The 57,671-nt window shown below is 68.0% G+C and carries 44 protein-coding genes and 1 pseudogene (1 of these 45 running past the window's edge); 36 read left to right on the forward strand and 9 right to left on the reverse strand.

All coding sequences use genetic code 11. The features are described 5' to 3' along the window. The 3 genes from FHS02_RS01790 to FHS02_RS01800 form a co-directional block, all read right to left on the reverse strand. Window positions 1-550, reverse strand: partial view of a TonB-dependent receptor gene (locus FHS02_RS01790; RefSeq protein ID WP_137312528.1) — the start only. It extends 2,384 nt beyond the left edge of the window; the window shows 550 of its 2,934 coding nt (coding positions 1-550); the start codon lies at window positions 548-550; the stop codon falls past the left edge of the window. A 328-nt stretch (window positions 551-878) separates the two neighbouring features. Beyond that, window positions 879-2,231, reverse strand: coding sequence for a hypothetical protein (locus tag FHS02_RS01795; protein WP_137312529.1), 1,353 nt, complete (start codon window positions 2,229-2,231; stop codon window positions 879-881). Window positions 2,232-2,265: 34 nt separating this feature from the next. Beyond that, on the reverse strand, window positions 2,266-3,336 hold the full coding sequence (locus FHS02_RS01800) for an MBOAT family O-acyltransferase (RefSeq protein ID WP_371861449.1): 1,071 nt from the start codon (window positions 3,334-3,336) through the stop codon (window positions 2,266-2,268). A 77-nt stretch (window positions 3,337-3,413) separates the two neighbouring features. On the opposite strand from FHS02_RS01800, the gene FHS02_RS32030 reads away from it, so the two are divergent. The 19 genes and pseudogenes from FHS02_RS32030 to FHS02_RS01890 all read left to right on the forward strand — a co-directional run bounded on the left by FHS02_RS32030 (window position 3,414) and on the right by FHS02_RS01890 (window position 21,717). Then, window positions 3,414-3,611: a hypothetical protein gene (locus FHS02_RS32030; RefSeq protein WP_229422937.1), complete on the forward strand. Its 198-nt coding sequence runs from the start codon at window positions 3,414-3,416 to the stop codon at window positions 3,609-3,611. A 569-nt stretch (window positions 3,612-4,180) separates the two neighbouring features. Continuing rightward, window positions 4,181-4,969 (forward strand): ABC transporter ATP-binding protein, encoded by a 789-nt coding sequence (locus FHS02_RS01805; RefSeq protein WP_137312530.1) that lies wholly within the window; start codon window positions 4,181-4,183, stop codon window positions 4,967-4,969. A gap of 46 nt (window positions 4,970-5,015) precedes the next feature. Next, window positions 5,016-5,999, forward strand: coding sequence for an ABC transporter substrate-binding protein (locus FHS02_RS01810; RefSeq protein WP_217496896.1), 984 nt, complete (start codon window positions 5,016-5,018; stop codon window positions 5,997-5,999). Then, window positions 5,996-6,835 (forward strand): ABC transporter permease, encoded by an 840-nt coding sequence (locus FHS02_RS01815; RefSeq protein WP_137312531.1) that lies wholly within the window; start codon window positions 5,996-5,998, stop codon window positions 6,833-6,835. The genes FHS02_RS01810 and FHS02_RS01815 overlap by 4 nt, the downstream gene beginning before the upstream one ends. Window positions 6,836-6,845: 10 nt before the next feature. Continuing rightward, window positions 6,846-7,610, forward strand: coding sequence for an SDR family oxidoreductase (locus FHS02_RS01820; RefSeq protein WP_137312532.1), 765 nt, complete (start codon window positions 6,846-6,848; stop codon window positions 7,608-7,610). 15 nt (window positions 7,611-7,625) lie between these two features. Then, window positions 7,626-8,165, forward strand: coding sequence for a cupin domain-containing protein (locus FHS02_RS01825; RefSeq protein ID WP_137312533.1), 540 nt, complete (start codon window positions 7,626-7,628; stop codon window positions 8,163-8,165). A 53-nt stretch (window positions 8,166-8,218) separates the two neighbouring features. Beyond that, window positions 8,219-9,094, forward strand: a complete 876-nt coding sequence (locus FHS02_RS01830; RefSeq protein WP_137312534.1) for an alpha/beta fold hydrolase — start codon at window positions 8,219-8,221, stop codon at window positions 9,092-9,094. Window positions 9,095-9,132: 38 nt separating this feature from the next. After that, a complete protein-coding gene (locus FHS02_RS01835) occupies window positions 9,133-9,969 on the forward strand; it encodes an IclR family transcriptional regulator (RefSeq protein WP_137312535.1) in 837 nt (278 codons plus the stop codon). 10 nt (window positions 9,970-9,979) lie between these two features. Further along, complete coding sequence (locus FHS02_RS01840; RefSeq protein ID WP_137312536.1) at window positions 9,980-10,780, forward strand: SDR family oxidoreductase; 801 nt, start codon at window positions 9,980-9,982, stop codon at window positions 10,778-10,780. Next, window positions 10,773-12,509: a thiamine pyrophosphate-binding protein gene (locus FHS02_RS01845; protein ID WP_175424699.1), complete on the forward strand. Its 1,737-nt coding sequence runs from the start codon at window positions 10,773-10,775 to the stop codon at window positions 12,507-12,509. The genes FHS02_RS01840 and FHS02_RS01845 overlap by 8 nt, the downstream gene beginning before the upstream one ends. Before the next feature lie 9 nt (window positions 12,510-12,518). Then, a complete protein-coding gene (locus tag FHS02_RS01850; protein WP_137312538.1) occupies window positions 12,519-13,319 on the forward strand; it encodes an aspartate dehydrogenase in 801 nt (266 codons plus the stop codon). Window positions 13,320-13,326: 7 nt separating this feature from the next. Further along, the gene (locus FHS02_RS01855; protein ID WP_371861450.1) at window positions 13,327-14,814 is read left to right on the forward strand and encodes an aldehyde dehydrogenase; all 1,488 of its coding nucleotides are present in this window, start codon (window positions 13,327-13,329) and stop codon (window positions 14,812-14,814) included. After that, window positions 14,814-15,776, forward strand: a pseudogene (locus FHS02_RS01860) (VOC family protein). Before FHS02_RS01855 ends, FHS02_RS01860 begins: the two are co-directional and overlap by 1 nt. A gap of 46 nt (window positions 15,777-15,822) precedes the next feature. After that, window positions 15,823-16,050: a recombinase-like helix-turn-helix domain-containing protein gene (locus tag FHS02_RS01865; RefSeq protein WP_137312539.1), complete on the forward strand. Its 228-nt coding sequence runs from the start codon at window positions 15,823-15,825 to the stop codon at window positions 16,048-16,050. Window positions 16,051-16,063: 13 nt separating this feature from the next. After that, complete coding sequence (locus FHS02_RS01870) at window positions 16,064-17,098, forward strand: Rieske 2Fe-2S domain-containing protein (protein ID WP_137312540.1); 1,035 nt, start codon at window positions 16,064-16,066, stop codon at window positions 17,096-17,098. A gap of 12 nt (window positions 17,099-17,110) precedes the next feature. Next, window positions 17,111-18,064, forward strand: a complete 954-nt coding sequence (locus FHS02_RS01875) for a PDR/VanB family oxidoreductase (protein ID WP_137312541.1) — start codon at window positions 17,111-17,113, stop codon at window positions 18,062-18,064. Window positions 18,065-18,233: 169 nt separating this feature from the next. Further along, entirely contained in the window at window positions 18,234-19,325 is a 1,092-nt protein-coding gene (locus tag FHS02_RS01880; RefSeq protein ID WP_137312542.1) for a porin, read from the forward strand. 11 nt (window positions 19,326-19,336) lie between these two features. After that, window positions 19,337-20,914, forward strand: coding sequence for a methyl-accepting chemotaxis protein (locus tag FHS02_RS31905; protein ID WP_137312543.1), 1,578 nt, complete (start codon window positions 19,337-19,339; stop codon window positions 20,912-20,914). A gap of 5 nt (window positions 20,915-20,919) precedes the next feature. After that, window positions 20,920-21,717 (forward strand): FRG domain-containing protein, encoded by a 798-nt coding sequence (locus tag FHS02_RS01890; protein WP_137312544.1) that lies wholly within the window; start codon window positions 20,920-20,922, stop codon window positions 21,715-21,717. A 270-nt stretch (window positions 21,718-21,987) separates the two neighbouring features. Here FHS02_RS01890 and FHS02_RS01895 read toward each other — a convergent pair whose 3' ends face one another. The 3 genes from FHS02_RS01895 to FHS02_RS01905 form a co-directional block, all read right to left on the reverse strand. Continuing rightward, a complete protein-coding gene (locus FHS02_RS01895) occupies window positions 21,988-22,659 on the reverse strand; it encodes an aquaporin (protein WP_137312545.1) in 672 nt (223 codons plus the stop codon). 211 nt (window positions 22,660-22,870) lie between these two features. Beyond that, complete coding sequence (locus FHS02_RS01900) at window positions 22,871-27,310, reverse strand: DUF7379 domain-containing protein (RefSeq protein WP_137312546.1); 4,440 nt, start codon at window positions 27,308-27,310, stop codon at window positions 22,871-22,873. A gap of 278 nt (window positions 27,311-27,588) precedes the next feature. Beyond that, a complete protein-coding gene (locus tag FHS02_RS01905; protein ID WP_137312547.1) occupies window positions 27,589-30,588 on the reverse strand; it encodes a TonB-dependent receptor in 3,000 nt (999 codons plus the stop codon). A 262-nt stretch (window positions 30,589-30,850) separates the two neighbouring features. Between FHS02_RS01905 and FHS02_RS01910 the strand changes: the two genes are divergently transcribed. From FHS02_RS01910 to FHS02_RS01925, 4 genes are all read left to right on the forward strand, one after another. Beyond that, a complete protein-coding gene (locus FHS02_RS01910; protein ID WP_137312548.1) occupies window positions 30,851-33,310 on the forward strand; it encodes a glycoside hydrolase family 2 TIM barrel-domain containing protein in 2,460 nt (819 codons plus the stop codon). Window positions 33,311-33,472: 162 nt separating this feature from the next. Then, the gene (locus FHS02_RS01915; protein ID WP_137312549.1) at window positions 33,473-34,111 is read left to right on the forward strand and encodes a PEP-CTERM sorting domain-containing protein; all 639 of its coding nucleotides are present in this window, start codon (window positions 33,473-33,475) and stop codon (window positions 34,109-34,111) included. Between the two features lie 217 nt (window positions 34,112-34,328). After that, window positions 34,329-34,970, forward strand: coding sequence for a hypothetical protein (locus tag FHS02_RS01920; RefSeq protein WP_137312550.1), 642 nt, complete (start codon window positions 34,329-34,331; stop codon window positions 34,968-34,970). 173 nt (window positions 34,971-35,143) lie between these two features. Further along, on the forward strand, window positions 35,144-35,812 hold the full coding sequence (locus FHS02_RS01925; protein WP_137312551.1) for a hypothetical protein: 669 nt from the start codon (window positions 35,144-35,146) through the stop codon (window positions 35,810-35,812). A gap of 67 nt (window positions 35,813-35,879) precedes the next feature. Here FHS02_RS01925 and FHS02_RS01930 read toward each other — a convergent pair whose 3' ends face one another. Next, window positions 35,880-37,427: a carboxylesterase/lipase family protein gene (locus FHS02_RS01930; RefSeq protein ID WP_137312552.1), complete on the reverse strand. Its 1,548-nt coding sequence runs from the start codon at window positions 37,425-37,427 to the stop codon at window positions 35,880-35,882. A 130-nt stretch (window positions 37,428-37,557) separates the two neighbouring features. On the opposite strand from FHS02_RS01930, the gene FHS02_RS01935 reads away from it, so the two are divergent. From FHS02_RS01935 to FHS02_RS01960, 6 genes are all read left to right on the forward strand, one after another. Next, window positions 37,558-38,493 carry a LytR/AlgR family response regulator transcription factor gene (locus tag FHS02_RS01935; protein ID WP_137312553.1) on the forward strand — a complete coding sequence of 312 codons (936 nt, stop codon included), beginning with the start codon at window positions 37,558-37,560 and terminating at the stop codon, window positions 38,491-38,493. Between the two features lie 165 nt (window positions 38,494-38,658). Then, on the forward strand, window positions 38,659-41,394 hold the full coding sequence (locus FHS02_RS01940) for an exo-rhamnogalacturonan lyase family protein (RefSeq protein ID WP_137312554.1): 2,736 nt from the start codon (window positions 38,659-38,661) through the stop codon (window positions 41,392-41,394). 21 nt (window positions 41,395-41,415) lie between these two features. After that, window positions 41,416-43,350 carry a glycoside hydrolase family 2 protein gene (locus FHS02_RS01945; RefSeq protein WP_137312555.1) on the forward strand — a complete coding sequence of 645 codons (1,935 nt, stop codon included), beginning with the start codon at window positions 41,416-41,418 and terminating at the stop codon, window positions 43,348-43,350. Window positions 43,351-43,446: 96 nt separating this feature from the next. Further along, a complete protein-coding gene (locus FHS02_RS01950; RefSeq protein WP_137312556.1) occupies window positions 43,447-44,754 on the forward strand; it encodes a hemolysin family protein in 1,308 nt (435 codons plus the stop codon). 222 nt (window positions 44,755-44,976) lie between these two features. Continuing rightward, entirely contained in the window at window positions 44,977-45,747 is a 771-nt protein-coding gene (locus FHS02_RS01955) for an MHFG family PEP-CTERM protein (protein WP_137312557.1), read from the forward strand. A gap of 180 nt (window positions 45,748-45,927) precedes the next feature. Beyond that, the gene (locus tag FHS02_RS01960; RefSeq protein WP_217496897.1) at window positions 45,928-47,751 is read left to right on the forward strand and encodes a glycoside hydrolase family 43 protein; all 1,824 of its coding nucleotides are present in this window, start codon (window positions 45,928-45,930) and stop codon (window positions 47,749-47,751) included. Window positions 47,752-47,767: 16 nt separating this feature from the next. Here the strand turns inward: FHS02_RS01960 and FHS02_RS01965 are convergent, their stop codons facing one another. Then, window positions 47,768-49,270: a CYTH and CHAD domain-containing protein gene (locus FHS02_RS01965; protein WP_137312559.1), complete on the reverse strand. Its 1,503-nt coding sequence runs from the start codon at window positions 49,268-49,270 to the stop codon at window positions 47,768-47,770. Between the two features lie 188 nt (window positions 49,271-49,458). Here FHS02_RS01965 and FHS02_RS01970 point away from each other — a divergent pair, with 188 nt between their 5' ends. The 5 genes from FHS02_RS01970 to FHS02_RS01990 all read left to right on the forward strand — a co-directional run bounded on the left by FHS02_RS01970 (window position 49,459) and on the right by FHS02_RS01990 (window position 55,241). After that, window positions 49,459-52,131 carry a bifunctional diguanylate cyclase/phosphodiesterase gene (locus FHS02_RS01970; RefSeq protein ID WP_137312560.1) on the forward strand — a complete coding sequence of 891 codons (2,673 nt, stop codon included), beginning with the start codon at window positions 49,459-49,461 and terminating at the stop codon, window positions 52,129-52,131. An 84-nt stretch (window positions 52,132-52,215) separates the two neighbouring features. Further along, window positions 52,216-53,457: a SpoIIE family protein phosphatase gene (locus FHS02_RS01975; protein ID WP_137312561.1), complete on the forward strand. Its 1,242-nt coding sequence runs from the start codon at window positions 52,216-52,218 to the stop codon at window positions 53,455-53,457. A 95-nt stretch (window positions 53,458-53,552) separates the two neighbouring features. Further along, window positions 53,553-54,116 carry a SiaB family protein kinase gene (locus FHS02_RS01980; protein ID WP_371870552.1) on the forward strand — a complete coding sequence of 188 codons (564 nt, stop codon included), beginning with the start codon at window positions 53,553-53,555 and terminating at the stop codon, window positions 54,114-54,116. 13 nt (window positions 54,117-54,129) lie between these two features. Then, complete coding sequence (locus FHS02_RS01985; protein ID WP_137312562.1) at window positions 54,130-54,525, forward strand: DUF1987 domain-containing protein; 396 nt, start codon at window positions 54,130-54,132, stop codon at window positions 54,523-54,525. Next, window positions 54,522-55,241 carry a GGDEF domain-containing protein gene (locus FHS02_RS01990; RefSeq protein ID WP_137312563.1) on the forward strand — a complete coding sequence of 240 codons (720 nt, stop codon included), beginning with the start codon at window positions 54,522-54,524 and terminating at the stop codon, window positions 55,239-55,241. The genes FHS02_RS01985 and FHS02_RS01990 overlap by 4 nt, the downstream gene beginning before the upstream one ends. A gap of 47 nt (window positions 55,242-55,288) precedes the next feature. Here the strand turns inward: FHS02_RS01990 and FHS02_RS01995 are convergent, their stop codons facing one another. Next, window positions 55,289-55,702 carry a hypothetical protein gene (locus tag FHS02_RS01995; protein ID WP_137312564.1) on the reverse strand — a complete coding sequence of 138 codons (414 nt, stop codon included), beginning with the start codon at window positions 55,700-55,702 and terminating at the stop codon, window positions 55,289-55,291. Between the two features lie 179 nt (window positions 55,703-55,881). Here FHS02_RS01995 and FHS02_RS02000 point away from each other — a divergent pair, with 179 nt between their 5' ends. Both FHS02_RS02000 and FHS02_RS02005 read left to right on the forward strand, forming a co-directional pair. Continuing rightward, window positions 55,882-56,364 (forward strand): YsnF/AvaK domain-containing protein, encoded by a 483-nt coding sequence (locus FHS02_RS02000; protein WP_229422511.1) that lies wholly within the window; start codon window positions 55,882-55,884, stop codon window positions 56,362-56,364. Between the two features lie 17 nt (window positions 56,365-56,381). Then, on the forward strand, window positions 56,382-57,596 hold the full coding sequence (locus FHS02_RS02005) for a YsnF/AvaK domain-containing protein (RefSeq protein WP_137312565.1): 1,215 nt from the start codon (window positions 56,382-56,384) through the stop codon (window positions 57,594-57,596). The last annotated feature ends 75 nt before the right edge of the window (window positions 57,597-57,671 follow it).

Below are 57,671 nucleotides of genomic sequence, written 5' to 3' on the forward strand. Positions count from 1 at the left end.
ACGGACGCATCGTCTGCAGGTCGACGGTGGCGCCCAGCGAGCCTTCTTCCACTTCGGCGGCGGAGCTCTTGCGCACCGTCAGCGAGGAGAACAGCTCGGAAGCGAAGACGTTGAAGTCGAAACCGCGGCCGCGGTTGGTGCCGCCGCTGTTGTCGCTGCCGCCCGTGGTGGCCAGCGCCTCGATGCCGTTGATGCGTACGCGGGTAAAGTCTTGGCCCAGGCCGCGCACGGTGATGCTGCGGCCTTCGCCGGCATCGCGGTCGATCGCCACGCCGGGTACGCGCTGCAGCGATTCGGCCAGGTTGGTGTCGGGGAACTTGCCGATGTCTTCGGCCTTCACGACGTCGACGATGCTGTTTTCCGTACGCTTGGCATTGAGCGCGCTTTCCAGCGACGCGCGCAAGCCGGTCACGACGACGGTCTGCGTGTCGGCTTGTGATGCGGCCTGTGGTTCGGCGGCCTGCGCCTGCGCGTAGGCGGTGGCGTGGCTCATTGCCAGGACTGCCGAAGCGATGGCGGTCAGTTTCAATGCGGTTTTGCTGCTGTGCATCCAAGTCTCCTGTTCAAATTTTTGTTTCGGATCTGTGCGCATGCTGTCTCGTCTGCTGCGCATATCCAACGACCATGTGCGTGGATACGTGCGGCACCATCATTGCGGAGCTTGATCGCTTATACAAATAGTTAAAACGTATGAAGAACAGGGAAAACGATAACCTTTACATTAAAGCTTGCTAACTTCGCGCATCGTGACGCCAAACCAGCCGCTCATTAAAATGATTGGATTGCGTTTTTTGCATCGATTGGTCGGGCCACCCTGAATTCAGTCAGACCAGTGACGCATTTATGCAACGACTGGTCAGGCCAGCTGGGTGAATGGATCACTTGGGCAAGGGTGCGCCGGCGACTGCAGCCTGGCGGCCCGAAGGGGCGGGGAGGGCGCCGCGCCGGGTCAGCTCGCGCTGCACGTCGCGCGCCACGCCGTCGAACAGCGCCGCTTGCGCTGCCACGCAGGCAGCCCGTTCATGGGCAATGCGGGCGCGGTTTGCCACCAGCGTGTTCCGCTCGAGCGCGAAGCCGAACCCGGCCGGTATGCGCGGATCCGCGCTGCTCAGCACGCGTGCCATGATGAGTTCGCCCAATGCGGGCTTGAAGTGACCCGCTTCCCAGTACCAGCGGGTGCGCGCCTTGCTGCCCGGCGCCGGCACCGCCTCGCACTGGATCGGACCGAAGCCGGAAAAATCGTGCACGGCGATGCGCGCGCCCGGATGGCGCCGGCGGCCCGCCTCGGCCTGTTCGACGAGGATTTCCTTCCATGCCTCGAAGCGCGGCCACAGGCTGGCGCGCTCGAACAGCGCGAGCAGCTGCGCATGGTAGGGGTAGATCACCAGGTCGATGGCCACGCCGGGATCGGCGTCCGCGGCGACATCGATGAGCGCCGCCACCTGGCTGCGCACGGCCGCCGCGTGCAGGCCGCCGCCGGCCGTTGCGGCCAGCTTGCGGGTATTCTCGGCGGCGCGCTGGCTGAACAGCGCGGCATAGCCTTCGGTGGCGGCCGCCTGGTGATACTGCAGCAGCGGATTATGGCCCCTCAGGGTCGCCATTGCCGCGTGGGGCTGGTGCTGGATCGCCACCGTGAGTACGGCGTCCTTCAGCGAGGCGAACGAGAACAGTGTGTCGGCACGCCACAGCTGCGTACGCCAGCCGGCCGGGGCCGCGGCGGCCAGCGGAGCCGCGGCGGCGGGATGGACCGGCCGTTCCGTCAGCACGTCGACGAACTCCATGCCGGCGATGACGCGCCGCGGGGGCTGGCTCCGGGTGCCCAGGTGGCGCAGCTGCTCGACGGCCTTTTCCGTGCTCGTGCCGGCCAGCGCCAGGTTGAAGGCGTTGCTGCCGGCCAGGTGCGGACCTTCGGGGTCGACACCCACCTCCATGCGCGAATTGCCGGCGATGACGATGGCGGGCTGGAAACGCTCGGCGCGGGCCAGGCGGATCTCGTTGCGGTAGCGTTCGACCGGCGGTTTGACGCGGTTGAAGCCGCGGATGTCGGCCAGCGCATACAGGCCGTACGGGTCGACCAGCAGCACGAAGCCGGCCACGGCGGCGCTGGCACCGGCGATCGTGCCCAGCATCCAGCGCAGGTAGCGCCGGTGCGCGCGCGGGTCCGGCGGCAGGCCGGGGCGCAGGCCGGCGTGCACGTCGCCAGGCATGTCGGGTTTGATGGCGGCATTCATCTCGGCATTCATCTCGGGGCGATGGGTAGGCGGTTCAGAACTGGAAGTACAGGAAATCGCTGGGGCGGTTCAGCGACAGCACGCCGAGGACGGCCAGCGCGCCGACCAGCACCGCGTGGCGCCGCGCCGGCCGCCACGCCAGCAGGCTGCTGGCCGGCCCGTCGCCGGCGGCATCGAGTGCCGGTGCGAAGCGGTGCATGATCTGCTGCGTGTTGGGCAGTGCGAAGGCGATGGCGCCGGCCGCCGTCACCCAGCCCCACGTCTCGATGAAGCGCACGGTGCCGCCCTGGTACCAGCCGATGCCCATGCCGTCGAGCGTGGCTTTCAGGCCGCCCAGGTGGGCGCCCAGCGTGGCCGGCAGCTGCACGCCGTGGCCGCCCGCCATGCCGGCCAGGATCGCCTGGGCCGTCGGCAGGTCGGGCGCGCGGAAGAACACCCAGGCCACGCAGACGGCGGCGAACGTCAGTGCCCAGCCGGCGAATGCGCCGGCCCGGCCGCCGCGCCAGCCCCTGCGCTGCGCGAGGCCGCGCCAGGCCTGGCCGATCACCAGGTACAGGCCGTGCAGGCCGCCCCAGATGACATAATTCCAGCCGGCGCCATGCCACAGGCCGCCCAGCAGCATGGTGGCCATCAGGTTGGCCGAACGGCGCGCCGGCCCCCGGCGGTTGCCGCCCAGCGGGATATACAGGTAGTCGCGCAGGAAACGCGACAAAGTCATGTGCCAGCGGCGCCAGAATTCCATGATCGACGTGGCCTTGTACGGCGACGCGAAATTGAGCGGCAACTGCACGCCGAACAGCCGCGACAGGCCGATCGCCATGTCGGAGTAGCCGGAAAAGTCGAAATACAGCTGGAACGCATACGCCAGCACGCCGCCCCAGGCCACCAGCAGCGACACGTCCTGCGGCTCGGCGAACAGCACGTTCGCGTACGGCGCCAGGTTGTCCGCGACGAGCACTTTCTTGCCCAGGCCGATGAAGAAGATCGACGCGCCCACGGCGAAATTCCCGGCACGCGGCCAGCGGTTCCGGTCGTCGGCGAACTGCGGCATCATCTCGCCGTGATGCAGTACCGGGCCGGCGATCAGGTGCGGGAAATACGTCACGAACAGCAGGTAATGCAGGAAGCGGCTCTCGCTGACGTGGCCCCGCGGTATCGACCAGGAAGGCGATCTGCGTAAACGTGAAGAACGAGATCCCGATCGGCAGGACGATCTGCAGCGCCGGTACCTGCCAGCCGGTGGCCTGCGCCAGGCTGGCCGCAAAGAAGCCCGCATATTTATACCAGCCCAGCAGCGCCAGGTTGGCAGCCAGCGCCGCGGCCAGCCAGCGCGTGCGCGCAGTGCCGTGCGCCGCGCGGATCTGCAGCGAGCACGCGTAGTTGCCCCCGATAGACGCCAGCAGCAGCGGCAGGTAACGCAAGTCCCACCACGCATAAAAGAACAGCGATGCAAACGCCAGGACCAGGTTGCCGTATTCGCGGCCGCGGCGCGCCGCGGCGAAATACGCCAGCAGCACCACCGGCAGGAAGCCGAACAGGAATGGGTGGGAATTGAACAGCATGGCGATCGTCCTGGGAAGGTGCAGGAATTATAACTTCGGCAACTTATTTGCGGGCAATAACCATCGCCTTCGCTTCATCCGGCAGCGTGAGTGTTGCCACCGCGATACGCGTGACTTTCATGCAACAACCAGCGTGGTGCGTCGCTGCACGGCATCGGTGCGCACGACGCATTCATGCGGCTTTCCGGCTGTTAAAGATGCCCCGAAGCATCCAAAAACAGTGCACGTGTTTTACCTATAAAACGCGGATTTTTATTTGAAACAAAGCGCTGGCGCAGCCAATGAAAGCTGCTATATTTGTCTCACACGCAGCTCATATACGAACTACCGTTTCATATATGAGACAGACCCCAGCGGTGTTCACACACCGCCCACCGTGAGAGACAAATGATCGAAATCGAATTCCGCGCCGTCGGCAAGAGTTTCATCGACCGGCAAACCTCACAACCGCGCCCCGCAGTTTCCAACGTCAACATCTCCATCCGCAGCGGCGAAGTAGTCTCCATCATCGGCCCGTCCGGCTGCGGCAAGAGCACCTTGCTGAACATGGGCGCCGGCCTGTACCTGCCCACCAGCGGCGAGGTGTACGTCGGCGGCCAGCTCGTCACGAAGCCGGTCCGCAAGGTCGCCTTCATGCTGCAGAAAGACCTGCTGATGCCATGGCGCACGATCCGTGCCAATGTGGCGCTGGGCCTCGAGATCGACGGCGTCAATGCCCGCGAACGCGAGCGCGTGGCCGACGACCTGCTGGCGAAGTGCCACCTGAAGGGGTTCGAAGACCATTACCCCTTCCAGCTGTCCGGCGGCATGCGCCAGCGTGCCGCGCTGGCCCGCACGCTGGCGGTCGATCCGCAGGTGCTGCTGATGGACGAACCGTTTTCCGCGCTGGACGCGCAGACCAAGATGATCCTGCAGCAGGACCTGGCCAGGATGCTGTATGAGAAGCGCAAGACGGCGCTGTTCATCACGCACGACCTGATCGAGGGCATCGCCCTGTCCGACCGCCTGCTGGTCATGAGCGAACGGCCCGGCACGATCATCGAAGAGATCGTGGTCGACCTGCCGCACCGCGACAACCCGCTGGAACGCCGCAAGCTGCCGGAAATCGGCCCGCTGGCCGGCCGCCTGATGGAACTGCTGAAAGTCGGCAAGGACCAGGAAGCGGAACTGCATTGAAAGAGCACTTGCATCACGTCTGTCAACGATCGATCGGGAGTCACTAATGAGCATGCATAACAAGATCCTTGCCGCCATCGGCTGCGCCGTGGCACTGGCCGCGGCGCCGGCCCTGGCGGCACCGGAAGAAGTCACGTACCTGCTGCCGGCGCCGCCGAACACGCCGGCCTTCGCGCCGTGGATGATCGCCCAGCAAAAGGGCTATTACGCGGCCGAGAACCTGAAGGTCACGTTCGTCGCGGCCAAGGGCGGCGTCGACGTGGCCAAGCAGATCGGCGCGGGCAATGCGCTGATCGGCGGCGCGATCGGCGATACGCCGATCATCGTGCGCGCCAATGGCGTGCCCGTGAAAGCCATCGCCGTGCTGGGCGCCGGCTCGCTGACGATGGTCGGCGTGCGCGAGAACGAGGGCATCAGGACGCTGGGCGACCTGAAAGGCAAGACCATCACGGTGATGTCGTATACCGATACCACCTACTACGCGCTGCTCGGCAACATGAAGAGCATCGGCATGGGCAAGACCGACGCCGAGATCCAGGCTGCCGGCCCGTCGGGCGTGTGGCAGGTCTTCGCGGGCGGCAAGGCGCAGGCGCTGGCCGGCGTGCCGGACTGGATCGTCAGCGCCAGCGATGCCGGCGCCAAGATCGACATTATCGAGACGGCCGGCTTCAAGAGCATGGCGCAGGCGATCCTCGCTTCCGACGAGACGATCCGCACCAAGCCGGAACTGCTGCGCCGCCTGGTGCGCGCCACGCTGCGCGGCATGGAAGACATCATGAACGACCCGAAGGCCGCCACCGCGACCTACGTGGCCGCGGTGCCGTCCTACCGGGGCCGCGAAGCGAGCATCGAGCAGATCTTCAACATGTACCGCAAGTACGTCTACGCGGACCAGAAGCCGCTGGGCCGGATCGACGCGGCGCGCATGGACGGCGTGCAGAAGTTCTATGTCAGCGAAGGCATCGTCAGCCGCGCCGCGGCCGTGAACGACCTGTTCACCAACCAGTTCGTCGTCGCGGGGGCCAAATGAACACCGCCACCACGATCGCCACCCCCGCCATGGACAGCGGCCTGAAGCTCAGCCCCGTGCTGCGCGACAAGGCCTTCACCGTGGCCGGCAGCCTGCTGGTGCTGGCGCTGTTCCTGGCGGCCTGGGAATGGGGCCCGGGCTGGCTCGGCATGCCCGAGTTCATCCTGCCGCGTTTCTCGCGCGTGGTGCAGGAAGCGGTCTTCATGTGGCAGCACAGCGACCTGCTGGGCCACTTCACGATCACCGCCGCCGAGGTCGTGGCCGGCTTCGGGCTCGGCTCGCTGCTGGGCCTCGCCGTCGGCGTCGCGCTGGGCCTGTCGCCCCGCGCCGAAGCCATGCTGTCGCCGTACATCCTGGCGCTGCAGATCGCCCCGAAGGTGGCGTTCGCACCGCTGTTCGTGATGTGGCTGGGCTACACGATGTACCCGAAGATCATCGTCGCCGTGCTGATCGTGTTCTTCCCCGTGATGATCAACGTGCTGTCGGCGATCCGCACGGTGGACCCGGACATGGTGAACCTGGTGCGCACGCTCAATGCGAGCCGCTGGCAGATCTTCTGCCTGGTCGAATACCGCTCGGCGCTGCCGGCGCTGTTCTCCGGCCTGCGCATCGCCTCCACGCTGGCCGTCATCGGCGTCACGGTCGGCGAACTGGTGGGCGGCAACAAGGGCCTCGGCTTCCTGCTGGTCGACGGCGAAGGGCAGGGCAATACGGCGGCCGTGTTCGTGGCGATCTGCGCGCTGACCCTGACCGGCATCGTCACCTACGCCGCCGTCGTGTGGGCCGAACGCAAGGTGCTGCATTACCTGCCGCGCGCCGCCACCAGCACAAAATAAGGAGCAACAGATGACCGATATCTCGAAACTGCTGGCCGGCCGCCGGGTGCTCGTCACCGGTGCCGCGCGCGGCCTGGGCCTGGCCTTCGCCACCGCAATCGCCGAAAGCGGCGCGAAAGTGGCGCTGGCCGACATCCTGCACGACGTGCTGGCCGGCAGCGTGGCCGCGCTGCGCGGACGGGGCCTGGACGTGCAGGGCTTCCCGCTCGACATGGCCGACCCGGCCTCCATCGAGGCCTGCGCCGCGGCCGCCACCGGCTGGCTGGGCGGGCTCGACGGCCTCGTCAACAATGCCGCGATCACCAACTCGGGCGGCCGCCCGTCCGAACGGATCGACATCGCCATGTGGGACAGCGTGATGGCCGTGAACGTGCGCGGCACCTGGCTGATGACCAATGCCTGCCTGCCGGCGCTGCGCGCATCGGGCCACGGCGCGATCGTCAACCTGGCGTCGGACACGCCGCTGTGGGGCGCGCCGAACCTGCTGGCGTACGTGGCCAGCAAGGGCGCCGTGATCGGCATGACCCGTTCGCTGGCCCGCGAGGAGGGCAGCCACGACATCACCGTCAACGCCGTGGCGCCGGGGCTGACCAAGGTGGAAGCCACCGAATACGTGCCGGCGCAGCGTTACCAGACCTACCAGGACGGCCGCGCCCTGCAGCGCCTGCAGGTGCCGGACGACGTGACGGGGGCGGTGCTGTTCGCACTGTCGGACCTGTCGCGCTTCGTCACCGGCCAGGTCCTCGCCGTCAACGGCGGCTTCGTCATGAACTGATCAAAGGAGAACACAATGACCGACGTATCCGAACAGAAGAACATCGCCCGCAGCTGGGACCAGCCGGCCGGCGCCACCTTCGAGGACTGGATGAACACCCGCATCGCCCGCTTCTCGACCCGCAAGTACGACTGGAACGCGCTGAAGTTCCAGGCCGACTTCGACCCGAAATACGGCCGCGCGCAGATGCGCTACATCGGCACCGGCGGCACCGGCGTGGCCAGCGACAGCAGCGTGATCCCGTCCGAGCACTTCACGTTCTCGACGATGATCATCCCGGCCGGCCACGAGGGCCCGCCGCACCTGCACGTGGACGTCGAGGAAGTGTTCTTCGTCCTGCGCGGCAAGCTGAAACTGGTGCTGGAAAAGGATGGCGAACGCTTCGAGACGATCCTGACGGACCGCGACGTGGTGTCGATCCCGCCGGGCGTGTACCGCGAGGAAATCAACATCGGCGAGGAAGATGCGCTGATGTGCGTGATGCTGGGCGCGCAGAAGCCCGTCACGCCCACGTACCCGCCCGAACATCCGCTCGCCAGCGTCAAGCGGAACTGACCATGCGGCCCGGTATTACGCCCGACCTCACGTCCACGCTCATGTCCAGCGCCATGCCAAACGACGCCCCAGGCAGCCGTGCCGAGCCCGATGGCCTGCAGGCCGCGCTGGCCGAACTGGCCACGCGCTTCCCGGAGCGCACGATCGCCACCGAAGGGGGCACCGTGTCGTACCGCGAAGCGGGTGCCGCCGGCGGTCCCACCTTCCTGCTGTTGCACGGCATCGGGTCGGGCGCCGCCTCCTGGCTGGACTGCGCGCTGGAACTGGCGCGCCACGGCCGGGTGATCGCCTGGAACGCGCCGGGCTATGGCAGGTCGGCGGCATTGGCCAGCGCGCAGCCCGGCGCCGGCGCCTATGCGCTGCGGCTGCGGCAACTGGTGCAGGCGCTGGAACTGGACGGCGTGACGCTGGCCGGGCATTCGCTCGGCGCAATGATGGCGGCGGCCTATGCGGCTGGACACCCGGCGCGGCTGCAGCGCCTGGTCCTGCTCAGTCCCGCCCGCGGCTACGGCCTGCCGGCACGGCTGGCGCAGGGCGCCGGGGTGCTGCGCGACCGGCTGTCGACGCTGGGCGAACTGGGCATCCCCGGCATGGCCACGCAGCGCTCGGCACGGCTGCTGTCGCCGGGCGCCACGGCCACCCAGCGCGACTGGGTACGCTGGAACATGGCGCAGCTGCATCCGGGCGGCTACACGCAGGCGGTGCACCTGCTGTGCGGCGATGCGATCGAAAACTATGCGCAGCCCGCGCTGGCCGCGCTGCCGGCCGCCGTGCTGTGCGGCAGCGAGGATACGGTGACGACGCCGGAGGACAGCCGCGCGGTTGCCGGGCTGTTCGGATTTCCGTATGCGCCGGTCGCCGGCGCCGGCCATGCCTGCTATGTCGAACAGCCCGCGGCCGTGGCGCGGGCGATCCTGGGCAGCCGATAACATGAACCATGACAATGACAACAACCAGCGAGACCAACATGAGCAACAAGCCTGAACAGCCTGACGACGACGGCGCCGACAAGTACACGGTGCCGGGCCTGGAACGGGGCCTGCGCCTGCTGTGCGAATTCTCCCGCCACGACAAGAACCTGTCGGCCCCGGAGCTGGCCAAGCGCCTCGACGTGCCGCGTTCCACCGTGTTCCGCCTGCTGACGACCTTGGAACGGATGGGCTTCGTCGAGCGCAACGAGGGTGGCCGCGACTACCGCCTCGGCATGGCCGTGCTGCGCCTCGGTTTCGAATACCTCGCGTCGCTGGAACTGACCGAGATCGGCCGCCCGCTGCTGGAGCGGCTGCGCGAGGAAATCGGCTACTCCACCAATATCGTCGTGCGCGACGGCCGCTCGATCGTGTACGTGGCCAAATCTTCCATGCCGGCGGCATTCGTCAGCAGCGTCAATGTCGGCACGCGCCTGCCGGCCCATGCCACGGTGCTGGGCCGCGTGCTGCTGCAGGACATGACGCTGCCGCAATTGCGCGAGATCTACCCGGAAGAGCACCTGAAGGTGTATTCGGAAAACACGCCGCAGACGGTGCTGGACCTGTTCAACCTGGTGCAGCGCGACCGCGAGCGCGGCTACGTGCTGGAAGAAGGCTTCTTCGAGCGGGGCATTTCCACGATGGCGGCGCCGGTGCGCGACCACAGCGGCAAGGTCGTCGCCGCGCTGGGCGCCACGATCCCGGAACCGCATATCGATGCGTCGCGCCTGGATTCGATCGTCGGCCACGTGCGCTCGGCCGCCGAAGAACTGTCCCGGCTGCTGGACCATGTGCCGGCCAATTCCGCCCAGGTCGTGAACCTGTGGCAGCGCTAGGAGGCGGACCATGGGTATGACAGACCTGACGGGCCGGGTGGCCGTGGTGACGGGCGGCTCGTCCGGCATCGGCTACGCCACCGTCGAACAATTGCTCGACTGCGGCGCCGCCGTCGCACTGTGCGGCCGCGATGCCGCCCGCCTGGAGGGCGCCACGGCCCGGCTGCGCGACCGTTTTCACCAGGCCCGGCTGCTGGCGCAGGTGTGCGACGTGCTCGATCCTGCCCAGGTGGCAGCGTTTGCCGCCCGCGTCGAGGCGGACCTCGGCACCGCGAGCATCCTCGTCAACAACGCCGGCCAGGGCCGCGTGTCGACGTTCGCCGACACCACGGATGCCGCGTGGCTGGAAGAACTGCAGCTGAAATTCTTTTCGATCCTGCATCCGACGCGCGCCTTCCTGCCGCAACTGCAGCGGAACCGCGGCGCGATCGTGTGCGTCAATTCGCTGCTGGCCGTGCAGCCGGAACCGCACATGGTGGCCACCTCGGCCGCCCGGGCCGGCGTGCACAACCTGGTGCGCTCGCTGGCCACCGAATTCGCGCCGTCCGGCGTGCGCGTCAACGGCATCCTGATCGGCCTCGTCGAATCGGGCCAGTGGCGGCGCCGTTTCGACGCCCGCCCACCCGAGGAACAGGCGCTGGACTGGGCGCAATGGAGCGCCCGGCTGGCGCAGAAAAAACAGATACAACTGGGCCGTCTCGGCCTTCCCGACGAAGCGGCGCGCGCCATCCTGTTCCTGGCCTCGCCCCTGTCGTCCTACACCACAGGCAGCCATATCGATGTCTCCGGAGGACTTTCCCGCCATGCGTAATTCAACGAGCAAATCACATAAAATCACCGTCGGCTGCGCCATCGCGGCTTTCCTCGAACAGTGCGGCGTGAAGGCGGCGTTCGGCGTAATCTCGATCCACAACATGCCGATCCTCGATGCCTTCGGCGAACGCGGCAACATCCGCTTCGTGCCGGCACGCGGCGAGGCGGGCGGCGCCAACATGGCCGATGCCTATGCCCGCACCACGGGCGGCCTGGGCGTGTGCCTGACCAGCACGGGCACCGCGGCCGGCAATGCCGCCGGCGCCATGGTCGAGGCGCTGACCGCCGGCACGCCGCTGCTGCACCTGACGGGCCAGATCGAAACGCCGTACCTGGACCAGAGCCTGTCGTACATCCACGAGGCGCCGGACCAGCTGACGATGCTGAAAGCCGTGTCGAAGGCGGCTTTCCGCATCCGCAGCGAGGATACCGCGCTGTCGACCGTCAAGCAGGCCGTGCAGATCGCGCTGACCGCGCCGATGGGCCCCGTCAGCGTCGAGATCCCGATCGATATCCAGGCCGCGCTGATCGACATGCCGGCCGACCTGACGCCGCTGCCGGTGCCGCGCCACGTGCCGTCGGCCCATGCGCTCGACGAGTTGGCCGCCCAGCTGGCCAAGGCGAAGCGCCCGATGCTGTGGCTGGGCGGCGGCAGCCGCGGCGCGTCGAAGGCCGTGCAGCGCCTGCTGGCGCTGGGCTTCGGCGTCGTCACCACGACGCAGGGCCGCGGCGTGGTGCCCGAAGACGATGGCCGCTCGCTGGGCGCGTTCAACCTGCACAAGCCGGTAGAACAGTTCTACCAGGATTGCGACGCGATGCTGGTGGTCGGTTCCCGGCTGCGCGGCAACGAAACGCTGAAGTACGAGCTGAAACTGCCGCGACCGCTGTTCCGCATCGATGCCGATCCGGCCGCCGAAGGCCGCTGCTACAAGAGCGACTATTTCGTCTGCGGCGATGCCGCGCTGGCGCTGGACGGCCTGGCCGACCGGCTGGAAGGAAAAATGGACGTCGATCCGTCGTTCCTGCGCGACCTGCGCAAGGCGCGCGACACGGCGGCGGCCGGGCTGGTCGATGGCCTCGGCCCATACGGCAAGCTGGTCGACGAACTGCAGCAGGCGGCCGGGCGCAGCTTCAACTGGGTGCGCGACGTCACGGTGTCGAACTCCACCTGGGGCAACCGCCACCTGCGCATCTTCGACCCGCTGGCCGGCGTGCACGCACTGGGCGGCGGCATCGGCCAGGGCCTGGCGATGGGCATCGGCGCCGCCGTCGGCGCGGCCGTGACGGCCTCCGGCAAGAAAACCTTCTGCCTGGCCGGCGACGGCGGGTTCATCCTGAACCTGGGCGAGCTGGCCACCGCCGTGCAGGAGCGCGCCGACATGGTGATCGTGCTGATGAACGACAAGGGCTATGGCGTGATCAAGAACATCCAGGACGCGCAATACGGCGGCCGCCGCCACTACGTGGACCTGCATACGCCGGACTACGCGGTGCTGGCCGAGGCGTTGCAGCTGCGCCATGCGCGGGTATCAACGCTGTCCGACGGCGCGAACGGCATCGCCGCGGCCCTGCGCCGCGCCGTTGCCGAGCCGGGCCCGTTCCTGCTGGAGATCGACATGCTGTCGATCGGCAGCTTCAAGACGGCCTTCGCCGGCCCGCCGGTGAAGGTTACCGAGCCGACGGTTGCGGAAGCCACCGCAGCCACCGAGGCCCCGGCCATTGCGTAAGGAGAAGCCATGCTGCATGTATCGATGATCGGCTGCGGCGCCATCGGCGCCGGCGTGCTGGAACTGCTCAAAAGCGATCCCGAGGTGGTGTTCGACTTGGTGATCGTGCCTGAAAACGCGCTGGACAACGCCGGCGCCACGGTGCGCCGGCTGGCCCCCGAGGCGAAAGTGGGCCTGGGCCTGAATGGCACCCGCCCGGACCTGCTGGTCGAATGCGCGGGGCACCGCGCGATCGAGGAACACATCATCCCGGCGCTGGAATCGGGCATCGCCTGCATGGTGGTGTCGGTGGGCGCGCTGTCCGAACCGGGCCTGGCCGAGCGGCTGGAACAGGCGGCGCAGCGCGGCGGCACCCAGGTGCAGCTGCTGTCCGGCGCGATCGGCGCGATCGATGCGCTGGCCGCGGCCAGCATCGGCGGGCTGGATTCCGTCGTCTACACGGGCCGCAAGCCGGCCGGCGCGTGGAAGGACACGCCCGCCGAGCGCGATTTCGACCTGGACGCGCTGACCGAAGCCACGGTGATCTTCGAGGGCTCGGCCCGCGAAGCGGCCCGGCTGTATCCGAAGAACGCCAACGTGGCGGCCACGCTGTCGCTGGCGGGCCTGGGCCTGGACCGCACGCAGGTGCGCCTGCTGGCCGACCCGGATGCCACCGAGAACGTGCACCACGTGGAAGCCCATGGCGCGTTCGGCGGTTTCGAGCTGACCATGCGCGGCAAGCCGCTTGCGGCAAATCCGAAGACGTCCGCGCTGACCGTGTTCAGCGTGGTGCGGGCGTTGAACAACCGCGCCCACGCGCTGTCGATCTGAGGCCGCCATGATGAACCTCCAGGATGTACAGAAGATCTGCGTCGCCGGCGAATGGCGCCCGGGCGGCGGCGATGTCTACGCCACGCTGTATCCGGCCACCGGCGAAACGGTGTCGACCCTGCGCGCGGCCAGCCTGGCCGACGTGGCCGAAGCGATCGAAGGCGCCGACCGCGCCTTCCGCACCAGCGGCTGGGCCCAGCGCAAGCCGCATGAACGGGCCGCCGTGCTGTACCGCGTGGCGCAGCTGATCCGCGAGCGCGGCGAGGAGCTGGCGCAGCTGCAGCGGCTCGACAACGGCAAGCCGATCTCGGAAACGCGCAACCTCGTCGCCAGCGCGGCCGGCACTTTTCAGTTCTTTGCCGCGGCGTGCGAGACGCTGGAAGAGACGATCGCGCCGGCGCGCGGCGACTTCCTGTCGATGAGCGTTTACGAGCCGATGGGCGTGGTGGCCGCCATCACGCCGTGGAACTCGCCGATCGCCAGCGAGGCGCAGAAGATGGCGCCGGCACTGGCGGCCGGCAACGCGGTGGTCGTCAAGCCGGCCGAGGTGACGCCGCTGCTGGCGCTGGAACTGGCGCGGATCTGCGAACAGGCCGGCGTGCCGCGCGGCTTGATCAGTGTGCTGCCCGGCAAGGGTTCGGTGATCGGCGACGCCATCACGCTGCACCCGCTGGTGCGGCGCGTGTCGTTCACCGGCGGCACCACCACCGGCAAGCACATCGCGCACATCGCCGCCGACAAGATGATGCCGGTGTCGCTGGAGCTGGGTGGCAAGTCGCCGACCATCGTGTTCGACGATGCCGACCTCGATCACGCGGTGGCGGGCGTGCTGTACGGGATCTTCAGCTCGTCCGGCGAATCGTGCATCGCCGGCTCGCGGCTGTTCGTCGCGCATGGCATCTACGATGCGTTCCTGGAGCGGCTGGCCGCCGGCGCCGCGGCGCTGCGGGTGGGCGACCCGGCCGACGAGAAAACGCAGATGGGCCCGCTGATCACCGCGCGGCACCGCGACAGCATCGAATCGTACGTGGCGCTGGGTGTGTCCGAAGGCGGCCGGCTGCGTACCGGCGGCGCACGGCCACTGGGCGCGCAGTTCGAGCGCGGCAATTACTACCTGCCGACGATCATCGAAGGCGTGCGCAACACCATGCGCATCTGCCAGGAAGAGATCTTCGGCCCGGTGCTGGTGGCGATGCCGTTCTCGGATGAAGGCGACCTGGTGGAGCAGGCCAACGACAGCGTGTATGCGCTGGCGGCCGGCATCTGGACGCAGGACTACAAGAAAGCCTGGCGCTTCGCCCGCGCCGTGCAGGCCGGGAACGTGTGGATCAATACCTATAAACAGTTTTCGATCGCGACGCCGTTCGGCGGCTGGCGCGACAGCGGGCTGGGGCGCGAGAAGGGCCGCCTCGGCATCCTGCAGTACATGGAACAGAAAAGCGTCTACTGGGGCATGAACGACATGCCGCTGCCGTGGGCGCAGGGAGCGAAATGATGGACGTATCGGGTATCGATGAAATCACCTACGGCGCCGACGACCTGCCGGTCTGCCGTACCTTCTTCCTCGACTGGGGCCTGCAGCTGGTCGAGGAGGACGCCAGCCGGCTGGTGTTCGAGTCGCTGAACGGCTGCCGCGTGATCGTGCGGCGCAGCGACGATGCGGCGCTGCCGCCGGCGATCGAGCCGGGGCCGACGCTGCGCGAAGTGGTGTGGGGCGTGACTTCCGCCGACGTGGTCGAACGCTTCCGCCAGGTCGTGCGCGACCTGCCGGGCGCGGTGGACGAGGGCGGCCGTGTCGGCTGCACGGATCCGAACGGCCTGGCGATCCGCTTCCAGGTCAGCCGCAAGCGCGACGTCGAGGTGGAATGCGCGCAGATGAACACCTGGAGCGACAAGCCGCGCATGAACCGGCGCAGCCCGGCGTACGAGCGCGCCGCGCCGATCGAAGTGGGCCACGTGGTGTTCTTCGTGAAGGACGTGGCGGCCTGCGAGCGGTTCTACTGCGAGCGCTTCGGCTTCGTGCCGTCGGACCGCTACCCGGGCCGCGGCGCCTTCCTGCGCTGCGCCACCGAGGGCGGCCACCACGACATCTTCCTGCTGCAGACGCCGGATGCGAAAGTGGGCCTGAACCACGTGGCCTTCACGGTGCGCGACATCCATGAAGTGTTCGGCGGCGGCCTGCACATCGCCCGGCAGGGCCATGAAACGCAGCTGGGCCCGGGCCGGCACCCGATCTCGTCGGCGTACTTCTGGTACTTCCGCAATCCGGCCGGCGGCCTGATCTAATACTACGCCGACGAGGACCAGTGCGACGAAGCCTGGGAAGCGCGCGACTTCGAGCCCGGCCCCACCGTCTTCGCCGAGTGGGCGATCGACGGCGGCCTGGATGGCCACACGCGCCGCCAGCGCAACGCGAAAGCGCCCGAAGGCAAGTTCCTGACCGAAAAGAAATCCTGAGCCCGATCCTGACCCGGATACTGAGCCAATTCCCGAGGAGTACACCATGCACCCACCCCGCTACCTGAACACCCACCAGGCCCGCAACCGCGTGCCGACCGCGTGGGAAGACCTGCTCGGCGACTCGATCGAGCGCGCCTTCGCCGCCGGGATCGCCGACCTGCCCGCGCTGGTGGCGCACCTGAACCGCACCGGCCCGAACTACCCGGGCGGCGGCGAATGGACCGAAGAATCGTACCGCGCCGAGATCGCGCGCCTTGCCGCCGAATGCTGAAAGGAACCCAGTGATGAGAACCGTAGCCAATGACCCCGTCGATGCCGTGCTCGCGGCCGGCCTGAAGGATTTGTGGTACCCGATCTGCCCGTCGCACTTCGTGGCGGAAAAGCCCGTGTCGCTGCGCCGGCTGGGCAGGAAATTCGTACTGTGGCGCGAGACCAATGGCACGCTGCATGCGCTGGAAGACCATTGCCCGCACCGCGGCGCGCCGCTGTCGCAGGGCATCGCGCTGGGCGACCGCATCGCCTGCGGCTATCACGGCGTGCAGGTGCGCTTCGACGGCGTCGTGACCAGCGTGCCGGGCAGCCCGGGCTGCAAGCTGGAAGGCGCGAAAGCCACGCGCTCGTTCCACGTGCAGGAAGCGGCCGGTGCGATCTTCCTCTACAACGCCAGCAAGGACGTCGACGAGCCGCCGCCGCTGCGCCTGCCCGAGGAGCTGTCGAGCCCCGAGTACTCGAACTTCCTGTGCTACGTGGAGTGGAACGGCGATTACCGCTACGTGCTGGACAACGTGCTCGATCCCATGCACGGCACCTTCCTGCACAAGCAGTCGCACTCGATGGCCGAAGGCGATTCCACCGCCGCCTTCCGCGTGCGCGACACCGATACCGGCTTCGTGTTCGAGAAGGAAGCGCAGCGCGGCGTGAACTTCGACTGGACCGAATACGGCGAGACGGGCATCCAGTGGATGCGTCTCGAGATCCCGTATCCGAAGACGGGCGGCCCGGGCGGCAACTTCATCATCGTCGGCGGCTATGCGCCGATGGAGACGGGGGCGACGGCCGTGTTCTTCTGGCGCGTGCGCAAGGTGCAGGACTGGCAGCGCGACACGTGGCGCTTCCTGTACAAGAACCGCCTGGAAGCGCGCCACTGGCACGTGCTGGAACAGGACCGCGTGATTCTCGAGGCAATGGAGCCGGATGCCAACCAGCGCGAAATGCTGTACCAGCACGACATGGGCATCGTGCGCCTGCGGCGGCACCTGCGCAGCCTGGCGAAAGCCGAATTGGCAAGAAGCGTGGCCGCGGAAGAAGCCGGGAACTGACAGGGGAACATCATGAGCAACAGCCAACAGATCGCGGTGCGCGTGCAGGCGATGCGCTACGAGGCCGCCGGCATCGTCAGCGTGGAACTGGTGCCGCCGCAGGGCGGGGAACTGCCGGCATTCGAGGCCGGCGCCCATATCGACCTGCACCTGCCGAATGGCGTGGTGCGCAGCTATTCGCTGTGGAACCCGCCGCAGGAACGGCACCGCTACGTGATCGGCGTGCTGCACGACCGGAACAGCCGCGGCGGCTCGCGCTACGTGCACGAGCAGCTGCGGGTCGGCGCGGCCATCACGATCGGCGCGCCGCGCAACAACTTCCCGCTCGACGTGGCGGCGGCGCATACGGTGCTGGTGGCCGGCGGCATCGGCATCACGCCGATCCTCGGCATGCTGCGCGAGCTGCAACGGCTTGGCAAGTCGGTGGAACTGCTGTACTGCGCGCGCAGCCGTAGCGAAGCGGCGTTCGCCGACGCGCTGGCGGCGGAAGAGGGCGTGCGCGTGCACTTCGACGGCGAGGCGGGCGGTCCGCCGGACCTGCGCGGCTTCCTGGCCGCGAAATCGCCGGCCGACCACTTCTATTGCTGCGGTCCGACGCCGATGCTGAACGCCTTTGAAAGTACCTGCGCCGAGCTGGGCCTGCCGAACGTGCACATCGAACGCTTCGCGCCGGCCGAGCCGGCCGTGGCGACGCAGGGCAGCGCCTACGAGTGCCAGCTGGCGCGCTCGCAGAAGCTGATCCTCGTCCCGCCCGGTAAATCGCTGCTCGATGCGTTGCTGGAAGCGGGCGCCGACGTCGACCACAGCTGCCGCGAGGGCGTGTGCGGCTCGTGCGAGACGGCCGTGCTGGACGGCATGCCCGAGCACCGCGACGGTGTGCTGACGAAAGCCGAGCGCGAGTCCGGCAAGACGATGATGGTCTGCGTGTCCGGCTGCAAGGGCCGGCGCCTCGTGCTGGACCTGTAGCGGTCCGCAATGGGGGCAGGCGGGCGACGCGCCTGCTCCCGGGCGCTTTTGCTTGAAAAAACCTGGCCGTACGGCGGCCCGGTTTTTTTTGCGCCCAAATTTGCTTGTGAGACGACGTTTTATCGATAAAACGCGGCATTTGCCGCTCGAAAATCCAAGGGAGTTCGCAATGAAAAAGCATCTGTACGCCATGGCCGCCGTCGCTGCAACCGGCGCTTTCGCCGCCGGTCCGGCCCTCGCGCAAAGCAATATCACGATCTACGGCAGCCTCGATGCCGGTGTCGCCTGGATCGACAACCTGAACGGCAGTTCCACCAGCCGCCTCGACCAGGGCACGATGCAGCCGGACCGCTTCGGCTTTCGCGGCACCGAAGACCTGGGCAATGGCCTGAAGGCCGTGTTCCAGCTGGAAGGCGGTTTCGGTACCGACACGGGCAATATGGTCAGCGCCAACCGCCTGTTCAACCGGCTCAGCATCGTCGGCCTGTCCGGCAGCTTCGGCACCGTCACGCTGGGTAACATGCCCGATATCGTGTTCGACTATGCGGGCAAGCTGTCGAACGGCTTCCAGCTGACCAATTTCTACCTGTTCCACCCGGGGAACCTGGATACGCTGGCCAACACCTACCAGTTCAACAACTCGGTGCGCTATACCTCGCCCACGGTGAATGGCCTGGCGTTCAGCGCGATGGTCGGTGCCGGCGAGCAGCCGGAGCGTTCCAGCAGGAACCGCAATACCAGCGCGGGCGCCACCTATACCAACGGCGCGCTGCGCATGGCGCTGGCCTACAGCCGCCAGAACGACCGCGCGGCCGGCTACTCGGGCGCCTTCCTGTCCTCGCTGAACCTCGGCAATGCGGCCACGGTGTTCGACCGGCTGACCACGTGGGCGGGCGGCGCCGGCTACACGGTGGGCGACTGGCGGCTGAATGCGTTGTATACGCAAAGCACGGTGGACCTGCCATCGACGTCGTTCCGCCAGCGCAACCTGGACCTGGGAGCGGCATGGCGCTACGGAGCGCGGTCCACGGTCAACCTTGGATACACTCGCAGCCAGGTGAGCGGAAGCCTGGACGATGCAAAGTACGATCAGGCCAGTGCCAGCCATGTGGTTGCCTTGTCGAAGCGCACGGAATTCTACGTTCAGGCGGCTTACCAGAAGGCGGGCGGTTCGGCCAGCTTCGCGTTCCAGAACTATGCCGGCGCCTCGGGCGACGACAGCCAGGTCGTCACCACGATCGGCGTCCACCACCTGTTCTGACCGGAGTCCGCATGCCAGTACGACTGAAGATCGGCGCACGCCTCGCGATTGCTTTCGGCCTCGTGATCCTGCTGCTCGGCGGGACCGTCGCGGTGGCCCTGCAAAGCGTCGCCGCACTGAACGGCGCCACGCGGCAGATCGTCGAAGACCGCTATCCGCAGGTGGTGCTGGCCAACCAGCTGGTGCACCAGCTGAACGAGAATGCGGTCGCCATGCGCAACCTGCTGTTGGCCGGCGGCCGCAGGGAGATCGACGCCATCGCCGCCGGCAACGCGGCGATCGACGACCGGCTGCGGCAGCTGGAAGCGCGGCTGTCCAGCGAGGCCGGCCGCAAGGCTTACCGGGATATCCTGGCGCTGCGCGCGAACTACGCGGCGGGCGAGGGCGAGTTCCTGCGGCTGGCGGGTGCCGGCGACACGGCCGGTGCAACCGCCCTGCTGACGGGCCGCCTGCGGCAGGACCAGGTGGCCTACACGGACCGCATCAAGGGGTTCCTGGCGGGCGGCGGCAAGCTGATGGAAAAAAGCGGGCGCGAAGCGGATGAACTGTACCGCACCAAGCGGCTGCACATCGCCGTGCTGGCACTGGCCGCGTGTGCGCTGGCGGCCGGCTTCGGGATCTGGATCACGCGCTCGATCACCGGTCCGCTGCGCGAGGCGGTGCGGGTCGCGCATACTGTCGCTGGCGGCGACCTTACCAGCGACATCACGGTGCGCCGGGGCGACGAAGTGGGAGAACTGATGGGAGCATTGAAAGACATGAACGACAACCTGCGGCGCATCGTCAGCGAAGTGCGCGGCGGTACGGAGGCCATCGCGCTCGGCGCGCGCGAAATCGCGCAAGGCAACATGGATCTGTCCGCCCGCACCGAGCAGCAGGCCAGCGCGCTGGAACAGACCGCGTCCGCGATGGAACAGCTGACGTCCACCGTGGGACAGAATGCCGAGCATGCGCGCACTTCCCGCGAGCGCGCCCGGGAGGCGTCGGGCATCGCCACCGGCAGCAGCGAGGTGGTGGGCCAGGTGGAGCGGACGATGGAAGAGATCACCGGCTCGTCGCGCCAGATCGCGGAGATCACGGGCGTGATCGACGGCATTGCGTTCCAGACCAATATCCTCGCGCTGAACGCGGCCGTGGAAGCGGCCCGCGCCGGCGAACAGGGGCGCGGATTCGCCGTGGTGGCGTCCGAAGTGCGCACGCTGGCACAGCGTTCGGCCGCGGCCGCGCGCGACATCAAGGGCCTGATCGAGGCATCGGCCGCCAGCGTCGACAACGGCAGCCGGCTGGCCCGGCAGGCCGGGGAGTCCATGCGCAACGTGGTCGACAGCGTGGCCGGGGTGGCGGAAACCGTGGCGGAAATCGCCGCCGCCAGCGCCGAGCAGAGCAGCGGGCTGGAGCAGGTGAACCAGGCCGTCATCTCGATGGACACCGTGACCCAGCAGAACGCCGCGCTGGTGGAGCAGGCGGCGGCCGCCGCGCAATCGCTGCAGGATCGCGCCGCCGGGCTGGCGCAACTGGTCAGCACCTTCCGCCTCGATGGCGGCCGGCCGGTCGCGACGGTACCCTACGGGCGCAGGCTGGCGGCGTGAGCGCGATGGAAGAACTGACTGTCGGCAGCTGGAACGAATTCGTCGCGCTCGGCGGGGAGCTGGACGGCTGGGCGTTCCGCGGCCAGCAGGACGCGCGCTGGCCCCTGCTGACGTCGCTGTCGCGCTACCTGGTGGCCTATGTGCCCGACCAGGCCAGCTGGCGGCTGCGCGAGGAGCGCGCCATCCGCATCTTCCGGCGCAAGGCCCACAATTACCTCGACAACCCGGCCGTGCTGGACAACGCGCTGCGCTGCCTGGCCCTGATGCAGCACCACGGCGCGCCGACGCGGCTGCTCGATTTCACCAAGTCGCCGTTCGTGGCAGTGTTCTTCGCACTCGAGCGGGCCACGGTGGATGCGGCGATCTACGCATTGAACACGCCGCGGCTGTGGAGCGCGGCGCCGCGCCGCCAGCCGGCGATGGACCGCAACGCCATCGATCCGCGGCTGTCCGGCAATTTCGCCCGGCTGTTCCTGCCCAATACCAACGCCATCATCTGGACCGGCGAGCCGACCGAGATGGACCGCCGCCTGGTGGCGCAGTCGGGCACGCTGGTGGTACCCGGCATGCTCGACAAGCCGCTCGACGAAATCCTGCGCCACTATGCCGACAGCGGCACGCTGCTGAAGAAGATCGTGCTGCCGATCGGCATCCGCGAGGAAGCGATGAAGGCGCTGTACCGGATGAATATCACCAACGCCACGCTGTTCCCCGACCTCGACGGCCTGGCCCGGTCGATCGGCATGGAGCTGGAGATGGAGTGGCCAGGCGTGCCGGGCACCGGCGAACTGCGCGACCTCTAAGCCGCCCGCAGATTTTTGAAATGGGTGTTCCCAGAAAATAGGTGTCTGTCACCGGTTTTTTTGGAATGGATGTTCCCAGAAAACCGGTGACAGACACCGGTTTTTTTGAAATGGGTGTTCCCAGAAAATAGGTGTCTGTCACCGGTTTTTTTGGAATGGGTATTCCCAGAAAATAGGTGTCTGTCACCAGTTTTTTGGAATAGGTGTTTCCAGAAAACCGGTGACAGACACCGGTTTTTTTGCAACGTTTTCGCGATGGGTGGTGTGCCGTCAGGTGCGCACCGCGGTGCGGGCCGGCCCGAAGAGCCAGATGAAGACCGCTGTCGCGGCAGCGGCGCCGGCCAGTTGCGACAGCACGAAGGCGGGCGCGTCGGCCAGCCGCAGCGCGCCGCCTTCGCCGATCGACCGGGCCAGCGTCAGCGCCGGGTTCATGAAGGCCGAGGACGAGCTGAACCAGCAGGCCGCCATCACGTAGGCCGAGACGGCGAACGGCGCCACGACCGGGCGGGCGCGCCCGCAGCCGATGAACACGCACACCATGCCGAAGGTGGCGACGAATTCGCCCAGCCACTGGCCGCCGCCGCCGCTTGCCTGCCGCGGGATCGCCATCAGGTCCAGTCCGTACATGCCGTGCACTGCGGCCACGCCGGCCAGCGCGCCGGCCACCTGCACCACGATATAGGGCGCGACGTGTTCGCGCCGCAGCTTGCCGCGCCACGCTTCGGACAGCGTCAGTACCGGATTGAACAGGCCGCCGGAGATGTTGCCGAACGTGAGGATCAGCACCGCCAGCCCGGTGGCGCCGACCAGAGCGCTGACCAGCAGCGCCATCGCGGCATCGCCGGCCGCGAGCCGCCGCGCGGCAATGGTGGCGCCGCCGCCGATTGCCAGCAGCAGTGCGGTGCCGATGAATTCGGCCGCCAGACGCTTTGCGATAGCCATGGACACCCTTCCCGGAGCAGACGTGAAAACGCGTACTCTAGGGCACTGCGCAGCGTGGTGCTATGTGTACCGGGGTATATTCAGTATCTGGCCGCCAGGGCGCAACGGCAGGTTGACGCACGGGCGGCCGATGCGCTAAGCGTGGGCGCCACCGCGGCGCCCGCGATCACCGATAGACGCAACCGGGTGCTTACCGCCGCGGGCCTCGGCGTCACGCGGGCGCCGCCGCCGCTGCCATGGCACCCGCCCCCGCCACCGCTCCCGCCGCCGTTCCCGCATACCCGGCCAGCAGATCCAGCAGGCGCTGCGCGGCCTGCCGCTCGCTGTCGGCGTTTGCCTGCCGTCCTGCCCGCAGGGTCGCCAGGTAGGGCTCCAGCAGTGCGCGGGCGTCGTCCTCCACGTGGACCCAGTAGCGCCGTGTGCGGATGCGGCGGTGCAAGTCCTGCAGCGACTCGACGATGCCGGGCGCCGCGGAGGCCAGGTCGCGGTACACCACGCCCGTCAGGATGTCGTATTCGGACTGGGCGACGATCGACCAGAACTTCGGATCGGCGTTGGCGGCCGCGTCGATGTCGCGCGCCAGCGTGGCCAGTTCGTGCGCCACCGGTCCGGTGGGCAGGAAGGGATCCGGTTCCGCCACGGTGCCGGCAGCCGCCTCGGCCAGCAGGTGCGTGCGCGCCTCGCAGGCGATCCGCGCGCGGGTCGGGAAATGATTGTGCACGGCGCCCGGCACTGGGCACCGCGCGGCGCGGTCGAAGTGCTGCCGCGCCATGTCCAGGCTGGCGGCGGCGGCCGGATCGCCGGCCGCGTGCTGGAGCATGCTGATCCGGCGCCAGGCATTGCCCAGCAGGCCGAGCCGCATCGGCGTCGGCGGCAGCCGGGCCACGAGCCCGCCCAGGTAGCCGGTTGCCGCGGTCAGTTCGTCGAGCGTGGACCCCGGCAGGCTGGCCTGTTCGGCCAGCAGTTCGACGGCGTTCAGCGCCGCGCTGCCGTCGGCCGCGTCGACCGCGCGCCGCAGCCACTTCATCGCTTCCTGCCGGTCCGGCAGCGCCGCATACGCGGCACCGAAGGCCTGCGCCACGTCGCCTTGCGCCGTCCAGCCCTGCGCCGCGAAAGCCTGTTCCAGCCAGGCCAGCCGCGCGCGGTTGCGCTGCGTGTCCTCGCGCTGCGAATACAGCGCCTCGGTGGCGATCGCCTGCAGCACGAGGATCAGCGTGACCGGCGAAGCCACGCCGGCATATTCCTCCGCGGGAGGCGGATGATGGCTGCCGCTGGGAGCCTTCCAGCTCCAGTCCGGGTCGCCGTAGCACTGGTAGGCGGCCCACGTGTTGCCGCCCGGGTCGAGCTGCCACGCCGCCCGGCGGGCTTCGCCGACCGCGTCGATGAAGCGCTGGCCGGCGAACAGTTCGCTGTAGAAGGTCTGCGCGAACAGTTCGGCGGCACTGTCCTCGATCGCCCAGCCGGCGGCGATCACGCAGCGCACGCCGATCTCGATCAGCGCGCCGGCCAGGCCGGCCGCGAAGGCGGCGCGGTCGTACGGCGGCTTCAGGCTGCCCTGCGCCAGGTGGCAGCAGTTCAGGAACACCAGCTCCGGTGTCACGCGCATCGCCATGATCTCGTTGACGCCGAGGTAGGTGGCCTGCCCGGACAGCACCACGCCGCCGTAGCGGCTGGCGCTGTCATTCGGTGCGGCGGTGCTGCCGTTCCCGTCGCCGCCGCCGGTACTGTCCCCGCCCGGTTGCGGTCCGGTGCCATGGCCGGCGACATGGACGATCCGGTAATTGCGCGCGAACAGCTGGTTGATGATGCGGCGCGCATCGGCCTGCGGTTCGACGGCCGTCACCCGGTCGCCATGCATGCCGAAGGCCGCGCGGGCCGCGGCGGCAATGGCGGCCGCTTCGCGCCGGGCGCCGGCCAGCCGGCCATAGCCCGGGTCGGTCAGGGGTTCGCCGATGACCAGCATATTGTCTTCGGTACCCGCGTCGACCACCTGTTCGCGGTATTCGCGCATGCGCAGCTTGCGGATCACCTTGCAGCGGATCGCCCATGGCGCCGCGTCGCCACGGCGCGCTTCCGGCACCTCCGGGTCCGTATCGAGCAGCTCCCAGGGCAGGGTGGACGTGGTCTCGTCCAGTTCCATCACCATGCTGGCCGATCCGGCCAGGTACGGTTCGATCTCGACCGGGATCAGCAGGTTGAACAGCGTGCGGCCGATCTGGCCGTCGGCGCGTGCCGAGTTCGATGCGCCTTCGACCAGGTCGCGCACCAGCGCGCCCTGCGCCTGCCGGGCACGGACCTCGGTGCGCGCGCGCCGGGTGTCGAGGCTGAACGCGATCAGCGGCATGCGCGGCGACGAGCCTTCCACCTGCAGTACGCTGATGAAATCGTAGGAGGCGCCCCGGTAGCTGCTTTCCAGCGGCCGGCGCAGCGCGCCTTCGCCCTGGCGCAGGTAGCCGTCGACGGCCAGCCGGTCGGGCGTGGCAGCGGCCTGCATGCGCAGCACGCGCCAGGCATCGGTGGCCCGGTCGAGGTACACCTCGACGATGGTCAGCGCGTCGACGGGCGGCCAGCCCAGCTCGCGCAGGCGCACGTTGGCATCGGCGATGCCCTGCGCCAGCGCCAGCGCGGCGGCGCCGACCGACACACCGGAGCCGCCGCTGCCGGCCAGCGTCGCGGCCAGCTCGAACCGGGCGGGCGGCACAGCGCTTTCCATCAGCCGCCCGGCAAAGGCCAGCACGCCGATACGGATCGTGTACGCCAGCTGCTGGGCGGTGAGTTCGCCTTCCTCGCCCAGGCCGACGACGATCGCCGCGCGCGGCCGGGGAATCATGCGCTGCCGGCCCTGGCCCGCGACATCGTGCGGCCCGTTCTCGACGATCTGGTAGCTGCCGAGCCGGTCCGGGTAAATGCCGGCCCGCAATGCCTTCGCCATGCGCCCGCCGACCAGTGTATCGACGACGGCTTCGGTGCCGGACAGCACCAGCGACTGGTAATGCCCGAGCAGCAGCGGCGTCTTCACGAAGCGCAGGTCGCCGTGGTGGACGCGGACCGTCAGCCGTTCGTCGTCGGCTGCATCGGCGCCGGTCGATGCCGCCGGCTGCCCGGATCCTTCAGGAGCACCGTCGAGCGGGCCGCGGCTGCCACCCGTCTCCCGCCCCGCGGCCGATTCCGGGCCGACCGGCTGCCAGCCGCCGCCCGGCTCGCCCAGCAGGGCGGCGCGCACCGGCGCCATCACGTCCGGCCGGGCAAAGTAGCTGAAGTGCGTGGCTTCCGGTCCCGTAAACAGCCGGAACTGCGGCGCGTGCCGGCCGGCGGCGCGCGGCACGCCGCCGTACATCGCGCGGGTCTGCACGACCATGTCGTTGCCGGTCCAGAAGAAGCCGTCGGCCACCAGTGCTTTCAGCCACGACACCATGCCGTCGCCGCCGGCATCGCCGGCCACCACGTACAGTTCGCTGTCGACGCCTTCGCCATCGAGCGGCGCGTTCAGCCAGCGGATGAAGGCGCTGTCGGGCATCATCGCCTGCAGCCCCGGCATTGTGGCGGCGCTGGTGCGGCGCCGGGCCACGGCGCACAGCAGGTCGACGAACTGGCTCGTCACGTTGACGCCGGCAAGACCCAGCAGCCACTGGAACAGCGACAGGAAGACGTCCAGGCGCCGCGACGCCAGCAGCGTGCCCCGCGCCGGGCAGGCGCAGCGCACCACCCGCTGTACGGTGATGGTCTTCTTGCGCAGGATCGCGTGCAGGTCGCGCAGTTCCTGGCGTGCCGCCGGCGCGTCCGCGAACAGCCGGTCCAGCGCATCGTCCGGCTCGAAGCGGGCGGCACGCAGCAGCGCCTCGGCCACCAGGCCGGCGCGCGAATGGGTCACCAGGTGCAGCACGGCCCCGTCGGGCAGGCTGTCGGCCAGCGCGATGGCGTTGCCGATCGGGCTCTTGCAGATGGTCGGGTGTTCGAAGGCGAACGTGCGCTCCGGATAATCCGCCAGCAGCCGTTCCACGGTGGCCGCATTGCGCAGCCACAGCTTGCCGAACGTGCGGCCGGTATCGACGAAGGTGCCGTGCATGAAGACCAGCAGCGGCGCGGGACTGCGTTGTTCCGGCCAGGCGGTGACGCGCTCTTCCGGCGCGAAGCGGTCGGGCAGCGTGTCCGCGCCGAGCCGGTACAGCCCTTCGGCGACCTGGCCGTCGATGGCCGCGGCGATCGTTTCGGCCGCTGAATTGGCCTGGCCGGCTTGCCCGGCGTCCGCGGCATCGCCTTGGGGAGCGTCCAGCACGCCGAACCATTCGAGGATGGCGCTGCCGGTGCCGCCGTCGCGCCGGGTGCCGCCGTCGGGCCACGGCAGCTGGACCGGGACGTCGACGGCAGCTTCGCCACCAGGTCCATCGCCGCCGCGCTTGGTGCCCCGGGCCGCCGCCAGCAGATCGCGGGCGTGTTCCGGGTGGAGCAGCAGCAGGGGGCCGCCGGCGATCTTCAGCGCCACGACATCGCGCCCCGGCACCGCATCGACCGCGATCGCCGGGGCGGCATCGCGGCGGGCCTGCAGGCCATACGCGCAGCGCAGCGGCAGGTCAGGTGCGCCGGGCGCCACGCGCGCCGTGGCGGCGGCCAGCGGCGTGCCGGCAATCCGAAATGTGACTGGTGTATCCATGGCTGTCTCCCGCAATGGCGCTATCGCCCGACGTGATGGGCATCTTACGTCGGGTTGCGGGGGAGTTGCCAGTAAAACAGTACCCAGCAGCAAAGTGTTTCAACGATCGGCATTCGATGCTGCCGGCTACGCCAGCGGCCTGGTGTCGGACACCGGTTTTCTGCGGATGCATCGGGGGTGCCCATGCAGAAACCGGTGTCCGACACCAGGAAGCCGGTGTCCGACACCAGACGCGCCGGCGCTGCCATCACCTCGGGCGCCGACAGGCGTGCGTCAGGTCAGAACTTGTAGTTCGCCCCCAGCACGAACGAGCGGCCCGAGTGCACGTACAGCAGCGTATCGTTGCGCACCGAGTCGCGGCCGTAGCGCAGCGCTTCGTCCGTCAGGTTCTGGCCTTCGATGGACAGGCGCAGGTTCGGCGTCACGTTGTACGACAGGCTGAAGTCGATGTTCGTCATGCCGTTGACGCGTGTGTAGTCGTGGCCGTTGATGTCGCCCAGCACCGCCTGGATGTAGCTGGAGCGGTGCGCGGCCGACACGCGGGCGCTGAACTTCGGATCGTCGTAGTACAGCGTGATATTGTGCGCGCGCGGCGACAGGCCGGTGAAGTCGGCGGTGTCGCCGATGAATTCGTTGGCCTCCGTCGTCAGGTTATCCGGCCGCACGATGTAGTTGATCTTCGACTTCACGCGCGTGTAGTTGGCCAGCAGGCCGAAGTTCTTGCCGATGCCCGGCAGGAAGTTGAACGGCGCCTGCAGGTTGAATTCCAGGCCGTTCAGCGGCCCGCCCGGCGTGTTGAACTTGCGGTTCACCACCACCGTGGTATCGGGCAGCACGCCGCAGGCGGGCAGGCCGCCGGTGATCGAGCAGCCGCCCTCGGTCAGCAGCTCGTCCGGCAGGCCCAGCGCCGAATACACTTCGCGCTGCTGCACGTTCTGGATGAACGACTTGATCTCCTTGCGGAAGAAGCCCAGCGAGATCATCGCGTTCTTATCGTAGTACCACTCGGCCTGCAGGTCGTACGTGCGGGCGCGGATCGGATCGAGCCGCGCATTGCCCACGGTGACCGTCTGGAACTGGTGGTTGACGCTGGCCGTCGGGCGCAGGTCGCCGTATTCGGGGCGCGCCAGCGTCTTGCCGGCCGAGAAGCGCAGGAACACGTCCTTCGGCAGCTGCGCCGTCAGGTTCAGCGCCGGCAGCCAGTCGCGGTATTTCTTCACCACGGTGATCGGCTGCAGCTGGCCGCCGATCGTCTGCAGCGTCATCGACGTGGACTTCGTGTCGACGCCGCGCACGCCGGCATTGCCGCGCCAGCCGATACCCCACAGGTCGTAGTTAAAGTCCAGCATGCCGTAGACGGCGTCGATGTCCTCGGTGATGCGCGTGACGCCCGGCGTGGCGGTGTTGAACAGCGAACCCGGCACCTCGGCGCAGTGGCACTCGATATTGTGCACGGCCAGCAGCTTGTCCAGGTCCACCGCCGCCCACGACGCCGGCACGCCCGTGCCGCCCAGGCCGCGGCCGAAGCCGGCGATCTGGCGCGAGATGTCGCCCATGCCGACGCCTGTCGGCAGGGCCAGGCCGCCGTCCGAGCCGTTGCCCACTTCGTACAGGCCGTAGGCGTTCTTGCGGGCGGACAGGCCGGTGCGCAGCGTCAGCCGGTCGCTGGCTTCCCAGGCCAGGTTCACCGCCGTGGTCTTCAGCTTGTTGTCGGACTGCAGGTAGCGGCCGAAGAACTGGCCGTGCCACGTGCCGTTCGGTTCCGTGCGGGCAAACGTGAAGCTGTTCGGATCGGCCACGTCGATGCCGTAATTCAGCGTGGGCACGTTGCGGTTGTCGCGGAAGTCGAACGAGAAGCCGTTCACGTTCGGCGCGTCGAACATGACGGTCGCGCGCATCGGGTTGTCCAGGTTCGTGTTCGACATGCCGTGCAGGAAGTCGACCTTCAGCGTGTCGGTGATGCGGTGGCTGGCCGACAGCACGTTCTGGCGGAACTTGGTCTCGTACACGTCCATCAGGCCTTCGGTGCGCACGTCCACGCCGTTGAAGCGGCCGTAGGTCCAGCTGCCCTTGTCGTCGAATTCCGCTTCCAGGATCGACGTCTGCGGCTTGCCGTTCGCCGCGGCCAAACTGCGGCCGAACGAGATCGCGCCGATGTAGTTGTCGTAGCGCGTGTTGCTGAACTTGCCGTACATCAGGTCCAGGTTGATGTCGGTGCCCGGCGCCGGGCGCCACTGGAAGGAACTGGTGATGCCGGTGCGCTCGTAGTCGGTCTGCGAACGGCGGTAGCGTGGGATGCGCGGCGCAAAGGCGCCCGAGCCGGCCAGCGGCGCGGCGACGGTGCCGCCGAAGTTGTCGGTCTTGCCCATTACCTCGGCATATTCGGCCGGATTGCTGGTGCGCGGCACGCCGAAGCCGCAGTTGGCGGCGTCCACGCCCTTGACCGCGTCATTGCCCGGCACCTGCGGCGCCACGCCGGCCGGCGAGCAGAAGCCGCCGTCGAAGCTGGCCGGATACAGGTCCACCGCCTCGTAGCCTTCCTCCACGGCACGGCGCTTGGAATGCGCGGCCGAGATCAGCGCGCCGACCTTGCCGAAGCGGGTATCCCAGCGGTCGGACACCAGGCCCGTCAGGCGCGGCTGGGTCTTGCGCGATACCGAGTTCCACGATTCCTGCACCCCGAAGCTGATGGTGCGGCCCTTGAAATCGAACGGGCGGCCGGTGCGCAGGTCGACGGTGGCGCCCAGCGAACCTTCCTCGACGGCCGCTTCGGACGTCTTGCGTACTTCCAGGCTGTTGAACAGTTCCGACGCGAACACGGAAAAGTCGAAGCCGCGGCCGCGGTTGGAGTTGCCGTTGATGTCCGAGGCGCCCGTCATCGACATGCCTTCGATGCCGTTGATGCGCACGCGCGTAAAACCGGCGTTCAGGCCGCGCACGGTGATCTGCCGGCCTTCGCCGCCTTCGCCGCGCGCCAGCGACACGCCGGGCACGCGCTGCAGCGACTCGGCCAGGTTCGCGTCGGGGAACTTGGCGATGTCCTCGGCCTTGATCACGTCCAGGATGCCGTCGGAATTCTTCTTGGCGTTCAGCGCGCTGTCCAGGCTGGCGCGGAAGCCGGTCACGGTGACCACGGCCGCCGGTTCGGTGCCTGCGCCGGCGGCCGCGGGCGCGGGCGCGGGCGCCTGCTGCGCGGCGGCGGAAGATGCCAGCGCGGCGGCGGCCAGCGCCAGCGCGGTCAGCCGGATCTCGCGGCGCTTGTCTGTCGATGTTTTCATGTCTCTCCTTGTCCTGTTGTCTGTCGCTGCAGGTTGCTGCTCGCTGCTGCTTGCTGCTGCTTGTTGTTGCGGGCAGGGCGCATCTTAGGCAGGCGGGTCGGGTGACAGTTGGCAAATCGGCAAATAATCACATTGTTGAAAAATGGGGTGCGGGGAAAGCCACGCTATGCCAACTCGATATCCCTCGCTTGCAAAATGGAATACCCGGGTTCGTTGACGGCCTGCTACGATTGACAGATTTCTATCGATTACAAGGACCCGCATGCTCCCGATCTTGAAGACGCCACGACTGCCTCTCGCGGTTGTCCTGTCGCTTGCCCTGCCGCTGGCGCTGCTGTCCGGCCAGGCCGCCGCCGAACGGCGCAGCCTCGCGCAGGACTGGCTGTTCCAGAAAGGCGACGCGGCGGGCGCCGACAGGCCGGCATTCGACGACGGCAACTGGCGCAAGGTCGCGGTGCCGCACGATTTCTCGATCATGGACAAGCCCGACGGCACGCCGCCGTTCGATGCGAAGGCGGTGGGCGGCCAGGATTCCGGCTACCTGCCGGGCGGGCAGGGCTGGTACAGAAAACATCTGGTGCTCGTGAAGGGCGATGCCGCGCGGGTGCTGCGGCTCAATTTCGAAGCCGTCTACATGGATGCCGACATCTGGTTCAACGGTGAACACGTCGGCAGGCACCGCTACGGTTATACCGCCTTCACGCTGGACCTGACCGGAAAGGCAAAGGCGGGCGACAACGTGATCACGGTGCGCGTCAACCACGTCGATCCGTCGTCGCGCTGGTATGCGGGTTCGGGACTGATCCGGCCGGTCACGCTCGATCTGCTGGACCCGGTGCACGTGGCGCCGGACAGCGTGTTCGCCAGCACCCGCAGCGCATCGGCCGCGCAGGGCGAGGTCGACGTGCAGGCGTCGGTGAGCAACCGCGCCGCGGCGGCCGCGAAGGTCGAGCTGCTGTCGACACTGGTGGCGCAGGACGGCAGCACGGCGGCGCAGGACCGCCGCGTGCTGACGATCCCCGCGCGCGGGAAAGCCGATGTGGCGCAGCGCTTCGCGGTGGCGCAGCCGAAACTGTGGTCGCCCGAGGCGCCGAACCTGTACACGCTGGTGCAGGAAGTGCGCGTGAACGGCGTGCTGCGCGATACGCGCCGCACGCGCTTCGGCATCCGCACCGTGACGGTCGATGCGGAAAACGGCCTGCGCATCAACGGCAAACAGTATGTGCTGAAGGGCGGGAACATCCACCACGACAATTACATGCTGGGCGCGGCGGGTGCGCCGGATGCGGACCGGCGCAAGGTGGCGCTGATGAAGGATGCCGGCTACAACGCGATCCGCAGCGCGCACAACCCGGCCAGCCAGGCCACGCTGGAGGCGGCCGACGAACTGGGCATGCTGGTCATCGACGAGGCCTTCGACATGTGGCGCAAGTCGAAGCGCGATGCCGATTACGCGCGCTTCTTCGAGGACAACTGGCGGCGCGACATCGACAGCATGGTGGTCAGCGGCCGCAATCACCCGAGCGTGATCTTCTGGAGCGTGGGCAACGAGATCCCCGAGCAGGCGTCGCCGGAAGGTGCGCGGACCACGCGCGAGCTGGGCGCGCGCATCCGCCTGCTCGACCCCACGCGGCCGATCACGCAGGGCGTCAATGTCGACAGCCCGGACAACGCGCCGATCTTCGCCGAGATGGACGTGGCGGGCTACAACTACCGTGTCCACCTGTTCGGCAGCGACCATGCGGCGCACCCGAAGCGGGTGATGTACACGTCCGAATCGACGTCGAAGGATGCGTTCCGCTACTGGGACCCGGTGGGCAGGATGCCGTGGGTGATCGGCGACTTCGTGTGGACGTCGGTCGACTATATCGGCGAGACCGGCATCGGCTGGATGGGTTATTCGAAGGACTGGAAGGAACTCGGCAAATACCCGTGGCACCTGGCCTACTGCGGCGAGATCGACGCGACGGGCCGCAAGCGGCCGGCCGCCTACTACCGCCAGGTGATCTGGCAATCGGGCATCGATCCGGTCGCCGCGTTCGTCGAGCAGCCGGCCGGCACCGAGGACCTGCCGGACCGCGACTACTTCAAGGAACACCCGGAACTGGACTGGTCGCTGCACGACCTGCACCAGAGCTGGAGCTGGAAAGGGCAGGAAGGCAAGCCGCTCAAGGTGGTCGTGTACGCCGAGCACCCGGAAGTGGAACTGTTCCTGAACGGCCGCAGCCTGGGGCGCAAGGCTGTCGGCCGCCAAACCGAATACCAGGCCCTGTATTCTGTGCCGTACCAGGCGGGGCGGCTGGTGGCCGTCGGCTACCGCGATGGTAAAGCCGCGGACCGGTGGGAGCTGCGCACCGCCGGCGCACCGGCCGCCGTGAAACTGTCGGCGGATCGCCGGCACGTGCGGGCCAATGGCGAGGATCTGGTCTACGTCAGCGCCGAACTGGTCGATGCGGAGGGCGTGCCGGTCTATGCGCGCGATGGCGACCGCAAGTTCAAGGTCACCGTGACGGGTGCGGGCATGCTTGCTGGGGCAGGTAATGGCAATCCGATGGATGCGTCGAGCCTGCAGTCGGGCGAGCGGAGCACGTTCCATGGGCGGCTGGTGGCCGTGGTGCGGGCGGGAACGGAAGCCGGGCCTGTCCATGTCGAGTTTGCTGCCGAGGGCTTGCCGGTGCAGCGGGTGCGGGTCGATGCGACTGGTCGAACTTCCGGGCTGTGATTTTCCACGCACGGCGATCGGACACCATCGCCGTTACCGTCGAGTTTCTTTACAACTTGCTTGTTGATACTTTATTTGATCCTTTTAAAAACAGGCAGTTAATAATATGGCATGACTTTTGCTAAATCTTGTTTTCCAAACAACTAGACCCATAGGAAAACAATGTCAGCAATGCGCAAGTTTGTCACGACCCTTCTCGCCGTGGGCACCGCGGCTTTCAGCCTGCAGTCGGGTGCCGCAACGCTCGGTTATGCCGACGTCGTGCTGGATTACTACGATAGTGGCGCAGGGCCGATCGCCGGCCCATACGGCGGTATCGGCGGCATCGGCGGCGGATATGGTCCTGTGACCACGGATGTCGTACTAGGTGACGAACCGGGACCGGTCGGCTTCAACGATTTCCTGTCGCTGCCCACGGGATCCTATATCACCGTCGGCTTCACGGATGAAACGGCGGTCGATCGTGCCGGCGACGACATCTTTATCCAGGAAACGGGCGCCAGCGGCGAGCGTGCGAACGTCTACGTGAGCTCGGACCTGGTGAATTTCGTCTTTCTGGGCATTGCCGCCGATGATGTGACCACGGCATTCGACCTGGCGACGATCGGCTTCCTGGACCCGGTCCGGGCGGTCAAGATCGTGGGCCTGGACAGTCTCGGTGCTTCGCCTGGTTTCGATGTCGTCAATGTACAGGTGCTGCCAGGCAGTATCGCGCCGCCAGTGCCGGAACCGGCAACGGTGGGCATGCTGGTCGCTGGCCTGGGCCTGATTTTCGTGGCCGCTCGCCGCCGCCGGAAGTAAAGTGGTGAAAAAGCAGCGGAAGCGCGCCGCGCAAGCGAGTGCGGCGTGCTCGGCTGTTCGGCATCGGCATCCCGGAGGGTTTCAGACTGTCCGGGTTGTTTTCAGGCCGTTTTAGCGGACTGCCGTCAAAGCCGTCCAGCTGTCGTCATTGCGGATCGGCCCATCCCCCATATCGCCGGTTCCATCGTGAGTCGTGCCAGTGCCACTTGCTCTCGATATGTCGTTCTCATCCATGGAGATTTGCGACGTGGCTACTGCTCGACATTATCTGGTTCGTCTGTTGCTGCTTGTGGCCTTGGTGCCCGCTCAATATCCGGCCATGGCGCAAACCGCCGACAAGACAGCCGCGCCGATGCATGCGCATGCCAGCAGGGACGACGCGGTAACGATATCCCGGGAAATCGACAGGATGATCGCAGTCATTGCCGAGCCAGAAACCCTGGGCAGTCTCCTGGGGCCGGATCTGGAGCTGAGCCATTGCCTCAAGCTCGACAACGGCGCAACCCGGTGCACTTATTGGGATCAGTCGCGGGGCAATGGCCGTGCCCTGGCCCTTGTCGATCTCGATCTCCGGTCGTCGGTCCAGGCAGGTGACCTGGGCGGGACCGGGTTCTGGGACGCCAGAACCGATGTGTGCATCTCTCCCGACTCGCTCCGCCGGCTGGGCGCTCCCCGCGTCGACAGCGGTTTTCTTCCCGGCGAGCCATTCAGTGCCGGGGATGTCGTCGAGGTGACCGAGCATTCCTTCGACGATCTCCATCCGGCATGGGGAAAGGTCGACATGAAGATGCGGGTTCGAAACAGCTGCGTGACGGGTTTTCAGCTGCGACTTGGCAGGAAGGCCGATCGATCCGGGTGAATGCGGGTATCCGCGTGGGAAAGCGCGTATTTTCGCGGCGATGTAACTGCTAAGCTACCGGAATGACGAAACACGCATCCCGGCTGCGCTCCGGCCTGCTCACCATGTTGTCGTATGCGGCGCTGGCATAAGCCGGGGCCGCAGTTGGCAGCACCTCATCGTGTGGACTGGGATTGCCTCCGGATGCTCCCGGTTACGCCGCGGCCCAGCAAAGGATCGCGGCTGAAAGCAGGGAGCGCGGCTACCAGACCGTGTGCGACGCCGACCTGGACCGTTTTCGGATCACCTTCCAGCCGGCACGCGAGGCCCTGGCCGGCCTGCCGTTCCAGCCGGTGGACCTGTCGGCCACGCCATTCTCGCGCTTCGCGATACTGGGCGCGATGATCGAGCGTGACAACACCGCGCGCAGCCGGGTATATCGCGGCTTCCGGATGCCCGGTGGCCGGACGGTGACCTTGTTCGAGCACGACATGTCGGTCGACGGCAGCAGCTCCTGGCGCAATCCCGAGGACGAACCCGAACGGGTAAACGGCCTGCCAGCCCGGTTGATCGTGCTGCGGACACCGGCGGGGGAGGCGGTCTCGCACCTGTCGTGGGTCGAGCACCGGCGGTCGTACGAACTCTGGATCGACGCCAGTGTCGTCGACTCCCCATTGCGGGACGAGTTGTTCGCCATGGCCGCGTCATTGCCGCGGTCGGTTCCTGGCTGCCCTGGCGAAAAACCGCCGGAACCGGTACGCCTCGGCGCCGATGGTTTTCCCGACTTCGGGCCTGTCCCTTTGACGCTGCCGTATCCAGGACCGGACGCAAGCTCCGCCACCAGCGGGCGGCCATGCAGATAGCCGGCCGGTTCAGCCGATGGACCTTGCGCCATTCAATGCCAGGAGCACCCGGGGGGCGCGCGCAGGTTCAGTCTCCGAACGCGCTGCCCCGCACCTTGGCATACACGGCATCGAAGACCTGCAGCTGCCGAAGCGCCGGCACCGGGCCCGTGCCGATCGGGTCGCCCAGACGCTGAACCTGGCCGGCCGCCCCGCGAAATGCCGGCCAGTGCGGCAATCCCTGGCCGTTGGGGTCGCCCGTGGCGGCAAAACGTACCCAGTAGTCCGACATCGCCGCGGCCAGCGCGTGGTCGGCGGCGCGCCACTTCCATGGCGCCTGCCCCAGGTGGTCGAACATGTACCACATCTCGGCAAAGTGGCTGGCGCCCCAGCCGGCATGCACCGAACCGGCGGGGAAGGGCGGCTGGTGTTCGAAGCTGTAGTAGTAAACCGGACTGCGCCCCGATTGCGCCAGCCGTGCCCATGCCCACATGTCCCAGCCGAAGCGCAGGTCGCGTTCGAAGCCGAGGCGTGCATCGCGCGCCTGCGCGTCGGTGTCATGCGGGTAGGCCGCCAGCAAGGCCACCGGCAGGGCGCCGAAGCTTGCCGTGATGTCGGCCTCGAACCGGTCGGCGCGCACGGCGGTCACATCGACCAGCGCGCGCGCCTCCTCGCTGTTCGAACCGATCAGCAAGGGCACGTCATGATTGCGCCCCCGCACATAGCCGTCATACGGCGACAGGGGCAATACATCCCCGTCGATTACCGGGTGGCTGACCGGATTGGTGCCGGTCAGGCGTGCAGCCGGCAGCTTGCGCATCGCGTCCGGTGTGGTGGCGCCAAGCGCCTGCATATAGGCGACGCCATCGCGTTCGGCATTGGCCAGCAAGTAGCCGGGAGCCAGTTGCAACGGTTCGAAGATGCCCCCGCTCTGCGCAATGGCGCGCTGGAACAGTCCTTTCGCGCGCGGCGACACCAGCAGCGCGCTGACCGCCATCGCGCCGGCCGACTGTCCGGCGATGGTCACGCGCTGCGGGTCGCCGCCGAACGCCGCGATATTGCGCTGCACCCATTCCAGCGCCGCTATCTGGTCCATCAGGCCGTAATTGCCGGACGACCGATGCGGCGATTCGGCGCTCAGCGCCGGATGCGCCAGGAACCCCAGCGCGCCGAGACGGTAGGCGATGGTGACCACCAGCACGCCCTTGCGCGCCAGGCGGTCGCCGTGATAGAGCGGCATCGACGCCGAACCGTTGGTATAGCCGCCCCCGTGGATCCACACGATCACCGGGAGGCGCTGGCCGGCGTGGCGCGGCGGCGCCCATATATTCAGGTACAGGCAGTCCTCGCTGACGGTCGGAGCCGCCTCGCCCGGCATCGATACGCCCTGCTGCATGCACGCCGGCGCGAACTTGCCGGCTTCGCGCACGCCCTGCCATGCCGGCACCGGTTGCGGCGGCCGCCAGCGCAGCGCGCCCAGTGGCGGAAGCGCGAACGGAATGCCCCGATACACGTCGACGCCGGCCTGCCGCTGCCCGGCCACCGCGCCCTGCGCCGTCATCGCCGGTGCCGCCACCGCCCAGCCCGCACCTGACAACAGTACCGCCAGGCTTGCTTTGCAAATCGCCTTCCACATACCCGCTCCCTTACGATTGGCCAGCAGCCAGTGTGGCCCGGCCGCGGTGGCGAGGCCAGACCGGCTGGTCACTGCGGGCACCGGCTCATCCCATTGTGGCCAGGCGTCCGATCGCTGCTAGAATCGGCGCATGACGACCTCCGCCAATCGCGCTCCCATGCCGCACTGGCCCGCCTGGGTGCGGGCCCACGCGTGGGTCATGCTGTACTGGCTGGCCTTTCTCCTGGTGCTCGAACCGGGCAACATCCTGCGCGCCACCCAGGCCGGCCAGGCGTTGAGCTGGTCCCACGAGACGATCCGCATCCTGGTCGCTGCCCTGCTGGGCACGACTGTGACCACGGCGGTGCTGACGCTGGTCGAACGTTTTCCGCTGCGTGGTCCCCGGCGCCGCCGCCATCTGCTGATCCATGCTGCCGGCGCCGCCGGGTTGGCGCTGGCACTGGTGCTGGTATCGTGCGTGCTCGCGGCCTGGGTCTTCGCTGGCCGCTGGCTGCCGTCCTGGGACGAAATCCGGGACCAGCTGGTGGGCAATTTCACGCTGCTGATGGTCGCGCTGGCCGCCCTCGCTGCGCTGGCCCAGGCGAACCTCCATCGGACGGCCTTGCCGGCGTCGACGGCATCCACGGCATCCACGGCGAAGCCGGCCCAGCCGCTGACGCATGTGGAAGTCAAACGGCGCGGCCAGCTGCTATCGCTGCCTTTGTCCGAGGTGGACTGGATCGAAGCGCAAGGCAACTATGTCGCGCTGCACATCGGCGCTGAACAGTATCTGCTGCGCGACACCATTTCCGGCTTCTGCGCGCGGCTCGACAGCACCCGGTTCCTGCGTGTCCATCGCAGCATGATCGTCGCGACAGACCGCATCCGGAAGGTCGAAGCCTTGCCCAACAGCGATATGCTGCTGCATCTGCCACGTGGCGTAACGCTGCGGGCCAGCCGCAACTACGCCACCGCCGTCCGTGCGATCGCGGAACGGCTGGCGGCACGCGGCGACGGCGCACCCGCGACGCCGAGCCACGCCGAGTTCGAGGCGATGTCCGACCCGGGCAAGCGGCCGTGCCAATAGCCGGCCGGTTCGGGCGGCAGGAGTTCCGCCAATCAATGCCATGAGCATTTCCGCCAGCCGATGGACACCGGCTGAGCGGAACCTTACCATCTCCGCACACTAATATATTAGCTCGGCGTTCCGGGGAGGGCAGCATCCACCGGCAGCCGCGCACAGCGGAGACCCATGTCCACCTGTCCCACCTCGCGCAGGCGCTTCCTGCAATCGGCCGCGGCCGCATCCGTGCTGTCCACATTGCCGGGTCTGTCCGCCGCCATTACCGCCAACACCGGTGCGAAGGCAAAGCCGGTGTCGGGCACGGCGCTGCGCTGGCTCGATGGCCAGGCGCCGGCCCGCTTCGACGGCGCCACGCTGGGCGTGCCCTGGCCGCGCGGCACGCTGCGGCTGCCGGCCAGCAAGCGGCTGGACTTTACTTTGGGCGGCAACGGGCCGGCGATGCAATCCTGGCCGCTGGCGTACTGGCCGGATGGCTCGCTGAAGTGGACTGCCCATGCCATTGCCGGTGCCGCGCCTGCCGAGGGTTGGGAGCTGAAGGCCGGCGCATCGGCCGGCGGCAGCGTGGCGGTCCGGCAGGCAGCGGACCAGGTGGTGGTCACGGCGGGCGACATCGTGTGGACGGTCCCGGCCGCAGGCGAGCACCTGGTCGCCAGCGCCGTGCGCGCGGGACGGGTCTCGTTGCGCAACCTGAAGCTGGTGGCGCTGCGCCAGGACGGGCCGGAGCCCGAGGCGGAAGGCAGCGTGGCGCGGCAGCCGTTCACCAGCAAGCTCGCGAAGGTGACCGTCGAACAGACCGGCCCGGTGCGCGCGGTGCTGAAACTGGATGGCATGCACACCGGCGGCGGGCGCGACTGGCTGCCCTTCTCGGTGCGCCTGTATTTCTACGCGGGCTCGGACAGCGTGCGCGTCGTCCATTCGTTCATCTACGACGGCACGCCGGAACGCGATTTCATCCGCGGGCTGGGCGTGACGGCGCAGGTGCCGATGACCGATGCGACCCACGACCGGCATGTCCGGTTCTCCGGCGAAGGCGCTGGCGTCTGGGGCGAGGCGGTGCGGCCCGTGACCGGCCTGCGGCGCGATCCCGGCCAGGCCTACAAGGATGCCCAGGTGGCCGGCCGGGCGCTGCCGCCGCTGGCCGGCATGGCAAAGCCGGTGCAGGACGGCCTGCCGTGGATTCCCGAGTGGGGCGATTTCTCGCTGGCGCAACTGGCGCCGGACGGTTTCACGCTGAAGAAGCGTACGAAAGCGGGGCGCGCCTGGATCGATGCGAATGCCGGCACGCGTTCGAAAGGGCTGGTGTATGCCGGCGGCGCGGCGGGCGGCGTGGTGCTGGGCCTGAAGGATTTCTGGCAGCGCGCGCCGGTGCAGCTGGACGTGCGCAATGCCGCGACGCCGATGGCCGACGTGACGGCCTGGCTATGGTCGCCGTCCGCGCCGGCAATGGACATGCGTTCCTACCGGGGCGAGGATGGCATGGACACGCACGACAAGCAGATCGCCGGCCTGAACATCACCTACGAGGACTACGAGGCGGGCTGGGATGCGGCCACCGGCGTGGCGCGCACGTCGGAACTGCAGCTGTGGGTGACGGGCGCCACGCCATCGCACGACACGCTGGCGGCGATGGCGGAGCAGGTCGCCAATCCGGCGCGGCTGGTCCTGTCGCCGGAACGCATCCACCAGTGCGGCGTGTTCGGCGACTGGGACCCGGCCGATGCCGGCACGCCGGCGCGCAAGCTGATCGAGGACCGGCTCGCGCTGCAGCTGGACCAGTACCTGCGCGAGACGGAACAGCATCGCTGGTACGGCTTCTGGTCGTACGGCGACGTGATGCACACGTACGACGCCGACCGCCACATGTGGCGCTACGACATCGGCGGCTATGCGTGGGACAACTCGGAACTGTCGACCGACCTGTGGCTGTGGTACAGCTACCTGCGCACTGGCCGCGCCGACATCTTCCGCTATGCCGAGGCGATGACGCGCCACACGGGCGAGGTCGACGTGTACCACCTGGGCCGGTTCAAGGGCTTCGGCACGCGGCATGGCGTGCAGCACTGGTCCGACTCGTCGAAGCAGCCGCGCGTGTCGAACGCGGCCTACCGGCGCATCTATTATTTCCTGACCGCCGATGAACGGGTGGGCGACCTGATGCGCGAACTGCTCGATTCCGATGCCGGTCTGGCCAAGGTGGACATCTCGCGCAAACTGCCGAAGAAGGAAGGCGCGCCGCAGGACGGCTTCGTCAACGCGTCGTTCGGTACCGTGTGGGGCTCGCTGATCGCGGCCTGGCTGGCCGAGTGGGAGCGCACCGGCGACGTCAAGTGGCGCGACAAGATCGTCAGCGGCATGCGCAGCATCGCCGCGTTGAAGCGGCAGTGGTTCGCCGCCGGTGCGCCGTACGACCATCGCACCGGCAAGTTCCAGGGCCCGGGCGACAACGCCAGCTTCTCGAACCTGAACGGCGTGTTCGGCGTGGTGGAGATGAATTCCGAGCTGCTGACCCTCGTCGACGAACCGGCCTACAGGAAGGCATGGCTGCAATACTGCCGCACCTACAACGCGCCGAAGGAGGACATCGTGGCGCTGCTGGGGCGCGACCCGGGCGGGCGCGGCATGAGCGACACGAATTCGAAGATGACCGCCTATGCGGCCTACCATGAACGCGACCGGGCACTGGCGCTGCGCGCCTGGCGCGAGTTCTTCCAGTCGGACTGGCTGAAGCCGGAGGGGAGCCGCACGCGCCGCGTGGGCGGTTCCGCCGTGCTGCGGCCGGTCGTCGAGCTGGCCAACACGAGTACCAACGGCTCGGCGCAATGGGGCCTGGCCGCCATCCAGCACATGGCGCTGGGTGGTGCCACGCTGGACGAAGCGGCCCGCGCCGCCGGGCTGATTCCCTAACTTTCCCGAGATCGACAGACGATGAAGACATTCGTGATCGCCTTGCTGGCCGTGCTGGCCTGGCCCGTGTCCGGCGTTGCCGGCGCAGCACCCGCATCGGCAACGGCAGCGCAGCCCGCTGCGCAAGCCGCGGCCGACTTTCGGCCGGCCAGTCTGCGCCCCCAGTTCCTGCTGACGGGCGCCCGCTCGCGCGACAGCCAGGACCTGTCCGGCCAGTGGACCTATTCCAAGGACCTGTACCGCACCGGGCTGACCGACATCAACGGCTGGGTGGCCAAGTCGCGCATGCAGCGCTACCGCGACCTGGACGTGGCGGCCGAGGAAGCGCGCGCCACCACCGACTTCTACGAATTCGACATGGACCGCGGCCCGCAGATCGCGATCCCCGGCGCGTGGAACGCCGCCACGCCGGCGATGCGCTACTACGATGGCCTGGTCTGGTTCCAGCGCAAGTTCAAGGTGCCGGCTGCCGATGGCGGGCGCGCGTTCCTGCGCTTCGAGGCCGTCAACTACAAGGCCTACGTTTACCTGAACGGCAAGGAGATCGGCCGGCACGAAGGCGGCTTCACCCCGTTCGTGCTGGAAGTGACGGGCGTGCTGCGCGCCGGCGACAACCGGCTGACGGTGGGCGTCGATTCCACCCACGATGCGCAATCGATCCCCACTTTCATCACCGACTGGGATTTATATGGCGGCATCACCCGGCCCGTAAAGCTGATCCGCACGCCGGCCACGTTCATCGACGACGCCACGCTGGCCCTGAAAGCCGATGGACGCATCGCCGGCGAGGTGCGGCTGCAAGGGGACAAGGCGGCCGGGCAGCGCGTCACCGTTGCCATCGGCACGCTGGCCAGCGCCACCGCCACGACCGACGCGAACGGCCGCGCCGTCTTCGACATCAAGGCGCCGGCGAAGCTGCAGCGCTGGTCGCCGGACAGCCCGGCACTGTACGACGTGCGCTTCTCCGCCGCGAGCGACACCGTGCGCGAGCGCATGGGCTTCCGCACCATCGCCGTCCAGGGCAGCCAGATCCTGTTGAACGGCAAGCCGCTGTTCCTGCGCGGGATTTCGCTGCACGAGGAGGAATTCGGCCCGAACCCGGCACGCAACATGACGGAACAGGCGTCGCGCGCGCTGCTCACCGAGATCAAGCACGGGCTGGGCGGCAACTACGTGCGCCTGTCCCACTATCCGCATTCGGAAACCACGCTGCGCCTCGCCGATGAAATGGGGCTGCTGGTGTGGAGCGAGATCCCGGTGTACTGGACGGTCGACTGGGAGAACCCGGCCGTGCTGCGCAAGGCGCTGGCGATGCAGGCGGAAACCATCTACCGCGACCGCAACCGCGCCGCCGTCGTGATGTGGAGCGTGGGGAACGAGACACCGGTGTCGCCGGCCCGCACCGCCTTCCACGGCGCGATGGCCGACAACGTGCGCGCGCTGGACCCGACGCGCCTGGTCAGCGCCGCGCTGCTGGTCGACCGCCACAAGGAAAACGGGGAAGATGTCACCGTCATCAAGGACCCGCTGGTCGACAAGCTCGACGTGCTGGCCGTGAACACCTACGCCGGCTGGTACGGCGGCGACACGCTCGATGCGCTGCCGTCGCTGAAGTGGCAGGTGCCGGCCGACCGGCCGCTGATCCTGTCCGAATTCGGCGCCGACGCGCTGGCCGGCTACAGGGAAGATCCCAACGGCGGTGACGGCATGAAGAAATTCACCGAGGAGTACCAGGCCGAGTACTACCGCAAGACGCTGGCGATGGCCGACCGCATTCCCACGCTGCGCGGCATGTCGCCGTGGATCCTGAAGGACTTCCAGTCGCCCCGGCGCGAGCACCCGGTGTTCCAGAACGGCTGGAACCGCAAGGGCCTGGTGTCCGAGACGGGCGTGCGCAAGCAGGCGTTCGGCGTGCTGGCCGACTATTACCGGGGCAAGGCGGGGGCCGCGCCGTAGCGCGCATGCTCGCCCTGGAGGCCGCGCCCCGTTGCTGCGCGGCATTACCTTTCGGCATGCTACGATGCGCTTTTCCCATGGAATGAAGGGCAGGGTGTGGAGCCGCTGATACTGATCGGCCTGATCGTGTTGAATGGTGTGTTCGCGATGTCGGAAATTGCGCTGGTCACCGCGCGCCGGGGAAAATTGATGAAGCTGGCCGCCGACGGCGATCACGCCGCGGCAGCCGCGCTGGAACTGGGCGAGGACCCGACGCGGTTCCTGTCCACCATCCAGATCGGCATCACGTCGATCGGCATCCTGAACGGTATCGTCGGCGAGGCGGTGCTGGCGAAACCCCTGGCGCTGTGGCTGGTCTCCCTGGGCATCGGCCAGGAGACGGCGGAAATCATGGCGACCGGCGGCGTCGTCATCGTCATCACCTATGTGTCGATCGTGATCGGCGAACTGGTGCCGAAGCGGCTCGGCCAGATCGCGCCGGAAGTAGTCGCGCGGCTGGTGGCGCGGCCGATGCAGAGCCTGGCCGTGGTGACGCGGCCGTTCGTGATGCTGCTGACCGGTTCCACCCATGCGATCCTGCGCGTGATGGGCGTGCGCCAGACTTCCCAGAGCAGCGTCAACAAGGAAGAGATCCACGCCATGCTGGAAGAGGGCTCGGAAAGCGGCGCGATCGAGCAGCAGCAGCACGACATCGTGCGCAACCTGTTCCGCCTCGACGACCGCAAGCTGGGTTCGCTGATGATTCCCCGTTCCGACATCGTTTTCCTCGACATGCGCCTGCCGGTCGAGGAAAACGTCGCACGCCTGCTCGATTCCGAGCATTCCCGCTTCCCCGTGTGCGATGGCGGCCTGGCCAACGTGCTCGGCGTCGTCACCGCCAAGCAGGCGCTGGCCGTGATGGCGAAAGGGCAGATGCCCGACTTCGCGGCGATCGCCCAGCCGGCCACCTATGTGCCGGAAACGCTGACCGGCATGGGCCTGCTGGAACAGTTCCGTGCCAGCGGCATGCAGATGGTGTTCGTGATCGACGAGTACGGCGATATCGAAGGCATCGTCACCGTGCAGGACATGCTCGAGGCGCTGACCGGAGAGTTCACGCCGCGCAACGTGGAGGAAGCGTGGGCGGTCCAGCATCCGGACGGTTCGTGGCTGCTGGCCGGCACGATCCCGGTCCACGAACTGAAGGACCGCCTGGGCCTGCGCTCCGTGCCCGAGGAGGAAAAGGGCCATTACCACACGATCAGCGGCATGATCATGCTGCTGCTGGGGCGCCTGCCGAGCGCCGGCGACACGGTCGAATGGGAAACCTGGCGCTTTGTCGTCGCCGGCATGGACGACAAGCGCATCGACAAGGTCCACGCCTCGTTCATCGGCGAGATCGAGCAGACCCCCGCCGATACCTGATCCGCTGTAGACCGAATTAAAACCGGTGACAGACACCAGCTAATTTGCAATAGATGTTGCGAAATAACTGGTGTCTGTCACCGGTTTTGCTTGTTGGAACCGAAATACAACACGGGATGCGTCGACGCAGCATAATTCCTGTGGGAATTCAATTGCCAGATTGTAATAGAGTTGTCCGAGGGATATACTTCAGGTTACTGATCCTTAAAGATTCCTGACCATATGTCCACTCTGGTTGCCGGGGCCGTCGTCGCTACCGCCATGCTGTCGAACTGCTCCTGGAACCATCCGGGCCGCAATCCCTATCGCGGCACTGTCGGCGCGGCGGTTTCCCGCTATGTCGACATTCCCGAGCCCGTTCGCAGGCAGCTGATCGCGAAGATCGAAAGCGGCCGGGCCGACGATACGGCGGCCATCATGCGCGACACGATCGCCGGCAAGTACGACTACAGCCCGCAGATCACCGACATGCATTTCGGCGAGCGTACCGTTTGCGGTGCCGTCACGCGCGACCAGTGGGCCGAGACGGCGCGCGAGCCGGGCAAGGTGTATTGCGTGGACAATCATTGCCTGATCGTGCCGCAAATCTGCGGCAACATCAGCCGCGTGCAGCGCGTCGCCGGCGAGGGTGCCGGCGGCGGCCCACGCGGCGGTGGCGCAGGCGGTCCCGCCACGGTCGACTTGCCGCGCGCCGGGCAGCCGGGCTGGATACGGCCCGCGTCGCCGGACGACGTGGCGGGCGCCGATGCGATGGCGCAGATGGTGGCGGGCAGCGCCGACAACATGATCCAGCTGTCGGAACCATTCGCTTCGCCGTTCGCCAGGGCGGCCTACGGGGCGGGCCTGGGAGGCCGCAATCCCGGCGCCGGTTCCGGACTGACGCAGCCGGCGGCGCCGGTGCCGGAGCCTGCCACCTACGGCATGCTGGGCGCCGGCCTGGTGGTGGTGGTTGCCGCCATCCGCCGCCGCGCGCGCCGCAGCGCAGGCAACTGAATCGTCCGCGGGGCCGCCCAGCGGCCCGCGATCCGTTCGCGTGACAGGCCGCCTTTGCTCACGCCCGTGATTGCTTTCTGGCTTGCGCGGCAAATGGTTGCGGTTAACATCCGATTATTGGCAGAATGGGCGCCGACACGGCCGCCCGCGCCGGATGTTCAACCACCAGACGAGACGACATTGCGCCTAACGACCCTCGCCAGCGCGCTGCTGGCCGCCAGCTTCATCCTCCCCGCGGTCCCTGCCGCCGCCGCTGAAAAATCCGCCGCACGTTCCACCGCCCGATCCGCCGCCAGCGCGGCACCGATGCCGCCCGGCGTCTGGCGCCCCGACCAGGGCGACGGCACCTACATCAACCCGATCCTGGCCGGCGATTACTCGGACCCCGACGTGGTGCGCGTCGGCGACGATTTTTATCTCACCGCATCGAGTTTCACCAACGTGCCCGGCCTGCCGGTGCTGCACTCGAAGGACCTGGTGAACTGGACGCTGATCGGCTACGCGCTGGCGCGCAACGTGCCCGATGCGCATCACGCGGTGCCGCGCCATGGCGGCGGCGTGTGGGCGCCGGCGATCCGCCACCACGGCGGGCGGTTCCACATCTATTATCCGGACCCCGACTTCGGCATCTTCATGGTCAGCGCCACCGATCCAAAGGGCCCGTGGACGGCGCCGGTGCTGGTCGACGACACCAAGGGAGCGATCGATCCCGCGCCGTTCTGGGACGATGACGGCCAGGCCTGGCTGGTCCACGGCTTCGCCGGCTCGCGCGCCGGCTTCAAGAACGTCATCACGCTGAAGAAGATGAGCGCGGACGGCACGCGCACCGGAGGCGCCGGGAAGCGCATCATCGAAGGCGATACCTTGCCGAAGGTGGCGACATCGGAAGGTCCGATGCCGTGGTTCACCACCGAGGGCCCAAAGCTGTACAAGCGCAAGGGCTGGTATTACGTGTTCGTGCCGTCCGGCTCCGTCAAGGGCGGCTGGCAGGGCGTGTTCCGTTCCAGGCATATCGAGGGGCCGTACGAGGGGCGCAACGTGATGGACCAGGGCGATACGCCGATCAACGGTCCGCACCAGGGCGCGTGGGTCGATACGCCGGCCGGCGAGGACTGGTTCGTGCACTTCTCGGACGCCGATTCGTACGGCCGCCGCGTCTACCTGCAGCCGATGCGCTGGGGTGCCGACGGCTGGCCGGTGATCGGCGCGCAGCAGGGCAGCAAGCCGTATGGCGCCCCCGTCGCGCGGCACCGGAAACCGAAGACGGCGCCGCAGCCGGTGCCGGTGACTGTGCCGGTGACGGACGACGAATTCGACGATGGGTATCACCTGGGCTGGCAATGGATGGCCAATCCGATGGCCGACTGGGTCGATCCGGCGGTAAAGGGCCGGCTGCGGCTGAAAGCCGCGTCGTCGCCGGCGAACCTGTGGGAGGCGGGCAATCTGCTGACGCAGAAGCTGCCGGGCATGACGTTCACCGTGACGACCGCGCTGGAACTGAAGCCGGGCGGCCAGCCGGGCGAACGGGCCGGCCTCGTCGTGTATGGCTACGACTATGCGTGGATCGGCCTGGAAAACACGGCGGCCGGCCTGCGCCTGGTGCAGGTCACGCGCCTGGATGCGGACCTGGCCGTCAACAAGGGCAAGGTGCGGCAGAGTTCCGAGACGGTGCTGGCCGCGCCCGTCGAAGCGAAGGGACCGGTGCACGTGCGCATGGCGTTCAGCCCGGTGGTGGTACCGGAACCCGCGCCGGACATGAACGCGACGCCGGCCCCGCCGCCTTACTGGCATTCGATGCTGCGCTCGACGCACGCACGGGTCACGTTCAGCTACAGCCTCGATGGCGTCGACTTCCAGCCGCTCGGCACGCCGTTCACCACGCAGCCGGGCCGCTGGGTCGGCACGCAGGTGGGGCTGTTCGCGCAGGCGCCGGGCGGCACGCCGTCGAACACGGCCACGCGTGCCGGTTACGCCGAGTTCGACTATTTCCGCTTCGGCCGCTGATGTTATCGCTGATTGCTTATTTCAGCAGCTTGAGCCGCGCGATGTCGTCCAGCGCCTCGCGCAGGTGGTGGCTTTCCGCCTCGGACGTGGCGATCACGTAGCCGCGCGCATAGCGGATGTCGTCGGCCGGGCCGCGTGCCGCCAGGTCGTCCAGCAGCGTGTCGGCCACCGCCAGGTCGTTCAGCAGGCCCAGCTTGTCCTGCAGCGCGGACAGCACATGGATATAGCGTTTCGCCGCCCGGACCGGCAGCAGGTCATGGAAGAATTCGGCGGCATAGCGCGCCTTCTTGGCCGCGATGCGCACGCGGTGGCGGGCGGGCGCGTCTTCCTCGTCCAGTGCATCGATGCGCTTGCGCAGGCGGCGCTGCGCCTTCTCGAGCAGCGGCGCCATCGCTTCGTGCGCGCGCTGGCGCAGCGGCGAATCCTTCGGCAGGCCGTCGGCGCGCCACTGGCGCCCGTGGAACCAGCCGTTCAGTTGCAGGATCAGCTGCGTATAGCGGGGCTGGCGCAGCGCGGGCAGCAAGGCGCGGTGCAGTTCCTGTGCGCGCTGCTCGGCCGTGGCACGCAGGGCGCCCAGGTCGGCCCCCTTGATACGCGGCAGGGTGGAGCCGGCCAGCACGTCCCAGTCGCGCGCGCCGCCCAGTTCGCCGGCCAGCCATTCGAGGCTGTCGCGCACCGCTTCGGGCAGCGGCGCGATGTCGCCGAACATGTCGAGCAGCGCGCGCAGCCGGCGCAGGCCCACGCGCATCTGGTGCAGGCTTTCCACGCTGCCGGCCAGCACGCCGGGCACGTTCGCTTCCAGCTGCTGCAGGCAGTTCAGGCCCATGCACTGCAGCGCTTCCTCGAGGCGCATCTTGCGCGTCAGGCGTACCGGCTGTGCCTTCACCGGCGGCGGTGCCGTGCCATCCAGCAGCGCGTAGCCGCGCGCGGCCTTGCTGTCGTTGGCGATCTGCAGCGGGATATCGTTGTGCAGGGTCAGCGCCAGCGCGAACAGCGGTGTCGGGTCGCCCCGTTTCAGCTCCAGCTCCAGTTCGCCGATCGGCGCGTTGCGCCCGCCCACGTGGATGTCGCCGGCATCGAGCACGCACTCGATCTTCTGGCCGCCCGGCAGTACCAGGTTCCACAGCGTGCGCCGCGTGGTGTTGTTGAACACGGGGCGCAGCGCGTTGACGATGTTCGGCGCACGCAGCAGTTCGGCGATGCGCTTCTGCTTGACCTGGCGCGCCACGGCGGCCGGATCCGGCTCCGGCCCCGCCAGCAGCGATTCCCATTCGCCGCGCTCGTGCAGGCCGGCCGAGCCGCTGTGCGCCGTCTTGACCGTCTGGATCCACTGGTCGCCGTCGGCGCGCACGCGCAGCGTCAGGCCGTTGTGCCACAGGTCCAGTTGCGGCGTGTCGAAATAGGTGTCCTTCAGCTGGTGTTCTTCCGGCGTGGCGCCGCCCAGGTCGGCCAGCAGCGCGTGTTCGCGCAGCCGGTCCAGGTCCCCTTGGGCCACTTTCAGTTTCAGTTCCGTTTCCATGCTGTCTCCGCGGGAAAATGCCGGCGCGCGTCGCGCTGCCGGCAGGGTTCATAGGACATAGACACCGGGGTGACCACCGGTATCTGTTGATTTGTACTATACAATTTATACCATTTTTGCGGCGTACGGCTGGGCCGGGCGCGCACGGTCATGGTCCTGTCACAGTTGGCATTTACCATGAGCAACCTATGCTCCTCCCACGCTCCCCCGCGCGCTTCGCCGCGCGCTCCTGGCTGCCGGCACTCTGGCCGTTGCTGGCCGTGCTGGCCTGCGCCGTCTACTGGCTGGTCATGGACGGACAATTGCGGCACGACCGCCAGCTGGCCGAACGCGATGCGATGCGGGAGATACGCTCGTATGCGGAAGCGTACGAACAGTACCTGACCCGTTCGGTCAGCCAGATGGAGCAGGTTGCCGTCCAGCTCAAGCACGCGTGGGAACAGCCCGGCCAGCTCGACCTGGCGGCGCTGCGCCGCGAAGGCATGTTCATCGATGCCGCCTTCGTCGAGGTGGCGATTGTCGATCCCGACGGCCGGGTCGTGTCGTCGATCCCGCGCCGTGGCCGAGCCGTGCTGGCGCAGGGCGACCCGGCGCTGCGCTACCACCGCCAGAACAATTCCAGTGCGCTGCGGATCGGTGCGGTGCCGGGCGACACGGCAGAGCGGCAGCGGCAGATACGCATGACGCTGCGCCTGGAGTCGCCGGACAACGAGTTCGCCGGCATCGTCTCGCTGGTGATCGCGGCCGACTACCTGACCGCGTTCTACAACGAACGCGTGCTGGGCCGGGACGGTGCGATCGCGCTGGTGGCGGACAACGGCGGCCTGCGGCTGGAGCGGCAGGGCGGCGGGGGGCGCGGCACGCTGTTCGCCATGGCGCCGCCGCTGGCGGGCAGCGAAGGGGGGGTGCAACTGGCCGGCATGCATTTCACCGACGACGCGCCGCGGCTGCTGGCGTGGCACCGGTCGCCGGTTTACCCGGTCACCGCGGTGGCCGCGAAGACCACCGTCGATGCGCTGGCGTCTTCCGGCGAAGGGGCCGCGGCGGTGCGGCGGACATGGGCCGTGATCTCGGCCGGCATGCTGCTGGCGTCGCTGGCGCTTGCGGCGGCGACACGGCGCCACCAGCGCCGCCGCGCCGCCGAGGAGGAGGTGCGCCTGGCCTACCGGACGGCGACCGAGAACGCCAAGGATGGCTTCTACATGGCCCAGGCGGTGCGCGATACCACCGGCGCGGTGGTCGACTTCGTGGTGGTCGACTGCAACGAGCGGGGCGCCTCGTTCTATGGCGGTGGCCGCGACGACCTGATCGGCCGGCGTATTTCCTTCCTCGAGCGCGAGCACGGCGGGCCGATGCTGGAGGCCTACCACGCCGCCATGCAGGCCGGCATCTACGAGGACGAGCGGCAGATGCCGGCCGGCCGGCGCATGCAGATCACCTGGGGCCGGCGGCGCATCGTCCGCGTCGGCAACGGCCTGGCGATCACGCTGCAGGACATCAGCGAACGCAAGGCCTACGAGAGCGAGCTGCTGTACCTGGCCAACTACGACACGCTGACCGGCCTGCCGGGCCGGCCATGGGTCAGCCGCTTCGTGCCGCACGCGATCGAGGAAGCGGCGCAGCGCGACGGCACGCTGGCGCTGCTGCTGGTGGACCTGGACGGCTTCAAGCACGTCAACGAAACCCACGGGCACGGCGCCGGCGACGACCTGCTGAAGCAGGCCGCGCTGCGCCTGGGCGGCCTGCTGCGCCCGCAGGATATCGTGGCCCGGCTCGGCGGCGACGAGTTCGTGGTGGTGATCGCCCCCGGCGGTTCGGACGAGGAACTGGCCACGATCGGCGGGCGGGTGGCGGCCGCGCTGTCGCGCCCCTACGACCTGGGCACCGCCCGCTATGCGATCAGCGCGTCGATCGGCATCAGCTGCTACCCGCGCGACGGCGAGGACGCCGCCACGCTGCTCAAGCATGGCGACATCGCGCTGGCCGCCGCCAAGCGCGAGCACGGCGGCCGCTACCGCTTCTTCGACCCCGAACTGTATATCGCCGCCACCGCCCGCGCCCAGCTGCGCCACAGCCTGCAGGGCGCGCTGGCGGCACGGCAGTTCGAGCTGTACTACCAGCCGCGCGTCGACCTGGCCACCGGCCGGCTGTGCAGCATGGAGGCGCTGCTGCGCTGGCGCCACCCGGAGCTGGGCATGGTGCCGCCGGCGAAATTCATCCCGATCGCCGAAGAAAGCGGACTGATCTGTGCGATCGGCCAGTTCGTCATCGAGGAAGCCTGCCAGCAGATGGCGCTGTGGCGCGCCGCCGGGCTGGCCGTGGTGCCGGTGTCGATCAACGTGTCGGCCCACCAGTTCGGCCACGGCGGCGTGCATGCGCACCTGGCGATGCACCTGGCGCGGCACCACCTGGCCGGTGCGATGCTGGAAGTGGAAATCACCGAGTCGGCCATGTTTGCCGAAGGGGTGGACGTGCATGGCGAACTGGCGGCCCTGCGCGAACTGGGCGTGCGGCTGCACGTCGACGACTTCGGCACCGGCTATTCGTCGCTGGCGCAGCTGCAGCGGCTGAACATGGACGTGCTGAAGATCGACCGCGCCTTCACGTCGGAATTGACGGTGTCGCCGGAAGGCCGCGTGCTGTTCCAGGCCATCGTGTCGATGGCGAAGGCGCTGAACATGAAGATCGTCGCCGAAGGCGTGGAAACGGCCGGCCAGCTGGCCGCACTGATCGCCCTCGGCTGCGACGAGGGGCAAGGCTACCTGTTCGCCGCGCCGCTGCCGGCCCGGCAGGCCGGTGGGCTGCTGTCCCGGCCACAACTGATGTCCGTCCTGGAAGCGGTGGGTGAGGTTGCTTTATAGGAAACACTTGTTGCAATTGATTATGTTCGTCATGGGCGCGTCATAATTTCTTTATAGAATGTTCGGATTCTTTTCCGAGCCGCCATGACCACAACCTTCAACCCGTCCCGCCACTCCCTGCCGCGTTTTCGCCCGGCCACCGCGGCCGACCTGTGCGTGGCCACGGCCAGCGTGCCGGCCAGTGCCAGCAATGGCGACGTGCTGGCGCTGTTCACCGAACGGCGCGAGCTGATGACGCTGCCCGTGGTGGAAGAAGGGCGCCCGATCGGCCTGATCAGCCGCAACATCTTCATGTCGCAGATGTCGAAGCCGTTCTACCAGGAACTGTACGGGCGCAAGAGCTGCATCGCGTTCATGGACAAGGCCCCGCTGGTGGTCGAAGCGGACCTGTCGATCGAGGCGCTGACCTTCCGCGCCGTGGAGTCGGGCGAGAAGGCGCTGGCGGACGGCTTCATCATCACGCGCGCCGGCCAGCTGCAGGGCGTCGGCTATGGACTGCAGCTGATGAACGTGGTCGCCAACATGCAGGCCGAGCGCAACCGCCAGATCATGCACAGCATCGAATATGCCAGCGTGATCCAGCGCGCGCTGCTGCGTGCGTCCGACGAGGCGCTGGCCGCGGCGCTGCCGGATGCGGCGCTGGTATGGCAGCCGCGCGACGTGGTCGGCGGCGACTTCTATCACGTGGCCGGGCATGCCGGCGGCTGGTGCGCGGTGATCGCCGACTGCACCGGCCACGGCGTGCCGGGCGCCTTCATGACGCTGATCGCCTCGTCGCTGCTCACCCAGGCGCTGCAGGGGTGCGGGCCGCGCGAGCCCGCCGCGCTGCTGGCCGAACTCAATCGCGGCGTGAAGGACATGCTGGGCCAGCACGGCAAGGCGCGGTACGGCGGCGCCGCGGCTTTGTCGAACGACGGGCTCGATGCGGCGGCGCTGTGGTTCGACGGCGCCACGCGGCAACTGTCGTATGCCGGCGCGCGCCTGCCGCTGTTTGTGCTGGTGCCGGGCGAGCCGGCATTCCGCATCCTCGAGGCCGACCGCACCGGCATCGGCTACGCGGAAACGCCGGCCGCGCACCGCTGGTCCGTGCAGACCGTGCACCTGCCGCCGGGCAGCCTGCTGTTCGCCTGTACCGACGGGCTGTTCGACCAGATCGGCGGCGAGCGCGAAATCTCGTTCGGCAAGCGCCGCGTCCAGCAATTGCTGCTGGAGCACCGCGATGCCGGCGCCGCTGCCCTGGCAGGACTGCTGGCGGAAGCGCTGGGCCGCTGGCAGGGCGGGCAGCCGCGCCGCGACGACGTCACTTACCTGTGCTGCAGGCCATGAGCGCGGCAGCCATCAGCCCTGCCTTTGGGCCACTGCCCATGGCCGCGCCAGCGGGCAGCGCATCGTCCGTTACCGAAACCACCGTCACCGGAGCAATCGCCTTGCAATACCAACAGTTCCAGGATTTCTGGCATGCGGCCAGCCAGCGCCAGGTCATCTTCTTTTATTCCGGCTATTTCTCGCAGCACGTCGTCAGCGCGATCGCCGAGACGATCAAGGCGCGCCTGAATGCCGCCGGCACGGCCGGCCCGACCAGCCGCCGGATTTTCTCGGCCTTCGTGGAAATGTCGCAGAACATCATGCACTACTCGGCCGATGCGCTGACCCCGGCCGAACAGCCGGACCGCCAGATCCGCGGCGGCGCGTTCTGCATCGCCGCTTGCGGCGAGCGCTTCCACCTGCTGTGCGCCAACCCGGTGGCCAACGACAGGGTCGACGCGATCCGCGGCCGCATCGAGCCGCTGTGCGCGATGACGGTCGAGGAAATCAGGTCGGCCTACAAGACCGCGCTGCGGCAGGCCGCGCCGGAAGACAGCAAGGGCGCCGGCCTCGGCTTCCTGACGATGGCGCGCGATGCCAGCGCGCCGCTGGACTTCCACTTCCTGCCCGACAGCACCGATGCCGCCCGCACGGTGTTCTGCATCGCCGCCACCATCTGATACCGAGCCCCACATGGAACCGTTCTTTCTTCCCGCATCGCCCACTTCGCCCGAAGTCTCGTTTGAATTCTCCCGGCATCACCTGTCGATCCGCGGCGAGTCGTACCCGGAAAACGCCGCCGCGTTCTACGGCCCCGTGCTCGACCGGCTGCGTGCCTACCTGGCACTGTGCGACGGCCAGTCGATCGACGTGCACGTGGCGCTGGCCTATTTCAACAGTTCGAGCACGAAGATGCTGTTCGCGCTCTTCGATGCGCTGAACGAAGCGGCCATCTTCGGCAACGAGGTGCGGCTGCACTGGTACCGCGACGAGGAAGATGAAACGATCCTCGAATTCGGCCAGGAACTGCAGGACGATTTCGCCGCGCTCGAGTTCGTCGATTGCATCCTGCCGGCCGGCCAGGCATGACGGTGGCGGAACAGCCGGACCTGTTCGCCGCCGAGGCCCAGGCGCTGGTGCGGGCGCGCGCCGCGTTCGCCAGCGATGCGGACGGCGCCGACCACCGCGCCGTGCTCGGCGAACTGGTCGCGCACTACGAGCGGCTGATGCGCGAGACGCGCCGGCTGATCGGGCGCAGCGACCGGGCCGAGCGCGACATGCAGCAGATGAACCGCGCGCTGCACGAACTGGCGCTGCAACTGCAGCACCGCGCCACGCACGACCCGCTGACCGGGGTGCTTAACCGCGGCGCGCTGATCGACTATGCCGGCGGCGTGCTGCAAGGCGAACCGGCGGCGCTGCTGGTGCTCGACATCGACCACTTCAAGGCCATCAACGATGCGTTCGGCCATCCGGCCGGCGATGGCGTGATCTGCGCCGTGGTCGATGGCCTGAAGGGACTGGTGCCGGCGCCGGCGGCGCTCGGGCGCGTGGGCGGCGAGGAGTTTTCCATCGTATGGCCGGGCCTGGCGCGCGGCGAAGTGGCCGGGGTGGCGCAGCGGCTGTGCGACGCGGTGCGGGCGCTGCGCCATGCGGAACCGGTCGACCGGACCGTCACGGCCAGCATCGGCGCGGGCTGGTTCTCGCGCGGTACCACGTTCGAGACCGCTTATGGCCAGGCCGACGCGGCGCTGTACCGCGCCAAGCGCGAAGGCCGCGACTGCGTCAGGCTGGACGCGCAGTAATGGCGGGCGCGCCGCCACGGCGCGCATTCACAGGGCATGACCCGGCATTACAACGGCGAGCGAGCCCGCCGACCGGCGCCGTCCTCCGCCAGCACCCTGGCAATCACATCGTCGGGCAGCGCCTCGCGCCGCAGCAGCTGCTCGGCGCGGTCGCGGCCGAGCTCCTTGCTGACGGTAAGTGCCGCCTCGACGATGGCCGCCTTCACGGTATTGCGGCGGCGCCCCGAACTGCCATAGAAAATATTGTTCAGGTCGGGCAAGGGGGGCGGCGCGGTCGCCGGCGGGTCGGGCTCCTGGTCGAGCCGGGTCGTCTCCCCTGACACCACCCGTTCGATCACCGGTTCCGGTACGTTCTCGGCGTGCAGGTAGGCGCGCGCATCGTCGGGGCCCAGCATTTCCCGGAAAATCATGGCGATATGGACTTTCTGGGCCGTCAGTTCGTCTTTTCGGGTTTCTTGCATAGTTGTCTGGCTTTCTTGAATGGCGCCCACCCGACAGGATGCGCGTGCCGCCTATGGGCCGGGCTGCTCGCGTGCTGTAAGCCTAACCTCTGTCGCGCCAGTTGGAAAGAGTCACGATATTGTGTGCGCGGGCAAAGGTCGCCACAGGCCGCAATAGTACACATCCATGCAGCGCGGCAATGGAGCGCCACCTTATTGCCAAACGCCGTAGACTTTTTGGCATGGACAAAACATTGGAACCAACCGGCCCCGGCAGCGAATCAGTTGCCGTACCCGTGATTCGCGAGGAAATCGATGTCACCACCCGTGTCGTCGATACCGGACGTGGCGTGCGTGTCACCCGCAGCGTCACCGAGGAGCCCGTGGAAATCAGCGAACAGCTCTGGCACGAGGAAATCGACGTCCAGCGTGTCGCTGTCGACCGCGTGGTCTCCGAAGCGCCGCCTTCCCGCTATGAAGGCGACGTGCTGGTGGTTCCGGTGACCGAAGAAGTCCTGGTGATCGAAAAACGCTTCCGCATCAAGGAGGAACTGCGCATCACCCGGGTACGCAGGCAGCAGGAGTATCGGGAAACCGTATCGCTGCGGGTCGAGGACGTGCAGGTCGAAGCGTTCGACGAATCCGCGCGGGATGGCGACCGCAACCAACCCAAGTCAGACTAAAACAGGAGAAACCCATCATGAGCCATACGCTAGCAGCCGTATTCGACAACCGTGCCGATGCCGAGAGGGCCCGCGACGAACTGGTCAGCTCGGGCATCGGGTCCGGGTCCATCAACCTCAGCTCCACCGCTTCCTCGACGGCCGACGCCAGCAGCACGGGCAGCACCGGCGCCAGCGCCTCGTCGCTGTCTTCGTCCTCTTCGTCTTCCTCGTCCGCCACGGGCGAACATTCGATTGGCGACAGCATCAAGAACTTCTTCGGCAATATGTTCGGCGACGACGACGACGACCGCCATGTCTATGGCGAAGCGCTCAACCGCGGCAACGTGCTGCTGACCGTGACGGCCACCTCGCAGGACGAAGTGGAACGCGCCGCCGACATCGTCGAGCAGTTCGGCCCGATCGACATCGACGAACAGCGTTCGCAGTGGGAAGCCAGCGGCTGGAATCCGTCCAGCGCGCGCACCGGCGGCGGTGCACTGCTGGGCGCATCGCAGCAAAGCTCCTCGCTGCGCGACGACAGCCTGCAGGGGACGACCGTCTCCGGCACGCAGGGCGTGAACTATCCGTCGGGCTCGCAGCAGGGCTATAGCGATACCGGCTCGCTGCAGCGCGCCGGGACCGACGAGCAGGTGATCCCGGTGATGCAGGAAGAACTGAAGGTCGGCAAGCGGGTGGTGCAGCGCGGTGGCGTGCGCATCTACCAGCGCCTGGTCGAGACGCCGGTGAACGAGAGCGTGAGCCTGCGCGAAGAGCACGTCAACGTGGAACGGACCCCGGTGGACCGCCCGATCGATCCGTCGCAGGTGGGCGCGTTCCAGGAAACCTCGTTCGAACTGCGCGAGAGCGCTGAAGAAGCCGTGGTGCAGAAAACCGCCCGCGTCGTCGAGGAAGTGCGGGTCGGCAAGGAAGTCACGCAGCGCACCGACCAGATCAGCGACACCGTGCGCCACACCGAAGTCAACGTCGAGCAGCTGGGCAGCACCGACGACGAGGACTACTACCGCAGCCACTGGACCAGCAATTTCGCATCCGCCGGCGGCACCTACGACGATTTTGCGCCCGCCTACCGCTACGGTTCGGCAATGCGCGGCAGTGGTGGTTATACCGGCAAGTCCTGGGACGAGTCGGAACCGGGCCTGCGCAGCAGCTGGGAGTCGCGCTATCCCGAGTCCACCTGGGAAAAAGCGAAGGCCGCCGTTCGCCACGGCTGGGAACGCATCACGCAGTAAGTTCGCCCGGCAAGCAGTAGGGGCATGACAGGCCGCCGGCATCGTTTGACGATGCCGGCGGCCTGCTGCATTTGG

Origin of the sequence: Pseudoduganella umbonata, assembly GCF_014192225.1 — a bacterium.
Taxonomy (GTDB): Bacteria; Pseudomonadota; Gammaproteobacteria; order Burkholderiales; family Burkholderiaceae_D; genus Rugamonas; species Rugamonas umbonata.

Coding starts and splice junctions, on each gene's coding strand:
- FHS02_RS01795 (WP_137312529.1), bottom strand. CDS start 2,231: ATGAATGCCGCCATCAAACCCGACATGCCTGGCGACGTGCACGCCGGC.
- FHS02_RS01805 (WP_137312530.1), top strand. CDS start 4,181: ATGATCGAAATCGAATTCCGCGCCGTCGGCAAGAGTTTCATCGACCGG.
- FHS02_RS01810 (WP_217496896.1), top strand. CDS start 5,016: ATGAGCATGCATAACAAGATCCTTGCCGCCATCGGCTGCGCCGTGGCA.
- FHS02_RS01815 (WP_137312531.1), top strand. CDS start 5,996: ATGAACACCGCCACCACGATCGCCACCCCCGCCATGGACAGCGGCCTG.
- FHS02_RS01820 (WP_137312532.1), top strand. CDS start 6,846: ATGACCGATATCTCGAAACTGCTGGCCGGCCGCCGGGTGCTCGTCACC.
- FHS02_RS01825 (WP_137312533.1), top strand. CDS start 7,626: ATGACCGACGTATCCGAACAGAAGAACATCGCCCGCAGCTGGGACCAG.
- FHS02_RS01830 (WP_137312534.1), top strand. CDS start 8,219: ATGCCAAACGACGCCCCAGGCAGCCGTGCCGAGCCCGATGGCCTGCAG.
- FHS02_RS01835 (WP_137312535.1), top strand. CDS start 9,133: ATGAGCAACAAGCCTGAACAGCCTGACGACGACGGCGCCGACAAGTAC.
- FHS02_RS01840 (WP_137312536.1), top strand. CDS start 9,980: ATGGGTATGACAGACCTGACGGGCCGGGTGGCCGTGGTGACGGGCGGC.
- FHS02_RS01845 (WP_175424699.1), top strand. CDS start 10,773: ATGCGTAATTCAACGAGCAAATCACATAAAATCACCGTCGGCTGCGCC.
- FHS02_RS01850 (WP_137312538.1), top strand. CDS start 12,519: ATGCTGCATGTATCGATGATCGGCTGCGGCGCCATCGGCGCCGGCGTG.
- FHS02_RS01855 (WP_371861450.1), top strand. CDS start 13,327: ATGATGAACCTCCAGGATGTACAGAAGATCTGCGTCGCCGGCGAATGG.
- FHS02_RS01865 (WP_137312539.1), top strand. CDS start 15,823: ATGCACCCACCCCGCTACCTGAACACCCACCAGGCCCGCAACCGCGTG.
- FHS02_RS01870 (WP_137312540.1), top strand. CDS start 16,064: ATGAGAACCGTAGCCAATGACCCCGTCGATGCCGTGCTCGCGGCCGGC.
- FHS02_RS01875 (WP_137312541.1), top strand. CDS start 17,111: ATGAGCAACAGCCAACAGATCGCGGTGCGCGTGCAGGCGATGCGCTAC.
- FHS02_RS01880 (WP_137312542.1), top strand. CDS start 18,234: ATGAAAAAGCATCTGTACGCCATGGCCGCCGTCGCTGCAACCGGCGCT.
- FHS02_RS31905 (WP_137312543.1), top strand. CDS start 19,337: ATGCCAGTACGACTGAAGATCGGCGCACGCCTCGCGATTGCTTTCGGC.
- FHS02_RS01890 (WP_137312544.1), top strand. CDS start 20,920: ATGGAAGAACTGACTGTCGGCAGCTGGAACGAATTCGTCGCGCTCGGC.
- FHS02_RS01895 (WP_137312545.1), bottom strand. CDS start 22,659: ATGGCTATCGCAAAGCGTCTGGCGGCCGAATTCATCGGCACCGCACTG.
- FHS02_RS01900 (WP_137312546.1), bottom strand. CDS start 27,310: ATGGATACACCAGTCACATTTCGGATTGCCGGCACGCCGCTGGCCGCC.
- FHS02_RS01905 (WP_137312547.1), bottom strand. CDS start 30,588: ATGAAAACATCGACAGACAAGCGCCGCGAGATCCGGCTGACCGCGCTG.
- FHS02_RS01910 (WP_137312548.1), top strand. CDS start 30,851: ATGCTCCCGATCTTGAAGACGCCACGACTGCCTCTCGCGGTTGTCCTG.
- FHS02_RS01915 (WP_137312549.1), top strand. CDS start 33,473: ATGTCAGCAATGCGCAAGTTTGTCACGACCCTTCTCGCCGTGGGCACC.
- FHS02_RS01920 (WP_137312550.1), top strand. CDS start 34,329: ATGTCGTTCTCATCCATGGAGATTTGCGACGTGGCTACTGCTCGACAT.
- FHS02_RS01930 (WP_137312552.1), bottom strand. CDS start 37,427: ATGTGGAAGGCGATTTGCAAAGCAAGCCTGGCGGTACTGTTGTCAGGT.
- FHS02_RS01935 (WP_137312553.1), top strand. CDS start 37,558: ATGACGACCTCCGCCAATCGCGCTCCCATGCCGCACTGGCCCGCCTGG.
- FHS02_RS01940 (WP_137312554.1), top strand. CDS start 38,659: ATGTCCACCTGTCCCACCTCGCGCAGGCGCTTCCTGCAATCGGCCGCG.
- FHS02_RS01945 (WP_137312555.1), top strand. CDS start 41,416: ATGAAGACATTCGTGATCGCCTTGCTGGCCGTGCTGGCCTGGCCCGTG.
- FHS02_RS01955 (WP_137312557.1), top strand. CDS start 44,977: ATGTCCACTCTGGTTGCCGGGGCCGTCGTCGCTACCGCCATGCTGTCG.
- FHS02_RS01965 (WP_137312559.1), bottom strand. CDS start 49,270: ATGGAAACGGAACTGAAACTGAAAGTGGCCCAAGGGGACCTGGACCGG.
- FHS02_RS01970 (WP_137312560.1), top strand. CDS start 49,459: ATGCTCCTCCCACGCTCCCCCGCGCGCTTCGCCGCGCGCTCCTGGCTG.
- FHS02_RS01975 (WP_137312561.1), top strand. CDS start 52,216: ATGACCACAACCTTCAACCCGTCCCGCCACTCCCTGCCGCGTTTTCGC.
- FHS02_RS01985 (WP_137312562.1), top strand. CDS start 54,130: ATGGAACCGTTCTTTCTTCCCGCATCGCCCACTTCGCCCGAAGTCTCG.
- FHS02_RS01990 (WP_137312563.1), top strand. CDS start 54,522: ATGACGGTGGCGGAACAGCCGGACCTGTTCGCCGCCGAGGCCCAGGCG.
- FHS02_RS01995 (WP_137312564.1), bottom strand. CDS start 55,702: ATGCAAGAAACCCGAAAAGACGAACTGACGGCCCAGAAAGTCCATATC.
- FHS02_RS02000 (WP_229422511.1), top strand. CDS start 55,882: ATGGAGCGCCACCTTATTGCCAAACGCCGTAGACTTTTTGGCATGGAC.
- FHS02_RS02005 (WP_137312565.1), top strand. CDS start 56,382: ATGAGCCATACGCTAGCAGCCGTATTCGACAACCGTGCCGATGCCGAG.